Annotated in this window: 60 protein-coding genes, 1 pseudogene and 1 riboswitch (1 of these 62 cut by a window edge); of the genes and pseudogenes, 21 read left to right on the forward strand and 40 right to left on the reverse strand. The window is 73.3% G+C overall.

Annotated elements, in window-relative coordinates; translation table 11 throughout:
- A pseudogene (locus OERS_RS12625) lies at positions 1–641 on the forward strand (monooxygenase); the annotation flags it as partial.
- Positions 642–657: 16 nt separating this feature from the next.
- Here the strand turns inward: OERS_RS12625 and OERS_RS12630 are convergent.
- From OERS_RS12630 to OERS_RS12660, 7 genes are all read right to left on the reverse strand, one after another.
- A complete protein-coding gene (locus OERS_RS12630; protein ID WP_068626030.1) occupies positions 658–975 on the reverse strand; it encodes a cupin domain-containing protein in 318 nt (105 codons plus the stop codon).
- Positions 976–1,120: 145 nt separating this feature from the next.
- A complete protein-coding gene (locus OERS_RS12635; RefSeq protein WP_056654260.1) occupies positions 1,121–1,369 on the reverse strand; it encodes a helix-turn-helix domain-containing protein in 249 nt (82 codons plus the stop codon).
- Positions 1,370–1,539: 170 nt separating this feature from the next.
- Positions 1,540–2,205, reverse strand: a complete 666-nt coding sequence (locus tag OERS_RS12640; RefSeq protein ID WP_068626031.1) for a response regulator — start codon at positions 2,203–2,205, stop codon at positions 1,540–1,542.
- Positions 2,202–3,308 (reverse strand): sensor histidine kinase, encoded by a 1,107-nt coding sequence (locus tag OERS_RS12645; RefSeq protein ID WP_139107822.1) that lies wholly within the window; start codon positions 3,306–3,308, stop codon positions 2,202–2,204. The genes OERS_RS12640 and OERS_RS12645 overlap by 4 nt, the downstream gene beginning before the upstream one ends.
- A 171-nt stretch (positions 3,309–3,479) precedes the next feature.
- Positions 3,480–5,471, reverse strand: a complete 1,992-nt coding sequence (locus tag OERS_RS12650; protein WP_068626033.1) for a hypothetical protein — start codon at positions 5,469–5,471, stop codon at positions 3,480–3,482.
- Between the two features lie 145 nt (positions 5,472–5,616).
- Entirely contained in the window at positions 5,617–6,813 is a 1,197-nt protein-coding gene (locus tag OERS_RS12655) for an MFS transporter (RefSeq protein ID WP_068626034.1), read from the reverse strand.
- Between the two features lie 61 nt (positions 6,814–6,874).
- On the reverse strand, positions 6,875–7,525 hold the full coding sequence (locus tag OERS_RS12660) for a GntR family transcriptional regulator (protein ID WP_068626035.1): 651 nt from the start codon (positions 7,523–7,525) through the stop codon (positions 6,875–6,877).
- 144 nt (positions 7,526–7,669) lie between these two features.
- Here OERS_RS12660 and OERS_RS12665 point away from each other — a divergent pair, with 144 nt between their 5' ends.
- Positions 7,670–8,092: a hypothetical protein gene (locus tag OERS_RS12665; RefSeq protein ID WP_056654250.1), complete on the forward strand. Its 423-nt coding sequence runs from the start codon at positions 7,670–7,672 to the stop codon at positions 8,090–8,092.
- Positions 8,093–8,158: 66 nt separating this feature from the next.
- Here the strand turns inward: OERS_RS12665 and OERS_RS12670 are convergent, their stop codons facing one another.
- Both OERS_RS12670 and OERS_RS12675 read right to left on the reverse strand, forming a co-directional pair.
- Positions 8,159–10,024 carry a cation:proton antiporter gene (locus OERS_RS12670; protein WP_068626036.1) on the reverse strand — a complete coding sequence of 622 codons (1,866 nt, stop codon included), beginning with the start codon at positions 10,022–10,024 and terminating at the stop codon, positions 8,159–8,161.
- Positions 10,025–10,086: 62 nt separating this feature from the next.
- Complete coding sequence (locus OERS_RS12675; protein WP_068626037.1) at positions 10,087–10,704, reverse strand: TetR/AcrR family transcriptional regulator; 618 nt, start codon at positions 10,702–10,704, stop codon at positions 10,087–10,089.
- A gap of 145 nt (positions 10,705–10,849) precedes the next feature.
- Here OERS_RS12675 and OERS_RS12680 point away from each other — a divergent pair, with 145 nt between their 5' ends.
- Both OERS_RS12680 and OERS_RS12685 read left to right on the forward strand, forming a co-directional pair.
- Positions 10,850–11,236, forward strand: a complete 387-nt coding sequence (locus tag OERS_RS12680) for a DUF1304 domain-containing protein (protein ID WP_068626038.1) — start codon at positions 10,850–10,852, stop codon at positions 11,234–11,236.
- 131 nt (positions 11,237–11,367) lie between these two features.
- On the forward strand, positions 11,368–12,372 hold the full coding sequence (locus tag OERS_RS12685) for an NADP-dependent oxidoreductase (RefSeq protein ID WP_068626039.1): 1,005 nt from the start codon (positions 11,368–11,370) through the stop codon (positions 12,370–12,372).
- Positions 12,373–12,415: 43 nt separating this feature from the next.
- On the opposite strand, the gene OERS_RS12690 is transcribed toward OERS_RS12685, so the two are convergent.
- Positions 12,416–13,633, reverse strand: a complete 1,218-nt coding sequence (locus OERS_RS12690) for an LLM class flavin-dependent oxidoreductase (RefSeq protein ID WP_068626040.1) — start codon at positions 13,631–13,633, stop codon at positions 12,416–12,418.
- A 120-nt stretch (positions 13,634–13,753) separates the two neighbouring features.
- Positions 13,754–14,797, reverse strand: coding sequence for a CPBP family intramembrane glutamic endopeptidase (locus tag OERS_RS12695; RefSeq protein WP_139107823.1), 1,044 nt, complete (start codon positions 14,795–14,797; stop codon positions 13,754–13,756).
- 255 nt (positions 14,798–15,052) lie between these two features.
- Here OERS_RS12695 and OERS_RS12700 point away from each other — a divergent pair, with 255 nt between their 5' ends.
- The 4 genes from OERS_RS12700 to OERS_RS12715 all read left to right on the forward strand — a co-directional run bounded on the left by OERS_RS12700 (position 15,053) and on the right by OERS_RS12715 (position 19,819).
- Positions 15,053–16,588, forward strand: coding sequence for a sensor histidine kinase (locus tag OERS_RS12700; RefSeq protein ID WP_068626042.1), 1,536 nt, complete (start codon positions 15,053–15,055; stop codon positions 16,586–16,588).
- Positions 16,585–17,238 (forward strand): response regulator transcription factor, encoded by a 654-nt coding sequence (locus OERS_RS12705; protein WP_056654226.1) that lies wholly within the window; start codon positions 16,585–16,587, stop codon positions 17,236–17,238. Before OERS_RS12700 ends, OERS_RS12705 begins: the two co-directional genes overlap by 4 nt.
- Positions 17,239–17,306: 68 nt before the next feature.
- Entirely contained in the window at positions 17,307–18,113 is an 807-nt protein-coding gene (locus OERS_RS12710) for a M15 family metallopeptidase (RefSeq protein ID WP_248948546.1), read from the forward strand.
- Between the two features lie 98 nt (positions 18,114–18,211).
- Positions 18,212–19,819, forward strand: coding sequence for a PP2C family protein-serine/threonine phosphatase (locus OERS_RS12715; protein ID WP_068626044.1), 1,608 nt, complete (start codon positions 18,212–18,214; stop codon positions 19,817–19,819).
- A gap of 90 nt (positions 19,820–19,909) precedes the next feature.
- On the opposite strand, the gene OERS_RS12720 is transcribed toward OERS_RS12715, so the two are convergent.
- The 3 genes from OERS_RS12720 to OERS_RS12730 form a co-directional block, all read right to left on the reverse strand.
- Positions 19,910–20,593, reverse strand: a complete 684-nt coding sequence (locus tag OERS_RS12720; RefSeq protein WP_248948548.1) for a response regulator — start codon at positions 20,591–20,593, stop codon at positions 19,910–19,912.
- The gene (locus OERS_RS12725) at positions 20,584–21,810 is read right to left on the reverse strand and encodes a sensor histidine kinase (protein ID WP_068626045.1); all 1,227 of its coding nucleotides are present in this window, start codon (positions 21,808–21,810) and stop codon (positions 20,584–20,586) included. Before OERS_RS12725 ends, OERS_RS12720 begins: the two co-directional genes overlap by 10 nt.
- Positions 21,811–22,000: 190 nt before the next feature.
- A complete protein-coding gene (locus OERS_RS12730) occupies positions 22,001–22,942 on the reverse strand; it encodes an Lsr2 family DNA-binding protein (RefSeq protein ID WP_139107824.1) in 942 nt (313 codons plus the stop codon).
- Positions 22,943–23,153: 211 nt separating this feature from the next.
- Here OERS_RS12730 and OERS_RS12735 point away from each other — a divergent pair, with 211 nt between their 5' ends.
- A complete protein-coding gene (locus tag OERS_RS12735; protein WP_068626047.1) occupies positions 23,154–24,044 on the forward strand; it encodes a pentapeptide repeat-containing protein in 891 nt (296 codons plus the stop codon).
- Between the two features lie 120 nt (positions 24,045–24,164).
- On the opposite strand, the gene OERS_RS12740 is transcribed toward OERS_RS12735, so the two are convergent.
- Both OERS_RS12740 and OERS_RS12745 read right to left on the reverse strand, forming a co-directional pair.
- Positions 24,165–25,115, reverse strand: a complete 951-nt coding sequence (locus OERS_RS12740; protein ID WP_068626048.1) for a quinone oxidoreductase family protein — start codon at positions 25,113–25,115, stop codon at positions 24,165–24,167.
- 73 nt (positions 25,116–25,188) lie between these two features.
- A complete protein-coding gene (locus tag OERS_RS12745; RefSeq protein ID WP_169834223.1) occupies positions 25,189–26,010 on the reverse strand; it encodes a mechanosensitive ion channel domain-containing protein in 822 nt (273 codons plus the stop codon).
- A gap of 265 nt (positions 26,011–26,275) precedes the next feature.
- On the opposite strand from OERS_RS12745, the gene OERS_RS12750 reads away from it, so the two are divergent.
- Positions 26,276–27,085 (forward strand): LppX_LprAFG lipoprotein, encoded by an 810-nt coding sequence (locus OERS_RS12750; RefSeq protein WP_068626050.1) that lies wholly within the window; start codon positions 26,276–26,278, stop codon positions 27,083–27,085.
- A gap of 223 nt (positions 27,086–27,308) precedes the next feature.
- On the opposite strand, the gene OERS_RS22405 is transcribed toward OERS_RS12750, so the two are convergent.
- The 5 genes from OERS_RS22405 to OERS_RS12770 form a co-directional block, all read right to left on the reverse strand.
- A complete protein-coding gene (locus OERS_RS22405) occupies positions 27,309–27,530 on the reverse strand; it encodes a helix-turn-helix domain-containing protein (RefSeq protein WP_169834224.1) in 222 nt (73 codons plus the stop codon).
- Between the two features lie 68 nt (positions 27,531–27,598).
- On the reverse strand, positions 27,599–28,204 hold the full coding sequence (locus tag OERS_RS20700) for a type II toxin-antitoxin system HicA family toxin (RefSeq protein WP_082849130.1): 606 nt from the start codon (positions 28,202–28,204) through the stop codon (positions 27,599–27,601).
- Between the two features lie 126 nt (positions 28,205–28,330).
- A complete protein-coding gene (gene arfB / locus OERS_RS12760) occupies positions 28,331–28,768 on the reverse strand; it encodes an alternative ribosome rescue aminoacyl-tRNA hydrolase ArfB (protein WP_056654194.1) in 438 nt (145 codons plus the stop codon).
- Between the two features lie 79 nt (positions 28,769–28,847).
- Positions 28,848–29,486 (reverse strand): SRPBCC family protein, encoded by a 639-nt coding sequence (locus OERS_RS12765; RefSeq protein ID WP_056654192.1) that lies wholly within the window; start codon positions 29,484–29,486, stop codon positions 28,848–28,850.
- 130 nt (positions 29,487–29,616) lie between these two features.
- Positions 29,617–30,369, reverse strand: coding sequence for an SDR family oxidoreductase (locus OERS_RS12770; protein ID WP_068626052.1), 753 nt, complete (start codon positions 30,367–30,369; stop codon positions 29,617–29,619).
- Positions 30,370–30,433: 64 nt separating this feature from the next.
- Between OERS_RS12770 and OERS_RS12775 the strand changes: the two genes are divergently transcribed.
- The gene (locus OERS_RS12775) at positions 30,434–31,033 is read left to right on the forward strand and encodes a TetR/AcrR family transcriptional regulator (RefSeq protein WP_056654187.1); all 600 of its coding nucleotides are present in this window, start codon (positions 30,434–30,436) and stop codon (positions 31,031–31,033) included.
- A 24-nt stretch (positions 31,034–31,057) separates the two neighbouring features.
- Here the strand turns inward: OERS_RS12775 and OERS_RS12780 are convergent, their stop codons facing one another.
- The 5 genes from OERS_RS12780 to OERS_RS12800 all read right to left on the reverse strand — a co-directional run bounded on the left by OERS_RS12780 (position 31,058) and on the right by OERS_RS12800 (position 36,555).
- Complete coding sequence (locus OERS_RS12780) at positions 31,058–31,858, reverse strand: class I SAM-dependent methyltransferase (RefSeq protein ID WP_068626053.1); 801 nt, start codon at positions 31,856–31,858, stop codon at positions 31,058–31,060.
- Positions 31,859–31,934: 76 nt separating this feature from the next.
- Complete coding sequence (locus OERS_RS12785) at positions 31,935–32,750, reverse strand: MBL fold metallo-hydrolase (RefSeq protein WP_068626054.1); 816 nt, start codon at positions 32,748–32,750, stop codon at positions 31,935–31,937.
- Positions 32,751–32,943: 193 nt separating this feature from the next.
- Entirely contained in the window at positions 32,944–34,344 is a 1,401-nt protein-coding gene (locus OERS_RS12790) for an MFS transporter (protein ID WP_068626055.1), read from the reverse strand.
- Positions 34,341–35,333 (reverse strand): polysaccharide deacetylase family protein, encoded by a 993-nt coding sequence (locus tag OERS_RS12795; RefSeq protein ID WP_068626056.1) that lies wholly within the window; start codon positions 35,331–35,333, stop codon positions 34,341–34,343. The genes OERS_RS12790 and OERS_RS12795 overlap by 4 nt, the downstream gene beginning before the upstream one ends.
- A complete protein-coding gene (locus OERS_RS12800; protein ID WP_068626057.1) occupies positions 35,317–36,555 on the reverse strand; it encodes an ROK family transcriptional regulator in 1,239 nt (412 codons plus the stop codon). The genes OERS_RS12795 and OERS_RS12800 overlap by 17 nt, the downstream gene beginning before the upstream one ends.
- Positions 36,556–36,894: 339 nt before the next feature.
- On the opposite strand from OERS_RS12800, the gene OERS_RS12805 reads away from it, so the two are divergent.
- Positions 36,895–37,629: a DUF4097 family beta strand repeat-containing protein gene (locus tag OERS_RS12805; RefSeq protein ID WP_068626058.1), complete on the forward strand. Its 735-nt coding sequence runs from the start codon at positions 36,895–36,897 to the stop codon at positions 37,627–37,629.
- 81 nt (positions 37,630–37,710) lie between these two features.
- Here the strand turns inward: OERS_RS12805 and OERS_RS12810 are convergent, their stop codons facing one another.
- The 3 genes from OERS_RS12810 to OERS_RS12820 form a co-directional block, all read right to left on the reverse strand.
- Positions 37,711–38,232, reverse strand: a complete 522-nt coding sequence (locus tag OERS_RS12810) for a hemerythrin domain-containing protein (protein ID WP_083201429.1) — start codon at positions 38,230–38,232, stop codon at positions 37,711–37,713.
- A 193-nt stretch (positions 38,233–38,425) separates the two neighbouring features.
- Positions 38,426–39,058: a nucleoside/nucleotide kinase family protein gene (locus OERS_RS12815; RefSeq protein WP_068626059.1), complete on the reverse strand. Its 633-nt coding sequence runs from the start codon at positions 39,056–39,058 to the stop codon at positions 38,426–38,428.
- Between the two features lie 4 nt (positions 39,059–39,062).
- The gene (locus OERS_RS12820; protein WP_068626060.1) at positions 39,063–39,863 is read right to left on the reverse strand and encodes an AraC family transcriptional regulator; all 801 of its coding nucleotides are present in this window, start codon (positions 39,861–39,863) and stop codon (positions 39,063–39,065) included.
- Positions 39,864–39,955: 92 nt separating this feature from the next.
- Between OERS_RS12820 and OERS_RS12825 the strand changes: the two genes are divergently transcribed.
- Positions 39,956–40,759, forward strand: coding sequence for a sulfite exporter TauE/SafE family protein (locus OERS_RS12825; RefSeq protein WP_068626061.1), 804 nt, complete (start codon positions 39,956–39,958; stop codon positions 40,757–40,759).
- 323 nt (positions 40,760–41,082) lie between these two features.
- Here the strand turns inward: OERS_RS12825 and OERS_RS12830 are convergent, their stop codons facing one another.
- The 5 genes from OERS_RS12830 to OERS_RS12850 form a co-directional block, all read right to left on the reverse strand.
- On the reverse strand, positions 41,083–41,880 hold the full coding sequence (locus OERS_RS12830) for a C40 family peptidase (protein ID WP_068626062.1): 798 nt from the start codon (positions 41,878–41,880) through the stop codon (positions 41,083–41,085).
- A riboswitch (cyclic di-AMP (ydaO/yuaA leader) is annotated at positions 41,881–42,045 on the reverse strand. It lies immediately after the preceding gene.
- Between the two features lie 202 nt (positions 42,046–42,247).
- Positions 42,248–42,538 (reverse strand): DUF4287 domain-containing protein, encoded by a 291-nt coding sequence (locus OERS_RS12835; protein ID WP_056654164.1) that lies wholly within the window; start codon positions 42,536–42,538, stop codon positions 42,248–42,250.
- Positions 42,539–42,611: 73 nt separating this feature from the next.
- Entirely contained in the window at positions 42,612–42,896 is a 285-nt protein-coding gene (locus OERS_RS12840; RefSeq protein ID WP_056654161.1) for a response regulator transcription factor, read from the reverse strand.
- Positions 42,897–42,988: 92 nt separating this feature from the next.
- Positions 42,989–43,603 carry a DUF305 domain-containing protein gene (locus OERS_RS12845; RefSeq protein WP_068626063.1) on the reverse strand — a complete coding sequence of 205 codons (615 nt, stop codon included), beginning with the start codon at positions 43,601–43,603 and terminating at the stop codon, positions 42,989–42,991.
- Between the two features lie 189 nt (positions 43,604–43,792).
- Positions 43,793–44,323: a DoxX family protein gene (locus OERS_RS12850; RefSeq protein WP_197487095.1), complete on the reverse strand. Its 531-nt coding sequence runs from the start codon at positions 44,321–44,323 to the stop codon at positions 43,793–43,795.
- Positions 44,324–44,535: 212 nt separating this feature from the next.
- Between OERS_RS12850 and OERS_RS12855 the strand changes: the two genes are divergently transcribed.
- From OERS_RS12855 to OERS_RS12865, 3 genes are all read left to right on the forward strand, one after another.
- Positions 44,536–45,135: a hypothetical protein gene (locus tag OERS_RS12855; RefSeq protein ID WP_068626064.1), complete on the forward strand. Its 600-nt coding sequence runs from the start codon at positions 44,536–44,538 to the stop codon at positions 45,133–45,135.
- A gap of 84 nt (positions 45,136–45,219) precedes the next feature.
- Positions 45,220–45,606, forward strand: coding sequence for an ArsR/SmtB family transcription factor (locus OERS_RS12860; protein WP_068626065.1), 387 nt, complete (start codon positions 45,220–45,222; stop codon positions 45,604–45,606).
- Positions 45,603–47,369, forward strand: a complete 1,767-nt coding sequence (locus OERS_RS12865) for a SulP family inorganic anion transporter (protein ID WP_083201430.1) — start codon at positions 45,603–45,605, stop codon at positions 47,367–47,369. Before OERS_RS12860 ends, OERS_RS12865 begins: the two co-directional genes overlap by 4 nt.
- Here OERS_RS12865 and OERS_RS12870 read toward each other — a convergent pair.
- Complete coding sequence (locus OERS_RS12870) at positions 47,359–47,652, reverse strand: DUF1905 domain-containing protein (protein ID WP_056654153.1); 294 nt, start codon at positions 47,650–47,652, stop codon at positions 47,359–47,361. The two genes, OERS_RS12865 and OERS_RS12870, sit on opposite strands and share 11 nt — an antisense overlap.
- A 103-nt stretch (positions 47,653–47,755) precedes the next feature.
- Between OERS_RS12870 and OERS_RS12875 the strand changes: the two genes are divergently transcribed.
- Positions 47,756–48,538 (forward strand): SMI1/KNR4 family protein, encoded by a 783-nt coding sequence (locus OERS_RS12875; protein WP_068626066.1) that lies wholly within the window; start codon positions 47,756–47,758, stop codon positions 48,536–48,538.
- Positions 48,539–48,596: 58 nt separating this feature from the next.
- Here the strand turns inward: OERS_RS12875 and OERS_RS12880 are convergent, their stop codons facing one another.
- Together OERS_RS12880 and OERS_RS12885 are read right to left on the reverse strand one after the other, a co-directional pair.
- Entirely contained in the window at positions 48,597–49,001 is a 405-nt protein-coding gene (locus OERS_RS12880; RefSeq protein WP_068626067.1) for a hypothetical protein, read from the reverse strand.
- Positions 48,998–49,441 carry an SMI1/KNR4 family protein gene (locus OERS_RS12885; RefSeq protein WP_083201431.1) on the reverse strand — a complete coding sequence of 148 codons (444 nt, stop codon included), beginning with the start codon at positions 49,439–49,441 and terminating at the stop codon, positions 48,998–49,000. The genes OERS_RS12880 and OERS_RS12885 overlap by 4 nt, the downstream gene beginning before the upstream one ends.
- Positions 49,442–49,555: 114 nt before the next feature.
- Here OERS_RS12885 and OERS_RS12890 point away from each other — a divergent pair, with 114 nt between their 5' ends.
- Entirely contained in the window at positions 49,556–49,963 is a 408-nt protein-coding gene (locus OERS_RS12890) for a type II toxin-antitoxin system VapC family toxin (protein ID WP_068626068.1), read from the forward strand.
- 28 nt (positions 49,964–49,991) lie between these two features.
- Here OERS_RS12890 and OERS_RS12895 read toward each other — a convergent pair whose 3' ends face one another.
- The gene (locus tag OERS_RS12895) at positions 49,992–51,017 is read right to left on the reverse strand and encodes an alpha/beta hydrolase (protein ID WP_248948550.1); all 1,026 of its coding nucleotides are present in this window, start codon (positions 51,015–51,017) and stop codon (positions 49,992–49,994) included.
- Between the two features lie 232 nt (positions 51,018–51,249).
- Between OERS_RS12895 and OERS_RS12900 the strand changes: the two genes are divergently transcribed.
- The gene (locus tag OERS_RS12900) at positions 51,250–52,137 is read left to right on the forward strand and encodes an alpha/beta fold hydrolase (RefSeq protein WP_056765135.1); all 888 of its coding nucleotides are present in this window, start codon (positions 51,250–51,252) and stop codon (positions 52,135–52,137) included.
- A 118-nt stretch (positions 52,138–52,255) separates the two neighbouring features.
- On the forward strand, positions 52,256–52,693 hold the full coding sequence (locus OERS_RS12905) for a DoxX family protein (protein WP_056765132.1): 438 nt from the start codon (positions 52,256–52,258) through the stop codon (positions 52,691–52,693).
- A gap of 6 nt (positions 52,694–52,699) precedes the next feature.
- Here the strand turns inward: OERS_RS12905 and OERS_RS12910 are convergent, their stop codons facing one another.
- Complete coding sequence (locus tag OERS_RS12910; protein WP_068626074.1) at positions 52,700–53,293, reverse strand: TetR/AcrR family transcriptional regulator; 594 nt, start codon at positions 53,291–53,293, stop codon at positions 52,700–52,702.
- 97 nt (positions 53,294–53,390) lie between these two features.
- On the opposite strand from OERS_RS12910, the gene OERS_RS12915 reads away from it, so the two are divergent.
- The gene (locus tag OERS_RS12915; RefSeq protein ID WP_068626075.1) at positions 53,391–54,233 is read left to right on the forward strand and encodes an alpha/beta fold hydrolase; all 843 of its coding nucleotides are present in this window, start codon (positions 53,391–53,393) and stop codon (positions 54,231–54,233) included.
- Positions 54,234–54,308: 75 nt separating this feature from the next.
- Here the strand turns inward: OERS_RS12915 and OERS_RS12920 are convergent, their stop codons facing one another.
- Positions 54,309–54,970, reverse strand: partial view of an MFS transporter gene (locus OERS_RS12920; RefSeq protein WP_248948552.1) — the 3' portion only. Its footprint extends 538 nt past the window's final position; only the last 662 of its 1,200 coding nucleotides appear in the window; its start codon lies off the right edge, out of view; its stop codon occupies positions 54,309–54,311.

Genomic DNA, 54,970 nt, shown 5'->3' on the forward strand with positions numbered 1-54,970 from the left:
CCACTCCGCGTGCCGCTGCTCTACCCACTCCGCGTGCCGCTGCCATACCCACCGAGCTCGGCGGCACCGCCCCACCCGTCCGCCCCGGTCCCGACCCGCGGCGCCGCTTCGGCCTGCGCCGCCACTTCCGCGTGCCCGCGTGGACGGACCTGGTCGAGGTCCACTGGGGAGACCGCGTCGAGGCGTACGTGACACCCGTGGCGCCGGACGTCGTCGGGATCGCGATGCTCGGCCCCACCGGGACGCACTTCGACGAGGCCTTCACGGGATTCACCGAGCTGAGCGAGCGCCTGCGGGACGCCGAGCCGCTGGGCCCGGTCCGCGGGGCGGGCCCGCTCAGGCAACGGTCCCGACGGCGCAGCACCGGCCGGGTGCGCCTCGTCGGGGACGCCTCGGGGTACGTCGACGCCCTGACGGGCGAAGGACTGCGGGTCGGGCTCGCGCAGGCGAGCGCCGTCGTCGGGCACCTGGACGATCCCGACGCGTACGAACGCGACTGGACCCGCGTGACCCGCGACTACCGCGTACTGACGTCGGGGCTCGTCGCCTGGGCGACCTCGCCCGCGCGGCGTGCGATCGTGCCCCTCGCGGCGCACGCGCCGTGGCTCTACGGGAGGGTCGTGGAACGGTTGGCGCGCTGACCGGGGCGCTCTGGACCTACTCCTTGAGCTCGAAGAAGATCGCGTGGGTCGCCGTCGAGCCGGTGTTCTCACCCACGTGCACCTGGCCCGGCAGCCAGCGCGTCTCGCCCGGTCCGAGTTCGACCTCCATGACCCGGTCCCCCGCCGAGATGCGACGCTCGAACCCGCTCAGCGTGTACATGACGCTGTCGGGGTGATGGTGCGGGTGCGTCCGGGTCCCCGGTTCGTCGCGGTACTCCAGCACCCGGACCCGCTCGTTCTCGAAGATCGTCCGGTAGTGGTCCGGGTCGGTGACGGTCGGGTCGTCCGGTGCAGCGTTCTGGTCCTGTCCCATGCTCGCCTCGGAAGGTCGAGGCCCACCGCCGTCGGCAGGCGTTCCTTCGAGCATCCCACCGCTGACCGGCGTCGTACCCTGACCGGCACGGCGGCACCGTGACGGCGGTCCGTCGTGCCGCGTCCCGCGCAGTACGCGGCAGCCGTCAGCGGTCCGAGACGCCGTTCGCCCGCGCCCACGCGACCGCCTCGGAGCGCGTCGAGACGCCGAGCTTGCGGTAGATGCTGCGCAGCTGTGACTTGACCGTGTTGCGCGTGACGAACAACCGCGCGGCGACCTGTTCGAGGGTCACGTCTTCCGACAGGTTCGCCAGGACGACGAGCTCGCGCCGGGACAGCACGACCTCGTCCTCGACCTGTGGTGGCTCCGGTGCCACTCGTTCGGTGATGGACATGGTTCCTCCGCTCCGCCGGCCGTCCGCGGGTCCACGTCACGGTCGGTCCAGTGCTGTCTCTCTATGGGAAGAGACACCCCGGACCGGGGATCATGACGCGACTTCCCGTCATCTCGTTCGGGGAGCCTCCTCGACCGGGGCGGCCGTCCGGCCCGGAGCCCAGGTGAGGCTCAGGTGGTGGCCGGGTCGTCGGGCAGGCCCGCGTCGTGACCGAGGATCGCCGCCTGCGTCCGGTTCGACACCCCCAGCTTGACCATGGCGTGCGTCAGGTGGGTCTTGACCGTCGGCTCGGCCATGAACAGGGCACGAGCGATCTCCGCGTTGGACAACCCTGTCGCGACCATCCCGACGACGTCCCGCTCCCGTTCGCTCAGCGTGCCCACCTTGGCCCGCGCCGCCGCCTGCCGGGTGCTCATGGCCGGACCGAGCGAGTCCAGGAGGTGCCGCGTCACGGCCGGGGAGAGCATGGCCTCACCGGCCGCGGCCGCACGGATCCCCTGATGGACCTCGCTCACCGTGCTGTCCTTGAGCAGGTAGCCCGCCGCCCCGGCACGCAGCGCCGGGACGACGTACTCGTCGTACTGGAAGTTCGTCAGGATGACGACCTCGACCTCGGGCATCGACCGTCGGATCTCCCTGGTCGCCTCGATGCCGTTCATGACGGGCATCTGCATGTCCATGAGCACGACGTCGGGACGGTGCGCGAGCACGACCTCGACACCCTGGCGACCGTTCTCGGCCGTCCCGACGACGTCGAGGTCGTCGGCCGCGCCGACCAGGCTCACGATGCCCTCGCGGAACAGGCGCTCGTCGTCGACGACCACGACGCGGATCATGAGGCCTCCTGGGGGATCAGTGCTTCGACACGAAACCCGCCGTCGGGGGTCGGACCGATCGTGGAGGTCCCTCCGACGAGGGCGACCCGCTCGCGGATCCCCTGCAGCCCGTGCCCGCCGCTGGGCAGGTCGACCTCGGGGATCGCCGACCTGCCGTTCACGACCGCGACCCGCAGCACGGCCCCCTCCTGGTGGATGCCCACGGTCGTGTCGGCCCCCGGCGCGTGCCTGACGGCGTTGGTCAGGGCCTCGCCCACGATGCGCACGGCTGTCCGCTCCGCCAGGCCCGGGGGCTCTCCGGGCACGACGTCGGCGTCCACCTCGACCGGTTGTCCCACGGCCCGCGCCTCCTCGACCAGGACGGCGACGTCCCGGAACGACGGCTGCTCGATCGCCGCCGGGCCCCCGTCCCGTCCGAGCAGGTGCAGCATGCTCCGCATCTCCTCGAGCGCCTCGCGCGCCGTGTCACGGATCCGGTCCACGTCCTCGCGGACCTGCGGATCGCTGACCCGGGTCTCCAGCAGGTTGCTCTGCAGCACGACGTAGCTGATCCGGTGGGCGACGACGTCGTGCATCTCCCGGGCGAGCCGCTCGCGCTCGGTGGTCCGCACCTGGGCCGCGAGCTGCTCTGCCGCTGCGACGCCGCGGTCCCTGAGCGCGGCCGTCGCGACCCGTTCGGCACGGCGGCTCCGACCGGCCAGCCACGGCCCCACCAGCAGGAGGACGAGGACAGCGGCCACGGCAAGGTCCGACCGGCCGAACGCCAGGGGGGCGGCCGGGAGGACCAGGACCGCCGCCGCGACCACCCAGGCCCTCCCCCGTCGGGGCGTGAGCCGCTCTCCCGCGTCGAAGGCCGCGAGGATCGTGGCGGGGACGGGTGAGACCCACGACAGGAGAGCGGCGCCCACGACTGCGGGTCCCGTGAGCGCGGGCCACAGGAGCAGGGACGCCCCGACGAGCTGGGCGAGGAGCTCGACCCACAGCGGTGCGCCCTGGGCGCCGACGACCGCGCGCGAGACCGCGAGGGAGACCCCCGCGAGCGCGGCGAAGGCGGCGACCGCGGCGTCTCGCCGCGAGATCGACCCGAGGGCGGGCATCCGCATGCTGCCAGGCTAGCCAGGAACACCGTTCGAGGGCGGTCGAATGCGTACCGCCCCTCCGACAGCGTGTCCGTCATCCCGCGCCGGGGGCACGCGCCCGGGAACGACCGCAGGGCGCCCCTCCCGTGTCGGGGGGCGCCCTGCGGTCTCGTCATACCGTCAGGCCGTGAGCGTTCACCGGTCCGTGCTGGTCGCCGTCCGACGACGGCTGGCGAGCACGAGGCCTGTGCCGGTCAGGACGATGAAGGCTCCTGCGGCGGCCAGCATCCCGGCGTCCGCACCGGTCGAGGCGAGGCTCGCGGCGTCGGTCTGCCGGATCGCGGCGGCCACCGGGACGGTGTCCGTCAGGCCCAGGTTCGTCGGGTCGGTCGAGGAGACCGTCACGACCGTGCCGTCCGTGCCGACCGTGATCGGGTCGACGGGGTCCGGGACGGTGGGCGTGCCGGGGTCCGTCGGGTCGGTCGGGTCGACGGGCGCCTCGGGCTCGTCGGCCAGGCTGATGCCGACCCAGTCCCACGCGGTCGAGGGGCGGTCGAGCTCGCCGAGGCCGATCAGCCAGTGCGGGAACGTCGCGGGCATCCACTCGCCGTTCTCGTCGGTGGTCCCGTGGTTGTTGTGGTCGTTGCCCGTGTAGAAGTGCGGGCTGCCCTGCTCGGTGCCCTGCGCCGAGCCCCAGAGCTGGAACTGCGGGAGCGTCGCGACGTCGAGTCCGGCAGGTACGCGGACGAACACGCGCTGCCCCGGCGTCACGGACGAGACCGGGTTGCCGTTGGCGTCGACCAGGGTCACGCCGGCGGGCACTGCCGAGCCGTCGGCGGTGCGCAGCTCGACGTGGACGTCACCCGTCCCACCGACGAGCGAGGCCGTGAAACCGTAGTCGGTCGAGCCGTCGGTGTTCCGGACGTAGCCGTGCGAGACGAACCCCGGCTGCGGCATGACGACGTTCGCGGTGAGCCCCTGCTCGATGAGCCAGGCCGCGGTCTGCAGCGTGGCCATGCGGTCGCTCTGGCTGTTCTGGTCCCAGTTGCGCGTCCAGTCCTGCTGGAAGGTCTCGTCGGCGTCCGCAGGGATCTCCTGAGCGGTGAACTGGTCGAGAGCCTTCTGGCTCAGCGTCACGTGACCGGCGTCGTCGACGTCGAAGAACAGGCCCATGACGTCGTGACCGGTCGAGAAGTACCAGACCGCGAACTGGGTCGCCTCGTACGCGGTGTAGTCGGCACGGCGCGCGTTCTCGGACGCGACGTACTCCTCGGCCTGGGCCTGCGTCCACCACCCGTTGTCGATGTACGACTGGTACTGCTCGATCGTGACGCCGTCCTGCACGACACCGGCCCGGTCGAAGAGCGCCTGCGCGTCGATCCCGCGGGCCGTCTCGTCGGCCCCGCCCTTGTACCCGTTGACGAGCACGGTCTGCTGAGCCGACGTGTTCTCCCAGTGGATCCCCTCGGCGTCCGGCGTGACCGTCTCGTCGCCCGACCACACGTGGTACCAGTAGTTGGCGATGTCGCGGTCGTAGACCATGTGGACCGTGCCGTCGTCGTCCTTGAGCGTGTGGTGCAGGATGTGCAGCTGCGGGGTGCCGCTCCAGCCCTGCCAGTCACGTCCCGAGGTCTTGTCCCCGAGCTCCATGAAGTACCAGTAGTCGCACCCGAACCCGTCCTCGCCGCCGTCCTCCCAGTGCGGGTGGTAGTCGGCGTCGGGGTAGACCGGCGTCGACTGCAGCGCGCCGAAGGCGGACGCCACGGCCAGAGGGGTGCCGACAGCCGTCTCCGTCGTCTCGTCCGTCGCCTGCTCGACGACGTCGGCCTCGGTCACGGTCTCGTCCCCGGGGTCTGCGGCAGGCGTCTCGGCGACGGGCTCGTCCTCCTCGACAGGGTCCTCGGGAGCGAGGTCCTCGGCGGCCGGGGCCGCGGAGACCGTGGGGGCCTCGGGAGCCGGGGCGATCACCGGGTCGACCGGCGTCGTGCTCTGCGTGACGGGAACCGCGTCTCCCGCACCAGGCGCTGCCTGCTCGACGGCCGCCTCCGTCGAGGCCCCGGGGTCGGTCGTGGTGGGGGCGCCGGCCTCCGGGGCGTCGGTCCCCTCCGCGGCGAACGCCGCAGCTCCACCACCCAGCACGAGTGCGGCGGAGACAGCAGTGGTGGTGACGGTGCGAAGAACCTTCATGATCGTCGAGCTCCTACGTGGTGGGTGTGTGCGCTTGCTGCGCCCTGACCCCTCTACGTTCTCGCCCGACAGGGGATCGTCGACTCACCCCTTCGGATCGACCGTCCTCGTCCGAACGTCTCGACCTCGACCCCGGCACGACGCCTCAGGCCGTGCGGCGCAGCCCCCGCGCGACCGCCACCAGACAGCCCGCGCACAGCACCGCGACCACGGCGAGGAGCACGGTGTACCCCGCGAGCGCCGTCGCGCCGGCCAGGACCACGGGGAGCAGGAAGCCCACGTAGGACAGGCTGTAGTAGACGCCCGTGAGCCCCGCGAGGTCCGTCGGGGTCGCGATGGCCTGGACCTCGATCAGCCCTGCGACCACGCAGATCCCGTACGCGGCACCCAGCGTCACCGCGGCGACCCCGCCGAGCACGGGTGACAGGACAGCACCGTTGGCCGCGGCGAGGACCATGCCGACCAGCATCAGGACCATGCCCACGACGATCGCGCGCCCGCCCGTGCGGACGTTGATCCCCTTGACGAACGGCTGGACGGCGGCGCCAGTGCCCAGCGTCAGGACGGTCAGGAGCGTCGCGTACGCGAGCGACAGGTCGCCCGTCTGCTCGGTCACGAGCTGCGGCATGACCGCGTAGGCGATCCCTGCCGCCCCGAAGATCCACGGCGCGGCGGGCACGACGACCCGCACGAACCGGCGGTGGTGCGCGACGGGGACCCGCAGGTCGGCGAGGAGCGACGTCGTCGACCGATGGCCCCCGATGGTCTCGGTCGCGGTCGCGAGCAGAGCGAGCGCGAGCAGGCTCAGGCCCACGTGAGCGACGTAGGGCGTGATCGTGGGCCACGGCCCCCACTGGGCCAGCGCCCCCGAGACACCGGCGCCGACCCCGAACCCCAGGGTGAGCGAGAGCGACGGACGTCGCGCCCCCGCAGTCGTGTCGGCGACCAGGTCGAACGGCGCGCTCGACAGCTCCTTGACCCAGCTCGTCCCGACCGACATCGCGACCCCCACGCTCAGGCCCGCGAGGAGGCGTCCCAGGCAGATGACGAGCTCGCTGCCGAAGCCCAGCGCCAGCAGGACGCTGGCGCCGATCCCGCCCAGGACCCCGACGACGGCGAGCGGCTTGCGACCGTACCTGTCGGACAGCGGCCCGGCCACGAGGAGGCCGGGCACGAGCCCCACGACGTACATGCCGAGGAACAGGTCGACCGTGACCACGGAGTAGTTCCCGAGGTCCTGGTACATGTGCAGGAGGGGCGTGAAGTGGTTGCCACCCCAGGCCATGACGACGAGGGCCGGTGCGACACGCAGCCAGCCGGGGAGCACGCGAAGGCGGTTCATGATCTTTCTCGGAGGACGACGAAACGGGTGGAGCAGGCGAGGTGGTGGGTCCGGCGGGACGTCAGCCGTAGTTGCCGCGCTGGACGTGCGCGCGCAGCGCGGCCTCGTAGGCGTCCGCGTCCCCGGCGCGGGCGAGCGTCGCGAGCTCGCGGTGGTCGGCCAGGAGGCGCGTGGGCGAGGTCGCGTCGCGACGGACCGCGCGGTGCGTGAGGAGCTCGAGGCGCGGGCCGAGCTGCGTGAAGAGGTCCTCGATCACGTCGTTGTCCCCGGCCCGGATGACCCGGGAGTGGAACGCGAAGTCCGCCTGCGAGAACGCGAGCAGGTCGCCCTCGTGCTCGGCGACCACCTGCTGGGCGACGAGGTCGTCGAGGTCGCGAGCGACGCCGTCGGGCAGCGGCTGCCCACCCAGGGCGCGGATCGCGGACGACTCGAGCATGATCCTGACCGCCAGGAGGTCCGCGACCTCCTTGTCCGGGACCGAGGCGACCACCGCGCCGCGCTTGGGGAACAGCGTCAGCAGGCGGCACGTCTGGAGCTGGAGGAACGCCTCGCGGACCGGGGTGCGGCTGATGCCGAGCTCGTCGGCCACCTCACCCTCGGTGAGGAGCGCCCCGGGCGCGATCTCCCCGGTGATGATCGAGGCGGACACCGCGGCGAACGCACGCTCGACCGCGCTGGGGGCCAGGTCCTCGGGCTTCTTGCGGGGCGACATCGTTCGACGATAACACCTTAGATGCAAGGGGGCATCTAAGGTTCCCGTGCAACGGTGTGGTCACAGGTCCGCGCGCCCCGTCGCCCACCCCTTCCCCGGCGCATAGCCTCGTCCGACCAGCCGACCCGACCGGATGGAGCACCCGTGCAGAAGACCGGCAACGACCCCGACGAGTACCTCGCGACCGTCCCCGAACGATTCCGCGCCGACGCCCTCCGGCTCGACGCCGCGATCTCGGAGGTGATGGCGGGCCGGTCCCGGGTCCTGTGGGAAGGGGTCTTCTGGGGCGGGACCGACCAGAAGATCATCGGGTACGGCGACCTGCTCCAGGCCCGCCCCCGCGGCGGGAGCGTCGAGTGGTTCACGGTCGGCCTCGCCGTCCAGCAGAACTACCTCAGCGTGTACGTCAACGCCACCGAGGACGGGCAGAACGTCGCCCAGAAGTACGCCGACACCCTGGGGCGCGCCAAGATCGGCAGCTCGAGCGTGGGGTTCAAGGCGCTCGCGGACATCGACCTCGAGGCGCTGCTGCACCTCGTGCGGATCGCGCGGGACCAGACGGCGTAGCGCGGAACAGCCGGGCAGCAGCCAGGCACCAGCCGGGCCGAGAAGTGCTTCGCATCCCGCGCAGCGCTACCGCTCCGCGGCCGGTGCGTGCATCTCGACGCTGATCTGGCTCGCGTCGAGCACCTTGAGCGTCTCGTCCATGGCCCCCGAGCTGTAGGTGCCGTGGTCGCGCACGTGCAGCAGCTCCTCACGCTGCGCGGCCAGCACCGCGAGCCGCAGCTCGCGGTACTGCCGGTGCTGCTCGTCGGCCTCGGTGGCCTCACGGTCCACGAGGTCGTCGTGCGCGATCTCCTGGCGCACGCGCTCGATCGTCTCGGGTGCGTAGGGCGTCCCGTCGGGGCGCACGAGGCCGGGGGCGTCGATCACCTCGGAGGCCACGCGCGACAGCTCGCCCAGGAGCGCGAGGCGCTCATCGCTCTCGGTCGAGGTGTCGACCGTCAGGTCGAGCCTGCGCACGACCCACGGGAGCGTGCCGCCCTGGACGAGCAGGGTCCCGGCCGCGACGAAGAACGCGATGAGGATGAGCAGCGCCCGGTGCGGGGTGTCGGCCGGGAGCGACTGCGCCGCGGCCAGCGTGACCACACCGCGCATGCCCGCCCACACGAGCAGCACGCCCTCGCGGCGCCCGAGCGGCTCCTGCGCCAGGTAGTCGATGTCCGCGATGCGCCGCGTGAGGAACGTCTGGACGCGGGCCATGCGGGACTGGAACCGCGGGTCGTCGGCCGCGAACGGCTCGGCCCCCGGGCCGCCACGGGCCCCGGCCAGGCCGCCAGGCCCACCCAGGCCCGGGACTCCCGCGCCGCCCGGCCCACCGGGGCCGCGGCGCGCTCGGCGCTTCCGCCGCCCTGTGCCGTGCTCACGGTCCTCGATCGTCGGCAGCTCTCCGCGCTCGAGCTTCTCGGTGACCGCCGAGAGCTTCTCGCGGACCTCGGGGTTGCGCCGGTTGGAGCGCTTCATGAGCCACAGCAGCACCGCGACGAACACCGAGCGCAACGCGATGACGACGACCGCGGCCATGAGCGCGAGCCCCGCGGCCGTCCACAGGCTGCCGTGCTCCTCGCGGACCTCCTCGACGAGCCCGAACACCTCGAGGCCCATGAGCAGGAAGACCCCGCTCTCGAGCAGGAGCTCGACGGTCCGCCAGTTGGCCTTCTCGGCGATCCGGTCCTGGGGGCTCAGGTGCTTGGGCGCGCCGAGCCCCGTGACGATGCCGGCCGTCACGACCGCGACCAGCCCGGACGCGCCCAGGTGCTCCGAGGGCAGGAACGCGATGAACGGCACGACGAACGAGATGGCCGTGTTGGACGTCGCCTCCCGCACGCGCGAGCGCAGCCACAGGTTGGCCTTGCCGACGACGAACCCGATCGCCACGGCGACCGCGACCGCGTAGACGAAGTCGCCCGCGACCTGCCCGACCGAGACCGTCGCGGCCGTGGCCGCGATGGCCGAGCGCAGCAGCACCAGGGCCGACGCGTCGTTGAGCAGGCTCTCGCCCTCGAGCACCGTCACGACGCGCGGCGAGACCCCGGCCTTCTTGACGATCGAGGTCGCGACCGCGTCGGTGGGGCTGATGATCGCGCCGAGCGCGATGCCCGTCGCGAGCCCGATCCCCGGGATGAGCAGGTGGAAGAGGAAGCCCAGGACCACGGCGCTGATGACCACGAGGACCACGGACAGCCCGCTGATCGCCTTGAGATCTCGTCGGAAGTCCATCGCGGGCATGCTGACCGACGCCGAGTACAGCAGCGGGGGCAGCACGCCGGCCAGGATCCACTCGGGGTCGACCTCGACGGCCGAGACCGCGGGCAGGAACGACACCGCGACGCCCAGCAGCACGAGGATCAGCGGGGCGGCGACCCCCAGGCGCGGCGCGAGGGCGGTCACGCCGACCACCGCCAGGACGCCGGCGATCAGGTAGGGGGCGAACTCCATGGGCATCTCGTCTCGCTCGGGGAACTACTTCCTATCAGACGAAGCATCGGCCGGAGCGGGCGCTACGCGTCGCGCGAGACCCACTCGGCGGCCTGGTCGCGCGCGGTGCGCAGCATCGCGGTCGCCTCGTCCTGGTTGACGCGGGCGAGCGCGAGGGCGCCCAGCAGCAGCGAGAGCAGCATGCGCGTGCGCTGCTCGACGACCGGGTCCGCGAGCGCCGGGGTCGCGGCGCGCAGCGCGCCGGAGAGGGCGTCGCTCAGCTCGGCCCGGTAGGCGTCGACCACGGCGCGCAGCGTCTCGTCGTGCCCGGCGGGGCCGGTCGCGCAGTCGACCAGGAGGCAGCCGCGTCGCGGGGAGTCCGCGGGAAGCTGCCCGACGGCGGAGGCCAGGCCGTCGAAGTACGTCACCACGGCGGCGCCCGCCTCGCGCGGGGTGGTGCTCGTCCGGGCCGCGGCGACGAGGATGCGCAGGCGGGGGCGGATCACGGTGTCGAGGTAGTCCTCGACGGCCGCGTCGAAGAGCCCGCGCTTGGAGCCGAACGCGTGGTAGAGGCTCGACCGGTTCAGCCCGGTGGCGCGCTCGAGGTCGGGGAGAGATGCTCCCTCCAGGCCCTGGTCCCAGAACACGTCCCGGGCCGCCTGGACCACCGTGGTGGTGTCGAACGACTGCGACCTGCCCACGTGAACCACCTCACTTTCCGCGCCTCATATTGCACCGACCGGTACACAACTGTACCGTCGATTAATAGACCGAGCAGTTCACAATACCTTTCCGCCGGCAGCGGCAGGCACGAGAGCCCGCCCCTCACCCCCAAGGACACCTCCCATGACCGCGACCGCACTGGTCTTCGCCGGGCTCGCCGCAGCGATCCACGTCTACATCTTCGTGCTCGAGTCCGTGTCCTGGACGTCCCCCCGGACCCGGGCCACGTTCGGGACCACCGAGCAGGAGGCGCAGGCCACCCGCGAGCTCGCGTTCAACCAGGGCTTCTACAACCTGTTCCTCGCGGTCATCACGGCGATCGGGATCGTCGTGATCACGACCGGGAGCACGGGCGTGGGCGCGGCCCTCGTGCTGAGCGCGACGGGATCGATGGTCCTCGCGGGGCTCGTGCTGATCGTCTCGTCGCCCGCCAAGGCGCGCGCCGCGCTCGTCCAGCTCGTCCCGCCCGCGATCGCGGTCGTGCTCCTCGTGATCGCCCTGGTGTCCTGACCGCGGGCAGTCCCGCACCCACCGACCACCCCACCTGCCCGGACCACCGCACGCCGCACCGGCCCACCCGGCCGGAGCGGCGCCGTCGGGCATGCCGTACAGAACAACGACCGAAGGACCGAGAGACCCTCATGACCTCCTCCACGCAGATCCAGCTCGTCGCCCGCCCCACCGGCTGGCCCACGCACGACGACTTCCGCACCGTCCAGGTCGAGCTCCCCGAGCTCGCCCCCGGCCAGGTACGCGTCCGGAACGAGTTCGTGTCCGTCGACCCGTACATGCGCGGGCGCATGAACGACGTGAAGTCGTACACCCCGCCCTACGCGCTGGGCGAGACCATGACGGGCGGCGCCGTCGGGCGCGTCGAGGCCTCGACGGCCGAGGGCTTCGCGGTCGGCGACGTCGTGCTGCACCAGCTCGGATGGCGCGACGTGTCCCAGGCCGACGCCGCCGCGTTCCGCGTCGTCCCCGAGATCCCGGACGTCCCGCTGTCCGCCTACCTGGGCATCCTCGGCATGACGGGGCTCACGGCCTACGTCGGGCTGCTCGAGATCGCGGGCCTGCGCGAGGGCGACACCGTGTTCGTCTCCGGTGCGGCCGGAGCCGTGGGCACCGCCGCGGGCCAGATCGCGCGCCTCAAGGGCGCGGGGCGCGTCGTCGGATCGGCGGGAACCCCCGAGAAGGTCGCGCTCCTGACCGAGCGCTACGGCTACGACGCGGCGTTCAGCTACAAGGACGGGCCGGTCGCCGACCAGCTCGCCGTGGCCGCGCCCGACGGGATCGACCTGTACTTCGACAACGTCGGCGGCGAGCACCTCGAGGCCGCGCTGGGCGCGTTCAACGACTTCGGCCGCGCGGCCCTGTGCGGCGCGATCTCGCAGTACAACGAGACCGAGCCCGCGGTGGGCCCGCGGAACATGGGCAACATGGTGACGCGCAGCCTCATGCTCAAGGGCTTCACGATCGGCAACCACCTCGAGCACTTCCCCGCGTTCTCGCGCGACATGGGCGCCTGGCTCCAGGCGGGCGAGGTCGTGTTCGACGAGACCGTGGTCGACGGGATCGAGAGCTCGGTCGACGCGTTCCTCGACCTCATGCGCGGCGCGAACACGGGCAAGATGGTCGTGCGCGTCTGAGGTTCTCCGGCCGGCCTCGTGCCGGCCCGGCCCGGGGCCGCGCCTAGAACGCCACCGAGTGCGTCCTGAGCGCGGCCTCGTCGCGTGCGGGCCGGGCACCCGCCGGACCGTCGCTCCCCTGGTCCCCCTGCCCGACGGCGCCACGCGCCCCGACCGGTCGCGTCACCCCGCGCTGGTCGAGGATCGGGCGCACGCCCTCGGCGAACCAGTGCGCCTCCTCGAGGTGCGGGTAGCCCGAGAGCACGAACTCGTCGAAGCCCGCCTCGTGGTACTCCTGCACGAGGTCGGCGACCTCCTCGTGGCTGCCCACGAGCGACGTCCCGGCCCCGCCGCGCACGAGCCCCACCCCGGCCCACAGGCCCGGGTGCACCTCGAGCGACCGTGAGCGGCCGTCGAAGCGGTCGCCGTTGAGCGCGGCCATGCGCTGCTGGCCCGTCGAGGACGACGAGCGGAACTGGGCCTGCGCGGCCGCGACCTGCTCGGGCGACCACGCGTCGAGGAACTTCTCGGTGACTCCCCACGCCTCGGCCGACGAGTCGCGGCTGATGGTGTGCAGCCGGATGCCGAACCGCAGGGTCCGGCCCCGCTCGGCAGCGAGCTCGCGCACCCGGTCGATCTTGGCCTTGGCCTGGGCGGGCGGCTCGCCCCACGTGAGGTAGACGTCGGCGTGCTCGGCCGCGACGGGCAGCGCGGCCTCCGAGGAGCCGCCGAAGTAGATGGGCGGCGCAGGGTCCGGCGGCACCGGGACGCGACCGTCGCGGATCCGGTAGTGCTGCCCGTCGAGGTCGAGCGGCTCGCCCGAGAACAGCCCACGCACGACGGCCAGGAACTCGGCCGTGCGCGCGTAGCGCTCGTCGTGCTCGAGCCAGTCGCCGAACCTGCGCTGCTCGCTCTCGTCCCCGCCCGTCACGACGTTGAGGCGCACGCGCCCGCCCGAGAACCGCTGGAGCGTCGCGGCCATCTGCGCGGCGAGCGTCGGCGACACCAGGCCCGGGCGGAACGCGACGAGGAAGTGCAGCCGCTGCGTCTCGCGCAGCAGCGCCGCGGTCGTCAGCCATGCGTCCTCGCACCACGTCCCGGTCGGGGTCAGGACGGCCTCGTAGCCCAGGCGGTCGGCCGTGCGCGCGACGTCGGTGAGGTAGTCGAGCGTCGGGGCCCGGAAGGCCTGGGCCGTGCCGGGGGTCGTCGCGGCGTGCGAGGACCCGACGACGGTGCGCCCGTCCCCCGACGTCGGCAGGAACCAGTGGATCGCCGCGGTCATGTCTCCTCCGTCCGGCGCGGCCCGTCCGGCAGCCCGTCCTCGCGGGCCCGGCGGGCCGTTCGGTCGAGGAGGTGACGGGTCGCGCGCGTCGGCGGACCGTAGGCCGGGACGAGGGGCCGGTCAAGCCGTTCGCGGAAGCTCTCGCGGGCTGGGACGGGGTGCGCGCTCACCCAGGAACGCGAAGGCCACGATCGCGAGGCCCACGTAGAGCGGCACGAGCAGCAGGACGTCAGGGCTCGCCAGGTCGACCTCGACCCCCGTCCCGCGCGCCGACAGCACGACCCGGTTGACCGTGAGGAAGGCCAGGTGGGCGCCGACGCACGTCCACACGCTCCCGGTCCGGCTCGCGTCGCGCGCGTAGGCGAGCATGAGCCCGAACACCACGAGCAGCAGGGCGTACGAGACCGGGTCCTCCCCCGGAGGGACGACGCCCCACGGGAACGGCTCGACGCCCAGCAGGCGCGTGAGCCCTGCGCCCACGACGACCGACGTCGAGGCTGCCGCCAGGAACAGGGCTGTCGTGACCACGATCGCGACCCAGCGCGCATACCGGGACCGGAGCGTCGTGAGCACGTAGCCACGGAGCGAGATCTCCTCCGGCACGGCCTCGTAGAGCAGCGCGATCAGCGCGTTGGTCACGAGGAACAGCAGCAGGTCTCCGGCCGCGATCGCACGCCAGGTCACCCACCCCGCTGCGGTCGCTCCGCCCAGGACGACCAGGGCCGCAGCCAGGACGACGCCGAACCCCAGCACCGCCGTCCGGACCGCGGTGAGCGGGCCGACCAACCCGATGCCGCGCAGCGGACGGCCGTCGACCCGGCGCCGGAGGAACAGGATCGTCGGGACGACCAGCGACGTCACGAGCAGCGCGGGGACGAGTCGGGCGAGGAACCCGTCGAGTCCCCAGAGCTCTGCCGCCGCGATGCCGAGCGCGACCGAGGCACCGAGCCCGACCCCCATGACGGCGGCGCCGAGCACCGCGCGGGCGAGCGCGTGCGGGAGCGGCGGTTCGGTGGAGACGGGCGAGTCCCGACGGGCGGGCGTGGGCGGTTCTCGTCGGCCCGGCGCAGGAGGCGTGGCGCGTGCGGCTACCGGGGTCGCGGCATCGGCCGGTCGAGGGGTCCTCGTGCTGGGCGTGGTGGGATCCGCGTCGTCGGGGGCCATCGGTCCATCCTGCCGTCGGGCCGGTGCGCCACGCCAGGCCGCCTCAGGGGCGACGCGCGCTCCTCCCCCGCAGGAGGGAGACGTGGTCCGTCGCGGGCCGGTGCCGCGCCCCAGTGCGGACCCGCAAGAATCGTCCGCATGGTCATCGCCGCCCGGGCCCCCGGGTCCACCGCCCCGCCGCCGCCCTCCGGTCCAGACCGCGAACCCGGACGCTTCCGGGGGGCAGGAGCCGCCGGTCCCGCCAGTGCAGGGACCGTGCGCGGGGGCTGGCGCCCCTGGGTCTTCCCCGGCGTGCTCGCGCTGCTCGTGGGGATGCTGACGATCATGACCCCTCTCCAGCTGCCCGCCGACGGAGGGCTCTGGGACATGACGTTCGTCGGCTTCACGCTCGTCGTCCGGGTCGTCGCGATCGGCAACCTCAGCGCCGTGGTCGGGGTACTGGTCGCACGCCGTGCGACCTTGCTGGCCTGCGTGCTCGCGACGTGGCCGTTCCTCGTGACCCCGTTGATCGGAACGTTCGTGTGGGCGTGGTGGCTCGCGCTCCTCGCGATCGCCGTGGCCGTGGCCTATGACGGGTGGCGGCGCGCCGTCATTCCGTTCGCCCTGTCCCTGCTGGTCGCTGGGGTGTACTGCGCGAACGAAGTCGCTGCCCTTCTGCCGATCGGTCCTGTGACCGCCGGAACGGGCGACACCTGGATCGCGTTCATCCTCTACGCCGTGGCGAGCATCGCGGCCGTGTCCATCAGTGCTGCCGTCGGCGCGGGAAACCGCTCCCGACTCCGCGCCACCGCCGCCGACCGCGCGTCCGAGCAGGCGCACGAGGTCGAGACCGTCGCGCTCGAGCGGGCACGGATCGCGCACGACCTGCACGACGTCGTCGCGCACCACATCTCGCTCGTCGCCGTCCGCGCGGAATCGGCACCGTACGTGCACCCCGCGATGGACGCCGAGTCCCGGGTCGTGCTCGCGGAGATCGCCGAAGACGCCCGGCACGCGCTGGGGGAGCTGCGCCAGGTGCTCGCGGTGCTGCAACGCGCCGAGGGTGCCGACCGCGCCCCGCAACCTGGGTCCGGTGACATCGTGGCGCTCGTGGACGCCGCCCGCTCGGCCGGGCAGCAGGTGAAGGTCGTCGGTGACCTGCCGGTGCTGCCGTCGGCGCCGGGCCTCGTGCTCTACCGCGCGGTCCAGGAGTCGCTCACGAACGCGCGTCGCCACGCCCCGGGGCAGCCGGTGACGCTGACGCTGACGCTCGGGACGGGAGCGACGCCGTCGGGCACGGACCAGTTGTCAGAACTGAGCCGGTCGATACCCCGGGCCACTTCTGACAACAAGTCCCCGCTGGTGGGCTCCCACCAACCCACCGGTGCGTCCGACGCCGCAGCCGACACCGCTCCCCCTGAGCCTGCCAGCACACCCGACACCACCGGCACCGCCGCTACCGCCGCGCCCACCAGCACCACCGGCGCCGACAGCACCACCGGCACCCACAGCGCCTCGGCCACGCTGACCGCCCGCATCTCCAACCCCCTGGTCCCCCGCACCTCGCCCGCCGCCCCCGGCCGCGGGCTGCTCGGGATGCGCGAGCGCGTCGAGTCGATCGGTGGCTCGCTCACCGCGGGCGAGGAGGACGGCTCGTTCGTCGTCGAGGTCTCGCTGCCGGTCCACGCACCGGAGCACGTCGGCGCCCCGGAGCTCACAATGACCACGCCTACGACGCTCGCCACGTCGAGCGACGCGCCCGCGCCCTACACCCCCCACGGGACCGGCGCACCCGACGGGACCGGCGCGTGACCCGCGTCGTCGTCGCCGACGACCAGCCCGTGGTCCGCTACGGCTTCGCCGCGATCCTCGACGCGGCGGACGACATCGACGTCGTCGGGTCGGCGGGGAACGGGGCCGAGCTGCTCGACGTCGTCGCCGCCCACCGGCCCGACGTCGCTGTCGTGGACGTGCGCATGCCCGTCATGGACGGGATCGCCGCGACGGCCGAGATCTGCGCACGCCACCCCGGCACGAGCGTCCTCATCCTCACGACGTTCGACCTCGACGAGTACGTGTTCGACGCGCTCCAGGCCGGGGCCTCGGGCTTCCTGCTCAAGGACACCCCGGCACCCCGGCTGGTCGAGGGTGTGCGTCTCGTCGCGGACGGCTCGATGCTCCTGGGCCCGACCATCACGCGCCGCCTGGTCGGCGACTTCGCGCAGCGCACGACCCGGGCCGCCCCCGGGATCGAGAACCTCACGGGCCGCGAGCGCGAGGTGCTGCTCACGGTCGCCCGCGGGCTGTCGAACGCGGAGATCGGTGCCGAGCTGTTCATCACCGAGCAGACCGTGAAGTCGCACGTCTCCGAGGTGCTGCGCAAGCTCGCGTGCCGCGACCGGGTGCAGCTCGTGATCGCGGCGTACGAGTCGGGGCTGGTCGGGCTGTCGGAGCGAGCCTGACCTCGACGCCGCGCCGCGCCGGGTCCCGAGCCCTGGTGCGGGCGGCCGCCCACGTCGATACTGGCCGGGTGCGCCGCACGTCCTCTGGCAGGTCGCGGGTCGCCGTCCTCATGGGCGGCGGGCTGCTCCTGGGCGCGCTGAGCGGGTGCGTCGCGGGAAACCCTCCGCCGCCCACCACCTCGGTCGCGCCGAGCGCGCTCTCGGCGGGCAACACTGCACCGGCACCCACCCCCTCGAAGCGCTCGCCCCCGGCGCCGCGGGCCCTTCCCGAGCCGACCACCGCGTCACCGGAACCCGGCGTGACCGAGTTCAGCGCCGCCGTCGGGCCGGTCACTCCCGAGCTCGCAGAGCGCATGACGCCCACGTCGTGGCGCGAGGGCTGCCCCGTCGCGCTCGCCGACCTGCGCTACCTGACCGTGTCCCACCGGACGTTCGACGGGGGTGTCGCGACGGGCGAGCTCGTCGTGCACGCCGACGTCGCGGACGGTGTCGTCGAGGTGTTCCACGACCTGTTCGACGCGGGCTACCCGATCCGGTCGATGCGGCTCGTCGACGACTTCGGGGGCGACGACGACGCCTCGATGGCCGCCGACAACACCTCGGCGTTCAACTGCCGCCCGGTCGCGGGCACGGACCGGTGGTCCGAGCACGCGTACGGCCGCGCCCTGGACCTCAACCCGGTCGAGAACCCGTGGGTCTCGGGCGACGCGGTCGAGCCGCCCGCCGGAGCCGAGTTCGCGTCGCGCCCTGCGGTCGCAGGCGTGATCGCGCCCGACGACGCCACGGTCCGCGCGTTCCTGGCCGCCGGGTGGCTGTGGGGCGGGTACTGGACGGGGCCGGTCGACCATCAGCACTTCTCGACGACCGGGACATGACGTCCTCACGGGCACTCGATCGTCCCTGCGCCCGGCGGTGCAGACGGCCGACCGACCGACGATGCAAGCACATCGGCAGATGGCTCCTACGATGAGCCGTGAGTTCCGACTGGTTCGACCTGGCCACCCAGGGCACCGAGAGCGGTGAGCTGGCCCGGTCGATCGACTGGTCCGCCACCTCGATCGGCGCGCCCGACACCTGGCCCAAGACCCTGCGCGCCGCCGTGCGGCTGTGCTTCAGCACGCGCTTCCCCATCTTCATCGCCTGGGGCCCCGAGCTCCTGATGATCTACAACGACGGCTACCGTCCCATGCTCGGCGAGGACAAGCACCCGGCAGCGATGGGCGCCCCGGCGAGCGCCGTGTGGGCCGAGATCTGGCCGGAGATCGAGCCGCTGTTCGACTCGGTCCTCGCCACGGGCGTCCCTACGTGGTCCAAGGACCAGCCCCTGATCATGAACCGCTCGGGGTTCGACGAGGAGACGGCCTTCACGTTCTCCTACAGTCCCCTGCGCGACGAGGAGGGCACGATCTGCGGCGTCATGGACGTCGCGACCGAGACCACCGACCACGTGGTCGACGCCCGGCGCCTCCAGACCCTGGGCACCCTGACCGCTGCGCTCCAGCGGCTGCAGGGCGACGTGGACGAGCTCGCGGCCGCGACGGTGGCCGTGCTCGGACGCAGCCAGGACGTGACCCGGGCGGACCTGTACCTCGACACCTCGGCCGGGCTCGTGCCCTTCGCCTCGACGCACGAGCGTCATGACGAGTCGGTCCCACCGCACGTCCTGCGTGAGGTCGCCGACCGGCGCCGCCTGGACCACGTCGGCAACGCGCTCGTCGCACCCCTCGCTGCGACGCGTGACCGCGTCGCCGCGGGCGTGATCGTCCTCGAGGGCAACCCGCACCGGCCCGACGACGACGCCCAGCGCTCGTTCCTCCAGCTCGTGGCGTCCGCGGTGGGCACGGCGCTGAGCAGCACGCTCGCCCAGATCCGCCAGGTCGACGAGCTGCGCACGGTCGCGAACGCGCTCCAGGACGCGATGCTCCCCGACGACCCGACGGCCCCCGGCTGGCACACCCGCTACCGACCGGCCGACGACAGTCTCCTCATCGGTGGCGACTGGTACGACGTCGTCGACCTGTCGGACGGGCGGTTCGGCCTGGTCGTCGGCGACTGCGTGGGCAAGGGCCTGCGTGCCGCCGCCGTCATGGGTCAGCTCCGCAGCGCGAGCCGCGCCCTGCTCCTCGAGAACCTCGGTCCGGCCGCGACGCTCGAGGGCCTGGACCGCTTCGCCCGGACGTTGCCCGGGGCCGAGCTCGCGACCGTCCTGTGCGCGATCGTCGACGAGAACGCCCGGACCATCACCTACTCGGCCGCAGGTCACCTGCCACCGCTCGTCGTCAACAAGGCCGAGACGTGCTGGCTCAACGACGGTCGGGGAACGCCGCTCGCGCTCACCTCGCTCCCTCGCCAGGAGGCCACCGCGGCGCTCGACAGCGGTGACGCCGTGATCCTCTACACCGACGGGCTGGTCGAGCGTCGCGGCGAGCACCTGTCGGAGGGCCTGCGGCGGCTCGCGGACGTCGCGCTCGCGATCCGCGAGGAGCGCCCCGCGGCCGACCTCCCGGACGAGCTGCTCGCCGAGCTCCTCTCCGGCGGGGCGCGCGACGACGTCGCGCTGCTCCTCTACGAGGTCCCCTGAGGCCTCGGAGGCCGTCGCCTGCCAGGGTCCGCGACGCGGCCCGGAGGACGACGGAACCGCGCTAGCCAGGGCACGAGCCGCACGCGCGTCTCAGGCCAGGCCGGCGTCGTGCACGCAGATCGCGACCTGCACGCGGTTCTCGGCCCCGAGCTTGTCGAGCACCCGCCCCACGTGGGTCTTGACGGTCGCGACGCTCAGGAACAGCGCCGCGGCGATGTCCGCGTTGGACAGCCCCGACCCGATCGCGACCGCGACCTCCCGCTCGCGCTCGGTCAGGCGCGACAGACGCTCGCGCGCGGAGGCCGCACGGTCGTCGGCCGGCGCCCGCGCGACCGCGGCGATGAGCTGCTGCGTGACCGACGGCGACAGCATCGAGCGCCCCTCGGCGACGAGGCGGACCGCCGCGACCAGCTCGGCGGGCGGGGTGTCCTTGAGCAGGAACCCGGCCGCGCCCAGCCGGAGCGCGGACAGCACCATGTCGTCGGCATCGAACGTCGTGAGCACGATGACCTTGAGCCCCGGGTCCGCGGCGCGCGCGATCTCCAGGGCCGCGAGGCCGTCGCGGCGCGGCATCCGGATGTCCATGAGGACGACGTCGGGCCGGGCGCGCGCGATCTCCGCGACCGCCGCGACGCCGTCGGCGGCCTCGCCCACGATCTCGATCGACCGGTCGCCGCCCAGGATGAGGCGCAGCCCGGCACGCACCAGGGTCTCGTCGTCGACCAGGACGACCCGCAGGGGTACCGGATCGGGGGTCTCGGGGGTCACGTCCACGGGAGCCACGCTCTCACGACGAAGGACCCGGCCCCGTCGGGCGCGGCACGGAGCTCGCCGCCCGTGAGGCGGGCGCGCTCGGCGAGCCCGGTCAGCCCCAGGCCCGACGGCGGCGCACCCGACGTGCGCGAGGCGGCGCCGTCGTCGGGCACGCGGACAGTGCAGAGAGTGACGAGCGGGTTGGTGACCCGCAGCACGAGCCCCTCCCCCGGCTCCCCCGAGATCTCGACGCGCACGGGCGCTGCGGGAGCGTGCTTGCGCGCGTTCGTGAGCGACTCCTGGAGGATCCGGTACGCGCTCCGGCTCGTCTGCTCCGGCAGGTCCGGGAGCCGCTCGGCCGTCGCGGGGGCGATCTCGCAGCCGACGTCGGCGTCGCCACCACCGAGGCCGCGGACCTCGTCCAGCAGGTCGGGCAGGGCGTCGAGCGTCGGCTGAGGGCGCTCGGGCACGCCCGCCGGGACGTCGGTCTCGCGCAGGACACCCAGGACCTCGCGCAGCTCGGTCATCGCGAGGTGCGCGTTGTCCTGGATCACGGCGGCGGCCGCCGACGTCTCCTCCCGCGTGAGGTCCGTGCGGTACGCGAGCGCCCCGGAGTGCATCGCGACGAGCGAGATGCGGTGCGCCAGGACGTCGTGCATCTCGCGGGCGATGCGCGTGCGCTCGGTCGTCCGCGCCTGGTCGAGCCGCGCGGCCTGCTCGCGCTCGGCCGTCTCGGCACGCTCGCGCAGCGAGACCAGGAGGTCGCGACGGTTGCCGATCGAGACGCCGATCGCCACGAGGAGACCGTAGACGAGCACCGAGAGCACCACGAGGACCGCACCCCACCACGGGAGGTCGAGCGTCGGGTGCAGGGCCTCGAACGCGAGCGTCGACGCCAACCACACGATCCCGACCGCAGCGATCTCCTGCCAGCGGCGGCGCGTCGCGAGCGAGACCAGCACGATGCAGACCGCACCGAGCGCGAAGCCCGAGAACCCCGAGAGTGCCGCGAGGATCAGGGCGATCGTCAGGGGTGCGTGCCGGCTGAACGGCATCAGGACGATCGCGACGACGCCCAGGAAGAGGTCGAGCAGCACGAAGAGCCCCTGGCGGGCGGTCGGCTCGACCGGGATGTCCGAGAGCACGAGCCCGAAGGTCAGGAACCCTGCCCCCAGCGCAACGGCCAGGCGCCAGAGGATGCCCCAGGCGGAGCGGGGGACGTACGTGTCGGTCGGCATGCCGCGAGACTATGCGCGCGGCCCGCCGGGGCACATCGGCAGTCGGGACGACCCTGCGTCAGACCAAAGGATCAGTGCGGAGCCCGCTGGCTCCCCGGGCGGGCGGCTGGCGGCCTGGCCCGTGAGTGCGGAGTTCTTGCGCGACACGCCGGGCGTTTCGCGCAAGAACTCCGCACTCAGCGCGCGATCGTCAGCTCTCGCCGTTCGCCGCACGGTACGCGGTGAGGACCGCCTTGGGCAGGCGGCCCTTGGGGCTCACGGTGTGGCCGTTCGCGAGGGCCCACGCGCGGATCGCTGCGGTCGTCTCGCCGGGCAGCAGGTAGGCGGTGCTCTTGGGTGCCACGGCGGTGGCGGGCTCGACGGCGGCTTCAGCCTCGACGACAGGCGCGGGCTCGACGGCGGCCTCAGCCTCGACGGCGGGCGCGGGCTCGACGGCGGCCTCAGCCTCGGCGACAGGCGCGACGACCTGCTCGGCAGGCTCGACGGCGGGCGCCGTCTCGAGGACGGGCTCTCCTGCCTGCTCGGCCGCTTCCGGGGCGACCGGCTCGGCCAGCTCGGGCGCGGTCTCGGGCTCTGCGGCAGCAACCGTCTCGACCGCGTCGACCTCGATCTCCACGACTGCCGACTCGTCGACCGGCGTCGCCGACGCTGCGTCGACCTCGGTAGCCGCGACGTCCGTGTCGGACTTGGTGACCTCAGTGATCTCGGTGACCTCAGCGGTCTGGGGCTCGACGGGTGCGTCGGCCACGGCGGGCTTCGCCGCGGCGACCGGCACGACGGGCGCGGACTCGAGGACCGGCTCAGCAGGCTCGGACGCAGCTTCCGCGACCTCGGCAGCCGGCTCGACCGGCTTCACCGGCTCGACCTGCTCGACCGTCGCGACCTCGACAGCGACCTCCGACTCCAGCACCTCCTCGCGCTCGAGGACCGCGATGGCGACGGGCGTCGCCGCGGGCTCGACGGCAGCGGCGGGGGCGGGAGCCTGTGCTGCGGCAGGTGTCTCGACGGGCGCCTGCTCGACGGCCGGTGCGACGGGGGTCTTCTGAGCGTCGTCGAACAGCGACGCGACGCTCACCACCGGTGCGTCCTCCGCCTTCTTCCGACGACCCTTGAACCAGCTCAGCAGACCCATGACGACCTCTCCGCGAACGATGCCCACACCGACCGATGTGCGCGCGTCAACTCTTTCACATCTCGGACGAAGGCCCCGCGGGCGCCCATGTCCTCCGGGCCCGGCGTCTCGACAACTCGCTCGACCCGGGCACCCGGGGCGCGATGTACTGGGAACGAGCACGCCTCGCACCGCCGATCGACCACGACCCCCGCAACCCGCCAGGAGCCCCATGCCCCCGACCACCGCGCACCCCGACGCCGACCGCGAGCGCCTCGGCCTGCACGCGGACTGCGAGAGCTGCTTCGGGCTGTGCTGCGTGGCGCTGGCGTTCACGCGCTCGGCCGACTTCCCGATCGACAAGGACGCCGGCGAACCGTGCCGGAACCTGCGTCCCGACCACAGCTGCGGGATCCACCCCGAGCTGCGTGAGCGCGGGTTCGTGGGCTGCACGGTCTACGACTGCTTCGGCGCGGGCCAGAAGATCTCGCGCTCGACCTTCGCGGGCCAGGACTGGCGCGAGCACCCGGAGGTGCGGTCGTCGATGTTCGCGCTGCTGCCCGTGCTGCGCCACGTCCACGAGCTGCTCTGGTACCTCACCGAGGCCCAGGCGCTGACGCTGGGCCACGACGTGTCGCTCGCGGCGGAGCTCACCCAAGCCGTCGAGCGGATCGACCTCCTCTCGACCGGCTCAGCGGACGAGCTGCTCGCCCTGGATCTCGGGGCGCTGCGCGACGGCGTGAACCCCCTCCTGGTGCGCGCGAGCGAGGCGGCCCGTGCCCGCTCGGTGCACCAGCCGCGGGGCAGGCGCGCGGACCGCCGGGGTGCGGACCTGGTCGGGCGGCGGTTGGCGGGCGCGGACCTGCGGGGCGCGAGCCTCCGCGGCGCGCTGCTCGTGGGGGCGGACCTGCGGGGCGCGGACCTGCGCAGCGCCGACCTCGTCGGGGCGGACCTGCGCGGGGCGGACCTCTCGGGCGCCGACCTCACCGACGCGCTCTTCGTCACCCAGGTACAGGTCGACGCCGCGCGGGGCGACGCGACCACGCGGCTCCCCGCGGGCCTGACCCGCCCGGCGCACTGGGGCGCACCGCCCGTGGCGAGGTCGCGCGCCCGGCGCGCGTGACGCCGTCGGGCAGGAGGACAGCCCGGCGGCGCAGCGGCGTCCGCGGCGAGTCCCCCCGGGGCGCCGCTCCCGTCGGACCCGGCGTACGTCGCCGGCTCGTCGAGGGACGAGCGACGGGCGTCACGGGACCAGGACGACCCGCGTGCCCGACGCGGTCCTCGCCTCCCAGGCGGCCGCGACCTCGCGCAGGGGGACTGCGACGACGTCGACCGCGGGCCGCACCTGCGGCAGCAGCGTCGCGAGCTCGGTGATCGCACCGACCATGCCCTCGGGCGACACCGAGCCCTGCCCGCTCCCGCTGACCTGCACGTTGGTCTTGCGCAGGGTCGCCGCCGGCAGCGTGATCGTGGGCCCTGCGGTCGCGCCGACGTGCACCCAGCGCAGGAGGTGGGCGGGATCGCTCCGAGCACCCGTCACGGCCGCGAGCGCCTGCTCGGTCGGGGCTCCCCAGACGTAGTCGACGACCACGTCGACGTCGGCGGCCTCGCGGGCGAGACGTTCGGCGACGTCGTCGGCCGTGAGCGGCACGATCGCGTCGGCCCCCAGGCGATGCACGACCTCGAGCGAGGTCGCGTCACGCCCCGCGCCCACGATGCGCCGGGCCCCCAGGTGCCGTGCGAGCTGCACGGCCAGGCGGCCCGCGTTGCCCGTCGCGCCCAGGACCAGGACGCTCTCGCCCGGCTGCAGGTCCGCGCGGTGCCGCAGCGCGAGCCACGCCGACATCGCAGGGTTCATGGCCGCGGCGATCGTCACGTCGTCGAGCCCGGGGGGCAGCTCGACGAGGCGCCCTGCGGGGACGGCGACGAGCTCGGCCATGCTGCCGCGCGGCGCGTGGAGCCCCGCGAAGAACACCCGACGGCCGTCCTCGGTGCGGCCCACGCCGTCGAACCCGGGGACGAGGGGCAGCGCGCCGTCGCTCGTGTAGTGCGTGCCGGCTGCCCCCGACCGGACGCGGGGGTGCAGCCCGGCGGCCAGGACGTGGACCAGGACCTCGTCCGGTCCGGGCTCGGGGTCCGGCACTTCCGTGTACTGCGGGGGCCGGTCGAACGAGGTGACGAGGGCGGCGTGCACGGTGGGTCCTCTCTCTCGGTTGCTGGACGGGTCCGATGCTCGCCCGGTCGGCGGGGTGCGAGCACGACGCCCGTCAGACGGGCGCGGGCGGGACGAGCGGCGGTGCGGGCACCTGACCCGTGACGGCCCACTCGCCGGGGCGATCGCGCAGCGCCTCGCCGATGGCCGCGACGACCGCCGACGTCACGTGCGGCTCGGTCGTGGGCGCGTGCCAGTAGCGGACGTGGACGGTCGTCCGGGCGGGCTCGACCGAGACCGTCAGGAACTCCGGGGCCGGCCGCTTGTGGACGCCGTGCGCCCCACCGACCGCGTGCAGGACGCTGGTCGCGACCTCGTCGGGCAGCGCGTCGCCGAGCCGCACCTCGACCGTGGCGCGGCGTGCGCCGAGCACCGAGTGGTTGACGAGCGGGGCCGCGAGCACCGCGGCGTTGGGCAGGTGGACCTCGCGCCCGTCGACCGTGCGGATGACGACCGACCGGCCGTTGAGCTCCTTGACGACGCCCGTCCAGTCCATCGACTCGATCTCGTCGCCCAGGCGCACGGGCATGCGGGTCTGGAGGATGATCGCGGCGCCGAAGTTGTCCGCGATCCCCCGCAGCGCGAGGACGGCGACGATCACGACGACGATCACCGCGCCGAGGATCGGCTCGGTGCGGAAGCCCAGGAACGCCAGCGCCAGCCCGATCCCCACGAGGAGCAGGAAGTAGTGCACCACGCGGGTCGCGACCGCGAGGAGCTGCGGCGACAGCCCCTTGGTGCGGGCACCGATCGCGACGATCGCCTTGCGGGACAGGCGCGACAGGATCCAGGCGCCGAGCACCGCGAGCACCGCGAACAGGACGTCCCACCCGGTGATGTCGCTGCCGGAGAACCAGCTCGTCACGGTGTCGATCACGCGGCTCCTCCCGGGCGTCGGGGCGCGGTGCCCGCCCTGCCCCACGGGCCCGACGGCGGCACGCGCCACGTCGATGCTCGCACCCGGGGAGGGGGTCGGCATCCGGGCCGGGACCCGGGGTCCCGCTCCGCGGGGCGGACGGAGCCGGGGGCAAAGATCATCCCTCCGGGGGACAACTCCCCATTGCGCAACGTCCGCCCACCACGGAGAGTGGAGACGTGGCCCCACGCCACACCACCCCACCACCCTTGAGGGAGCCTTCTTCGTGCGTCTCGTCCGCGGTATCGCCGTCCTGTCCGTCGCCTCCGTCGGGGTCCTCGGCCTCGCCGCCTGCTCGTCCGGCACGGACGCGCCCGCCTCGTCGTCCTCCGCCTCCGCCTCGTCCGAGTCGGACAAGGCTCCCGCCAAGGAGGCCTCGTCGGACCTCACGGCCGAGAACTTCGTCCAGCGCATCACCGACGCGCAGATCGCCGCGGGCAGCGTCTCGATGGCGACCACGACCGAGGTCCAGGGCACGAGCATGGACATGGCGGGTGACATCGTCTTCAAGGACGGGTCGCAGAACCTCGCCATGACCATGACGGTCCCGGGCTCGGGCGAGATGCAGGTCCGGTTCGTCGACGGCATCTTCTACATGAACATGGGCGAGCTCAGCCAGAACAAGTTCGTCGCGATCGACCCCGCGGACGAGTCCAACCCCATGGCGTCGTCGTTCGAGGGCCTGACCGAGCAGATGGACCCCGCCGCGAGCGTCGAGGCGCTTGAGGGCGCGATCACGAGCGTCGAGAAGGAGGGCGAGCCGGTCGACCTCGACGGCGTCAAGGCCCAGCAGTACACGGTCGTGGTCGACACGACCAAGCTCACGGGTTCGATCAAGGAGCAGGCCGACGCCGCGGGCACGGCCCTCCCCGAGACCCTGACCTACCAGTACTGGGTCGACGCGGACGACCTCATGCGCAAGGTCGTCATGGACGTCATGGGCACGTCCATGGAGATGACGTTCTCCAACTGGGGCGAGGACCTCCAGGTCGTCGCCCCGTCGGCCGACGAGATCTCGACCGAGCCGCTCTTCTGATCCGAGCGACCTCCTGAGGCCCTGGGCCTCGGCTGTTGCGCGCACCCGATCGCGCTCGTCTCCGTTGTGCGCACGTAGCGTGGATGTGGCCGCTGTAGTCGCTTGTGCAAGCCCGTGGGGCTCCGGTCTATGACCGCCAGAGCCCCACGGCCGCTACTTGTCAGGAGTCAACGAACCCTGGGCAGCCCAGCAACCCTGGTCACGTGGGGGCCGGATGAAGCCCTCATGGTCCCGGCGTGCCGGACCGTTTCCAGGTTCGGGGCCGTTCCTCGCGTTGGCGGCTGGACCGGCGACCACGCCCCACTGCGACAAGAGCACGCTGGATGGTGGCGCGTGAGACGCCGAAGCGCTCAGCGAGGTCGCCGCTGGTGTGTTCGCCGGCGGTGTGGAGGGCCGGGACGTGGCGTTGTTGGGCGGAGGTGAGTTTCGACGTCCTCCCGCGCATGCGGCAGTGGCTTCGAAGACTCGGTAGTCCATGACCACCGGGCACGTGGTCGCGGTCGGTGGGCCTGTCTAGCTGTGAATGAGTTGGCTGACGCGCTGTTGGCTGATGCCGAGGGCGCGGGCGCAGTCGGCCTGGCTGATGCCGTCGTGGGTCATCTTTCGGATGGCTTCGCGGCGCATGGCTGCGGCGGCGGCGACGGCTGCGCGGGCTTCGGCTTCGCGTTCGGCGGCGACGGTCCATAGCTCACGTGCCGCTTCGGGGAGTTCGATCTCCAGTTCCACGGACACGGTCTCAGGCTCGATATCGAGGTAGAGGCCAATCACCTCTTGGGCAACGTCGCGGGCTTCTGACAGGGTGCGTGCCTGACCGGCAGTGTCGAGTTCGGGAACGTAGACGAACCACCACCGGCCGTCTCGGCGCACCTGCGCTTGATAGGTCGTGCTGCTCATGATGCTTGCTCCTTTCATCGCCAGTTCTGCGGGGCCTGGTCGAGCTTCTTGATCAGTTTGTCCAACGATCCCGGCCGAGACCTCGCCGTGGCGAGGGATCGACGCCTTCTGGCTCTCGTCCGGCAGCCCCCACAACTCGTGGCTCCCCTTGCCGTCGCGCAGAAGCACCCAGCCGTTGGCCTTGAGGGCCTTGATCACGTCACGGTACTTCTGTGGCTTCGGCACGATTCTACTCTACCCCCCTCTTGTTCTTCACGTGAAGGGGGGACTAGTAACTGCCGTACGTGTCTGGGGCAGGGGCCAATCGGGACCCGACGGCGGTGCGCCGGCGCGTGGCGCCGTCGGGCCGGGTCAGTCCATGGGGCGGCGGCGCATCTGCTTGGTCGTGGTGCGCTGCTTCTTCGCCGCGAGGCGGCGCTCCTGCGAGCCGCGCGTAGGGCGCGTCGCTCGCCGCTGGCGCGCGGGCGGGGCGAGGCCCTCGGCGACGAGCGCCGCGAGCCGGGTGCGGGCGGCCGCTCGGTTGCGGAGCTGTTCGCGGTGCTCGGAGGCCACGACCGTGAGCACGTCGCCGACGAGCCGCTTGTCGAGGCGCTCGCGCAGGCGGGTCCGCTGAGAGTCGCTCAGGACGACCGACGCGGCGACGTCCCACGAGAGCTCGACGCGCGAGTCCGTGGTGTTGACGCCCTGGCCACCCGGGCCCGAGGCGCGCGAGAAGCGCCACGCGAGCTCACCCTCGGGGATCGTCAGGGCAGGGCTCACCGCGAGACCTCGGTGCGGGGCGACGGACACGAGACCATCATCCCGGTTCGGGCGGGGCTCGGCGTCCTCGTCACCAGGACGCGCGTCCTGCCCGACGGCGGCGCTCGCCTCAGGCGCTCGCCGCGCCCACGCGTCCCTCGGCGCGGTCGCGGATCCCGCGCAGCATGCCGGCGCTCATGACGAAGCTCACGGGCTGGACCGGCTCGACGACCGCCCCCGCCCACCAGCGCGTGTACCCGTAGCGCTCGCGCACGATCAGGCGCGTGCCCCCGTCGGGGGCGGGACGCAGCACGAACGACCAGCTGAAGTCGTAGGGAGGCGCGGACGCCTCGACCGGGCCCGCGCCTCGCAGCACCAGGTGACGCTCGGGGACCATGGCGGCGACGCGCAGCGCGAGGTCGGGATGGAGCCGGACGTCGTCGCCCACCGCGAGGCGCTGCCACTGCGGGTCGATCCGGTCGGCGTTCTGGATGTCGCAGCCGACGAGGTTCTCGAGCCACTCGTAGCTGTAGAAGCCGCCCCTGCCCTGGCCGAGCTGGACGAGCCAGCGCCACACCTCGTGCGGCGGGGCGTCGATGCTGACCGCCCGGGTCGCGACGGCCTCGGCCTGCGGGACGATCTCGTCGCCCGGGAGCACGTCGGACGGCTCGCCGTCCCTGGTCCCCCAGGTCATGGTCAGACGCCGGGTCAGGAGAAGGGCGCCGATCACGGTCGCTGCAGCGACCGTCCTTCTGACGAGCGGACGCATGGCACTCTCCTTCGGCGGGGGACCTCGGACCGTCTCGATCGTCCCATCTCACCGGACCCCTGGACCGCGCTTGTGACGGATTGCACAAGCGACCCGGGCCTCTCGGAGACCGGCACCGTGGAAGCCGCCGTCAGGCGATCCCGCCGTTGGCGTACAGGACCTGACCGTTGACCCAACGGGCGGGGCCGGCGAGGAACGAGACGACCTCGGCGATGTCGTCGGGGACCCCCAGACGTTCGAGGGGCGCGGCCTGCGCCAGGCCCGCGACCTGCTCGTCCGACTTCCCGTCGAGGAACAACGGGGTCGCCGTGGGGCCGGGCGCCACCGCGTTGACCGTCACGTCGCGTCCGCGCATCTCCTTGGCCACGACGAGCGTGGCCGCGTCGACGGCCCCCTTGGTCGCGGTGTAGGCGCTGTAGGTCGGGAACGCGAGGCGGGTGACCGACGACGAGAAGCTGACGATCGCCCCACCCTCCCGAACTCGGCGCGCGGCCTCGCGCAGGACGACGAACGTCCCGCGCACGTTGGTCCGCACCATGCGGTCGAAGTCGTCGAGGTCGAGCTCGACGAGGGGCGCGAGGAGCATGACGCCGGCCGTGTGCACCACGACGTCGGCTCCCCCGTGCTCGGACTCGGCGTGCGCGAAGAGCGCGGCGACCTGCTGCTCGTCGGCCACGTCGGCCTGGAAGGCCGTCGCGGTGCCGCCCGCGGAGCGGATCGTCGTGACGACCTCGTCCGCCCGGGCCTTGTTGCCCGCATAGGCGACGACGACCGTCTGGCCGTCCTGGGCCAGGCGCTCGGCGACCGCTCGGCCGATCCCGCCCGAGGCTCCGGTGACGATCGCTACGCGGTTCGTCGGGTGGACTTCCTGATTAATGGACATGCGATCCATATAACGCTGGATATGGACAGTGTGTCAATATGTAGGTCGACGGAAGGTGGACACAGTGGCCAACGAGGAACCCGCCAAGCGGCGAGGGCGCGGGCGACGCCCCAGCGACGAGGTCCGTCAGGAGATCCTCGCGGCGGCCGGCGACCTGCTGCTGCGCGAGGGCATGGCGGCCTTCACGATCGAGAAGGTCGCGACGCTCGCGGGGGCGAGCCGCATGACGATCTACAAGTGGTGGCCCTCCAAGGGAGCGCTCGCGTTCGACGGGTACCGCGCGACCGTCGAGCCCACGCTCGCCTTCCCCGACACGGGCGACCTCACGGCCGACCTGCGCACGCAGCTCCACGCGTTCGTCCGCCTGCTCACCGAGACCCCCGCAGGCAGGGTCATGGCCGAGCTGATCGGGCAGGCGCAGACGGACCCCGAGCTGCGTGCCTCGCTGCTCGAGCACTACACCGTGCCGCGGCGGGAACGTGCTGCCGAGGTCATGCGGCGCGCGCAGGAGCGTGGCCAGATGCGCGCGGACGCCGACCCGCAGGTCGTCGTCGACCAGCTCTGGGGCGCCTGCTACCACCGGCTGCTCACGCCCGACCACCCGCTCACGGTCGAGTTCGCGGACGCGCTCGTCGACAACGTGCTGCGGGGCGTCGCGGCGTAGGACGGGCTCGCCGGGCGGGGCGCGTCAGAGCACCCGGCCGACCGCGAGGAAGTGCGGGCTCGCGCAGATCATGGCCGGGTCGGTCTCGAGCAGGCGGGCCGCACGGATCGCGGACCCGAGCATGGGCTCGGCCTGGTCGAGCGGCAGGTTGTCGAGCGCAGGAGCGCTGGGCCCCTCGACCCCGTAGACCGTGACCGCGTCGAGGCCGACCTCGGCGAGCTCGCCCGAGAGCTCCTCGGGGAGGTGGAAGTACGCGGTCGTGAAGCCCGAGCGCGGGTCGTGCAGGCCGGTCTCGAGGGCCTTGCGCAGCGCGGGCTCGTTCTCGGCGGAGACCTCCCCGAGGGCCGCGAGCTCGAGCAGGCCCGCGTAGCGGCTGATGGCCGCCGCGACCACGAGGCCCCCGGGACGCGCGACGCGAGCGGCCTCGCGCAGCGCGAGCACCCGGTCGCGTCGCTCCGTGAGGTGGTAGAGCGGTCCGAGGAGGAGCACGACGTCGGCCGACGCGTCGTCGAAGGGCAGCGCCCGCGCGTCGCCGGTCTGCGCCCGGACACCGGGGATCTCGCCCGCCCGGGCGACGTGCGAGGGCACGGGGTCGATCAGGTCGACCGTGTGGCCGGCCTCGGCGAGCCAGCGCGCGTGCACGCCCGTGGCACCGCCGACGTCGACGACGTGCGCCGGGGCAGCCGGGAGGAACCGGCCGAGGAGCTCGCGCGTGCGCAGCATCTCGAGGCGGCCGTGGGCGGTGCGCCGGAGCCGCGTGTCCTCCTCGTAGCGGTCGGAGTAGAACGCGAGGATCTCGGGGTCCAGTGCGGGGCGGGTGTTCACGCGGTCATCCTGCCGGGGCCGCGCGACGCTGTCCACGGTCTCCGGTCCTCGATCCCGTCGGCACGCACCGGCCCCGTCACGTGAGGTGGTCGAAGTCCCCGCGCACCCAGGCCGCGTGCCGGTCGGCCGAGCGCCGCACGACGGCCTGCGCGTCCACCGGGATCACGCCCTCGAAGTTGTTGTAGAGCCGGTCGAACGCGAAGCGCTCGACGTGCGTCGCGACCCGGTCCACGACGGACCCCGACAACGGGATCCGGTTGGGGTAGCTGCGCATGAAGCTCACCGAGGTGCGGTCCGGGTTGGCGAAGATCGTGTCCCCGCTGAGCAGGACCCCGCGCCCCTCGGCTCCCGCGGCCCAGTGGACCACCGCGCTGCCGGGGAAGTGCCCGCCGGGCTGGCTCAGGGTCACGCCCGGCAGGACCTCGCGGTCCCCCGACCAGGTCTCGATCACCGGGTCGGGGCGGGCGACCCATCCCGCGTCGGCCTCGGCCACGAGGACCGGCACGCCGCCGAGCGCCCGGCTCCACTCGACCTGGACGCCGAACATGTGCGGGTGGCTCGCGACGACCGCGACGACCTCGCCCAGCGCGCGCACCTGCCGCACGGCCTCGTCGTCGAGGTACCCGACCGGGTCCCACAGCAGCATCCCGGCCGGGGTCCGCACGATCTTGGACTCCTGCCCGATCCCCACGCCCGGGTGCCCGTCGAGCGCGAACAGGTCGGGCTCGAGCTCGGTCACCGAGACCTCGTGCCCCTCGGCCGCGAGCTCGTCGAGCGTCGTCCACGCCTGGCCGTCCGCGGGCACCCACTGGCGCTCGTCGGCGCAGATCGCGCACACCTCGGGCCGTTCGGCGTGCTCCACGGCGCACGTCCGGCAGATCCACCACGTCATCGGGGTCGTCCTCTCCGTCGTCGGTCCGGCAGGCAGCCGGAGCGAGCACGACCCATGCAACACCCACCCACCGACACCCGCGAGCTGCGTCGTCAGAGCCGGCCCGGGCTATGGCCCGGGCCGGCTCTGACAACTCGTCGGGGGCGCGAGGTGCGGGTGACCGGCTCAGCACGCCGCCCTGGCACCGCGAGGGTCAGCGGCTCAGCACCTCGGCATCGCGAGGCTCGTCGCCGTCCGCCACCGCGTCACCGGCCGGCGGCACGTCCTGCCCGCGCAGCGGGTACGCCCAGAAGCAGAGCCACGCGAGCCCCGCCACGACGAACGGCACGCCGCCCATGAGCACACGGATGCCCGTCGACACGGTCTCGGGCTGGTCGGCCACAGAGAGCCCCGCGTCGTAGCCCGACGTCGTGAGCACCACCGCGATCACCACGGCCTGCACGATGACCGAGCCGCGCACCACGAACCCGTTGACCCCGAAGTACATGCCCTCGCGTCGCAGCCCGGTGCGGCGCTCGTCGTCGTCGATGACCTGTCCGAGCGCGACCTCGAGGAGCTGCATCATGCCCGCGACGCCGATGCCCACGAGACCCGCGACGGCCATCGCGCCCGGCATCGAGCCCGGGACCATGAACAGCCCCACGGCCACGCCGTACGCCGCGACCGACCACAGCAGCGCGTTGCGCGGACCGACCTTGCGCACGACCCACGACCACCCGACGATCGCCGGGATCGCGACCACGAAGATCGGCGCGAGCACGAGCGTCGCGTCGGCCTCGGCCCCGCCGAGCACGTAGCGCACGTAGAACGGCACCGAGGCCAGCAGGATCGCGGTCGTCGACTGCAGCAGCAGCGACCCCAGGACGTAGGTCACGAACGCCTTGTTCGCGAACGTGTACCGCAGCTGGTCCTTGAGGGGCAGCGCGGCCTCGCGGGCCTTGACCGCGACCTCGTCGACGGGCCGCTCGATCATGCCCAGGAGCGACCACAGGTAGAACCCGAGGCACAGCGCCCCGAGCACGACCGCCATGCCGACCCAGCCGAGCGGCGACCCGTAGAGCAGCGGCGCCGCCGCGGTCCCCAGGATCATCCCGACCAGGCCGAAGATCTGGCGGGGCGTGTTGCCCCGGGCGCGCTCCGCCGTCGTGCGGAAGATCTCCGGGAAGAGCGCCGAGGTGTTGAGGACGACCACGACGTACGCGACGTCGTAGACCGCGACCACGACGAGGAACCAGACCAGCAGGCCCTGCGCGCTCAGGTCCGGCGGCATCCACACGAGCGAGAACGCCGCGACGAGCGGGATGATCCCCAGGCCGATCCACGGGACGCGGCGCCCCCAGCGCGTGCGGTGGCGGTCGGAGGCCGCGCCGACGAGCGGGTTGAGGACCGCGTTGAGTATGCCGTGGGCGATCATCGCGCCCGCGACCCAGCCCGCGGGGAGCTTGAGGTGGTCGACGTAGAAGAACACGACGAACGCCGAGAACGTCTGCGCCATGAGGTTCGCGGGGAACGCCGAGGCGCCGTAGGCGAGCGTCTGGCCGCGCGTGGGCAGCCCGGTCAGGCGGCGGTCGCGCAGCGTGGTCAGGGCGCTCATCGCGCACCCCCGACGGCGTCGCCCACCCGTGCGGCCGGGGCGCCCGAGGCGTCGCGCACCCGGGGCGGCAGGCCCCGTTGCACGTCGCGCAGGTCGCGCCAGCCCACGCGCACGATCCCTTCCTCGGCGAGCGTCGCCGCGACGTCGGGGTCGGCCAGGAGCCGGCGCTCGAACCCGCGCTTGGCGACCGCGAAGTCCGCGACGTCGCCGAGCTCGTCGTCGTCGAGCATGGGGTGCAGGAAGAACTCGGTGACCCCGGGCTCGGTCCCGCGCACCAGGTCGAGGAAGGTGGCCTTCATCGAGGCGTAGTCCTCCTCCTCCGCGGTGCCCTCGCCCAGCAGCTCGAACGGGTGGGTCAGCAGGTGGTCGAGGATCACCACCCCCGCGGCGTCGGCCGCGGCCGTGGCCTGGTCGAGCACCCCCTGGTAGGCGTCGGGCAGGCCCATGCCGCCGATCGTGCGCGGGAGGCGGAAGGGCAGGCCGTGGCGCGCCGCGAGCTCGAAGACCTGCGGCAGGAACGTGCGCCCCGTCTCGACGCCGTAGACCGAGCCCATGTGGTTGTCGAGGTGCGTGACGTCCATGCCCGCGGCGAGCGCGGCATCGAGCTGCGCGGCGAGCTCGGCCGCGACGTCCGCGTCGCTCGCCTGCTCCTCGACCGTCCGGCAGTCGGCCGGGAAGTACCCGGCCGCGTCGACGAGCGTGGTCCCGACGCCCGTGAGGGGACGCCAGCGGTAGCTCGTCCACTCGCTCGTGAGCACCAGGTGGACGCCGAGGTCCAGGTCGGTGCGGCTCGCGGCGAACGCGAGCGCCTCGGGAGCCCAGGGGCACGGCACCATGAGGGTCGTCGAGTCCAGGTGGCCGTCGACGAGCAGCTCGGTGATCGCGCGGTTCGCGGCCCGGCACATCCCGAGGTCGTCGGCGTTGAGGATGAGCGCCCGCGCGCCCGGCGGGAGGCCGAGCCGGGCGACGAGGTCAGAAGGTGCGGGCATCGTCGGGTTCCTGGGAGGTGAGGTCGGAGTCGGGGTGCGCGGCGTCGTCGGGCACGTCGCCCGACTCGGCCGCCCGGCGGACCGCGGCCGAGAAGGCCTGGTCGCGGAGGGTGTCCCGCGCGAGGGCTGCCGCGCCGAGCAGGACCGCGTCGGCGGCGACCCTGCTGGGCTCGACCACGATCGGCAGGATGCCGACCCTGTCGGCGAGGTACGCCTGGACGCGGCGCAGGACCGCGTCCTCGGAGGCCACGCCCGCGAGGAAGATCTTCTGCGGCTCGAGCAGGAGCGAGATCGAGGCGATCAGCACGGCGAGGCGCCCCGAGAGCTCGTCGACGACCGCGACCGCGCGCTCGTCGCCGCCCGCCGCGAGGTCGAGCACCTCGTGCGGCGCCAGGTCGGCGGGCAGGCCCGCGTCGCGCGCGGCCGTCGCGAGCGACGCGGCGCCGATGCTCTCCGCGCCGAGCGCGCGGCCGGGCTGCGGCAGGAACGCGACCTCGCCGGCGCCGCCGGACGCGCCGCGGTAGAGCTTGCCGTCGATGACGATCCCGGCCCCCACCCCGATCCCGAGGCGCAGCAGGACGAACGAGCTCAGGTCCTTGCCCGCGCCCGAGCGCTGCTCGGCGATCGCGGCGAGGTTGACGTCGTTCTCGAGCAGGACGGGGCAGCCGAGGCCTTCCTCGAGGGCGGCGTGCAGCGTGGGCCCGCCCTTCTCGAGGCCGGGGACGCGGCGCACCATGGCGTGGTCGAGGTCCACGATCGCGGGGAGCCCGACGACGGCGCACCGGATCGCGACGGACGCGGTCCCCACGTCGTGGCCCACCGCGGCGACGCAGTGGGCGGCGAGGTTCTCGACGACGCTCGCGCGGGCCGCGGGGTCCTTGGCCGACAGGGGTTGCTCGGCGCGGGCGCGGATGCGGCCGACGAGGTCGATCAGCGCGACCCGGACGCGCACGTGGCCGATGTCGACCGCGAGCGCGTAGCCGTGCTCCGGGTCGACCCGGTAGAGCGTGGCCGCGGGGCCGCGGCGCTCGTGGTCGAGCCCGGCCTCCTCGACGACTCCCTGCTCGACGAAGGTGCGCAGCGTGTGGGCCACGGTGGTCTTGGACAGGCCCGTGGCCGCGACGATCTCGGGTCTGCCGAGGGTGTCGTGGGCGTCGAGCACATCGAGGACGGCCCGGGCGTTGATCTCCCGGAGCAGTCGCTGGTCTCCTGCAAGAAGCATGTCTACCGCTCTCCGTTGACGGTCGTTCCCCTGGGACATGAGTAGGTCGGAAGGTTACCTACCGAGCGAGAGTACATCGGGGGTGTTTCGGGCGCGCGTCGAGCCGGGACTGGCGTCCCAGTCCGGCTCCCTGCCCGGATCTTCCGACCCTCACGCGCGGATCTCTGCGGCTCTCGGGGTGAACCCCGAGCCGGAGATGGGGGGAATGCCCGATGTTCGCGGAACCCTCGGGCGGCCTAGCCTCGATCGTGGTGGGCCCCGCTGGGGGGTGGGGCCCACCGAGCAGACCTCGCCGGCATGCGCCCGGCCACCGACCGATCTCGACGACAGGGGCACGACATGCAGGCCACACACCGACGGCTGGCCACGGCGGGACTCGTCGCCGTCGCGGCGCTCGCCCTCGGGGCGTGCGGGTTCGGACCCCGCACGACGGCCACCGACACCTACACCGAGGACGCCGGGATCACCTCGGTCCGGCTCGACCTCGAGGCCGGGTCCGTCACGCTCCGCGGGTCCGACGACGCGACCGGGCTGTCGATCGAGCGGACCGTCGACTACGTGGGCGAGCACCCCGCGAGCGAGACGCACCGCATCGAGGACGGCGTCCTGGTGCTCTCGGGCTGCGGTCGCCACTGCTCCGCGAGCTACACCGTGGACCTGCCCGCGGGGCTGCCCGTCACGGGCGAGACGTCGCACGGGAGCATCGACCTGGACCGGACCGGCGCGGTCGACGTCCGGACGAGCAACGGGTCCGTCACGCTCACCGGCGTCGACGCCAGGGTCCTCGCGCGGACCTCGAACGGGAAGATCACCGGGACCGGGCTGGGCGGCACCGAGGGCGTCGACGTCGAGACCTCCAACGGCTCGATCGAGCTCACGCTCGCGACCCCGCAGGACGTCCGCGCGACGACCGACAACGGCACGGTGCAGCTCACGGTCCCCGAGGGCAGCTACCGCGTGAGCGCGTCCACCGACCTCGGCGGCACCGACGTCTCCGTGCCGGACGACCCCGACGGCGAGTTCCACCTCGACGCGCAGTCGTCGAACGGGCGGGTCACGGTCGCCCAGGGCTGAGGTGCTGGGCGGGCGGGGCCGACCGGTTCGGCCGGGTCGGCCGGGCCGAGGCCACGCCGACCTCGATCGCCCCGCCGCCGCTCAGAGCGGCCCGAGCACCTCGCGCACGTCCGCGTCGAGCGCCAGGGTGTCGAGCACCGTGAGGAGCATGCGTTCCTCGTACCGGAAGTGGGACTCCATGATCGCGGCGACCCCCTCGAGGTGACGCTCGAGCTCGTCCGGGGGCGCCGCCCGGTCCACCGCGGCCGTCAGGCCGCCCAGCAGGTGCTCGATCATCGAGTGGTCCTGCCTCAGGTTCCGCAACGTCCCGACCAGCTCGGGGTGCGTGGCCGCGATCGCGGGGAACAGCTCGCGGTCCTCGCCCTCGTGGTGCCCCGTGAGCGCGGTGCAGAATCCGTGGCAGAACAGCAGCAGGTCGCGGGTCGCGGGTTCGGCGGGCACTCCGTCGTCGAGCGCGGCACGGGTCACGCGCAGCGCCTCGCGCAGCCGGTCGTGCACGGCCCGCAGCTCGCGGCTCCAGGCGACGAGCCGGGGTGTCTCGGGGAGACCGGTCTCGACGAGCTCCGGCGTCTCGGCGAGGTGGTTCTTCTCGCCCTCAGTCACGTGAGGGCGAAGGGGGCGACGCGGTCATCGTCGGGCTCCTTCGTGTCCGGCGCCTCCATGCCTGACACGGTCTGCCACCGGCACGCGACGCTGCGCAGACCCTACCGGACGCTCGCGTGCGGGGCGCGCGCCGTCGTCGGGCCGCGGGAGGTCCCTGCCGCCCGACGACGTCGCTCCCCCTCCGCGCGACGCCTCACCCCTGCGTGACCCATGCCGGGCGGCGCGCGTCGTCGACGCGCACGACCACGTCGGCCGTCCGCTCGGGCGCGACCTCGCCCTGGTACCGCGCGTACGCGGGCAGGGTCCAGGCGTCGGCGGGCGGCGTGCGTCGCGCGACCGTCGCGCCCTGGAGCGCGAGGTGGACGGTCAGGTCGACGTCGAGCCCGCGGCCGAGCGACAGCGACCCGTCGAGCAGCACGACCAGCCCCGGGAGCGCCTCGACGTAGCCCGCCCGCGTCGAGCGCGAGGTCACGGGGTCGCGCAGGCTCGGGAGGTAGCGCCCCTCCCCCGCAGGCCCGACGGCGGACAGCACCTCCCGGTTCAGCGCACCGACGTCGATCCACTCGTCGAGCAGGGCGTCCGGGTCCTCGTGGCCGTGCTCGAGCCGCACCGACGCGGGCCGCAGGAAGTCGCGCACGCTGACGCGCGCCGTCGGGCGGCCCGCGACGCGCAGGGGCTCGACGAGCAGGTCGGCGAGCGTCTCCGGGTGCGTCGAGGGGTGGCCGTCGACGAGCACGCGCAACGCCCCGTCCGTGCGGGGCCGCTCAACGACGAGCGCGGCGACCCGCGCGACCAGGACCTCGGGGCTGACCGGCTCGACGCGCATCGCGTCAGGATGTCACGGCGCCGAGACGGCTCGGTCGCGCTCCCGTGCCGAGGTACTCCTGCGGGCTCGCGTCGAGGACCCGGCGGAACATGGTCGAGAAGGCGGCCGGGCTCTCGTACCCCAGCGCGCCGGCGACGCGCGTCACGGACTCTCCCGCAGAGAGCCGGGGCAGGGCGGCCAGCACGCACGCGCGCTGTCGCCACCGGTCGAAGGTCAGCCCGGTCTGCGCCCCGAAGCGGCGGTTGAACGTCCTCAGGCTCACGTGCAGCGCGGCCGCCCAGACGACGGGCGAGGCGTGCGCGTCCGGGGCGTCGAGGAACGTGCGGCACATCGCCAGCAGCGCGCGGTCGCTCGGCAGCGGGACGTGCAACGGCAGGGGCGTCATGCGCGACACCTCGAACAGGAGCAGCCGGACCAGCGCGCCGTCCCGGCCGTGCTCGTCGTACTCCACGGGGAGGTCGGCCGCCTCGAGGAGGAGCTGCCGGGCGAGGGGCGAGACCGTGACGACCTCGCACGTGGCCGGTCCCCACGGCGCGGCGACGGGCTCGATGTAGAGGCTGCACGTGCTGACGCCGTACATCGTGACCTGGTGGACGGTCTCCGGGGGGATCCACACGGCGCGGTGCGTCGGGACGACCCAGCTGCCGTCGTCCGTCTCGACGTGCATGACCCCGGTCGCTCCGTACAGCAGCTGAGCCCGGCGGTGACGGTGCGGGACGAGCACCTCGCCCATCGCATAGTCGGTGCCGATCGGGAGAACGTCGCGCGGGGCGTCGTCGACCAGGTCGATCGGGGTGTTGCGCACACCGCGACCCTACCCAGCGCTGGCGTGATCGCGAAAGAACCTGGCACATCCGCGGATGCACGCCACGGGCTCGCTTCTTAGCGTGGACCCTGATGTTTCTCGTCCTGCTCCTGTCCGGATGCCTCACCGGCGTCACCACCGTCCTCTTCGGCTTCGGCGGCGGCTTCATGATCGTCCCGTTGCTGCTCTGGCTCCTCTCGGGGCCCGGATCCGCGCCGCTCGCCGAGGACATGGGGATGCACGTCGCGGTCGCCACCTCGTCCGCGGTCATGGTCGTCAACGCGGGTGTCGCGACGTTCGCCCAGCACCGTGCAGGGACCTTGAGGACCGACGCGCTCTGGCCCCTCATGGCGTTCATCGCCATCGGCGCTGCGCTCGGCGCCTCGGTCGCCGGCCTGGTGCCCGGCGAGGCGCTGCGATGGGCGTTCGTCGTCTACCTCGCCGTCACGCTCCTCAACGCGGTGCTGCGCCCGGGGTTCCTCGCCACGGCACGCCCCGCGCGTCCGCTGGGCCGAGCGACGACCATCGTCGTCGGGCCCGCGGTGGGCGCGGTCGCGGCGCTGCTGGGCGTGGGCGGCAGCGTCATGACGGTCCCGCTCTTCCGTCGCCACGGCTGGTCCATGACGGACTCGGCCGGTCTCGCCAACCCGCTCGGCCTGCCCGTCGCCGTCGCGGCGTCGATCACCTACGTGGTGGCCGGCGGCGCCTCGGCTTCGGTCCTCGGGGCCGGTCACCTCGGCTACGTCGACCTCTCGGCCTTCGTCGGCCTGGCGATCGGATCCGTCCTGGGGATCGTGCTCACGCGCCGGTTCGTCGGGCGGATGCCGGACCGCGTCCACGCCCGGGCCTACCTCGCGCTGCTCGCGGTGGTCCTCGTGGCGACCGTCGTCGTCTGACGGGCTCGGCCTCCGATCAGTTGTCAGAACGTGGCCGGTGGTGAGCCCGCGCCACTTCTGACAGCTCGGCGGCAGCGGCGCGGCCGGCCGACTGGCTGCGGAGCCCCCGGATGAGTTGTCAGAACGTGGCCGGGGTATGGCCCGGCCACGTTCTGACAGCTCGTCCGCGGTGGTGGTCGTGGAGCGCAATTCCGGGAGCGCATCTCGTGGAGCGCACCTCGGGGAGCGACGTCCCGGGGTCCCGCCCCGCTCGCACGCTCGTGCCCGGGAACGCACGAGGCCCCGTCCACAGTGCTGTGGACGGGGCCTCGTGGGCGGGAAGATCAGCCGACGCGGACGAACGTCGGGTTGTTCTGCCAGATCTTGCTGTACTTGACGGTGCTGCCCGGGGTCGTGGCCTCGATCTGCATGCCGTTGCCGGCGTAGATCGCGACGTGACCGGGGGTCCAGATGATGTCGCCGGGGCGAGCCTCCGAGGCCGAGACGGCCGTGCCCGCGTTGCGCTGCGCACCGGACTGGTGCGGGAGCGAGACGCCGAGCTGTCCGTACACGTACTGGACCAGGCCCGAGCAGTCGAACCCGCTGGGCGAGGAGCCGCCGTACACGTAGGGCACGCCCACGTACTTCATGGCGATGTCGACGACCGACGAGCCCGAGGCCGCGGGCGCCGGGGCGGCGGCCTGGACGGTCGTGGTCGCGGCGGGCGCGGCACGCTCGACCGAGCGCGACGGCGCGGCGGCACGCTGCGGTGCAGGCGCGGGAGCCGGCACGGGCTCGGGCTCGGGCTCCGGTGCGGGGGTCACGGCGACCGGGGCCTGCTCGATCGCGAGCGCCGCGTCGGCGGCGACCGTGACCACGGGGCTGGTCTGCAGGGCCTCGCGGGCCTGTGCGGTGACGGCGGCGAGGTCGACCGTACCGACCGACGTCTTCGCCTGGTCGGTCGAGGGGGCCGCGTTCGCCGGAGCCGTGAAGACCGAGATCAGCAGGCCGGACGAGGCCGCGACGACGGCGCTGCGGCGGGCGACCGAGCTGACGCTCGACGCGGCGGATCGTCCGAGGAAGGTCAAGGGGGTGATGGGACGGTGCGCAGCACGATGGCGCGCGGACGTGCGTGAGGTCACGAGTGTTCTCCTGGACGCCTGAGAGGTCAGCTGTCGGGTTCGGGTCGGAGAAGCTCACCCGGCCGTGCGGACCGAGGTCCGTGCGGCTTCACCCCAAGGACACCGTCTCCGGTGCCCACAAGAATGGGTCCCCCACCCCTGTCATGGGTGTAGTTCGTGGCCTCGGGAGGTGACAGGGTTCGGCGTCCACCCGAGGGCTCCGGCGAGAGGGTTCTCTGCGAAGCAGAATCGACGGTACATGGCAAGAGAGCGATTGTCACAGTGAGGTAACGAACGCCGCGAGTCGGACATCGATCCCTTTCGACGACGAACCACACCTTCTGCGAGAGGGCGCGCGCCGCCGTCGGGCACGGCGGGACGCCCCGCCTCAGGCGGGCTTGGTCGCCTTGCCGTCCAACCACAGGGTGTCCGACTCGTCGCGGTGCGTACCGGTCGACCCGACGTGCTTGCTGTCGATCGTGGGCCCCTTCTTGATGACGTGGACCAGCGCCATCGCGTGGCCACGACCCAGGTCGTAGTCCTCCTTGAGCCACTCCACGATCACGCCGGCCTTGACCGACGGGTCGTCGTAGCCCTTCTGCTGCGCGATCGTCAGGAGCTCGCGCGGGGTGAGCCCCGTCTTGTCCTCGATGGTGTCCAGGTACGCCTGAAAAGACATGGGGTCCTCGGTTCTCTCGGTCCAGCAGGTGCGGTCGAGGGGTCAGACCGCGCCGACCAGCAGAACTCATCGGTCAGGACGGCGCACCTTCTGGTCGGTGCCGCACGCGCCGCGCGACCCAGCCGCGCTGCGCGGCCAGGACCCCCGCCTGGAAACGGCTCGTCGCACCGAGCACCTGGAAGAGCGTCGCCACGTGCCGACGGCACGTGCGGACGCTGATGCCGAGGCGACCGGCGATGGCCTCGTCCGTGAGCCCCGCGCTCAGCCCCGACAGGATCGAGACCTGCACCGTCGTCAGTACCGACCGGCCCCCGTCCTGGGGCGTCCCGACGATCTCCGACAGCTCCCTGTCGACCATGCTGCCCCCCTTCTCCCGACGTCCGGGAGTGTAGCCACGGCGGGCCGCTACCGGCCGGTAGCGTTCGCGCGGGGCGGGGCAGGCGCGCGGTGCTACCGCCCGAGCAGCCCGTCGATCTCGGCCATCTCGGCCGTCTGCACGTCGACCATCTGCTGCGCGAGGTCCTGCAGGTCGGTGTACCCACCGTCCGCGATCTCGCCCTGCGTCATCGCGATCGCGCCCTCGTGGTGCGAGTGCATGAGCTCGAGGAACGTCTTCTCGGCCTCTGCCACCGCTGTCGCGTCCCCCGCGCTCGCGTCCGCGAGACGTTCGAGCGACCCCATCTGGTCGCCCGTCAGCATGCCGTTCGCGACGTGCACCGAGTGCATCTGCATGAGGTCGTCCTGCCCCCACGCGTCGGCCCAGCCGCGCATGATCCCGATCTCCTCGGCCTGCCCGTCGAGGATCCGCTGCGCGAGGTCGCGCGTCGCGTCGCTCACGCCGTCGACGGCCAGGATGATCTCGCTCATCTCGACGGCCTGCTCGTGGTGCGGGGTCATCATCGCGAGGAAGTGCAGGTCCGTGTCGTTCGCCTCGGCCGGCGCCGCCCCCTCCGAGGCGGCCGACGAGGCCGGCGCCTCCGCCTGGGGTGCTTCCCCTCCGGTCGAGCACCCCGCGAGGGCTGCTGTCACGACGAGCGCGGTGAGGACGGCGGGCAGCTTCTTCATGAGGACTCCGGTGTGTCTCGGGATCGCCGGGGCACGCGGGCGCCGGTGCGGCGAGCGTCCGAGCAGCGTAGGTGCCGAGTCTGGGAGTCGGCTGTGCCTCGCGAGGCGAGCCCCGCGGGACCGCGGCCCGACGGCGGCACGCGCGTGGCGCCGTCGGGCTGCGGTTGCGGACGTGGTGGGCCTAGGCCCTCAGCGGGCGTCGCACGTCAGACGGGCCCCGAGCGTGGCCGCAGCGATCACGCCGGCCGCCGCGACGAAGACGATGTCCTTGAGCACGTACTGCCCCATGAGCGTCATGCCGTCACCGAACAGCTCGCCGGCGAACAGCACCACGGGCGACATCATGCCGACCAGCGCGACCGCGAGCACGACGAGACCTGCCTGCAGCCACCGCCCCGTCAGGAGCGTCAACCCGATGAACGTCTCGACGACCGCCGTCAGGGCCAGGGCCGCCGCGCCCTCGACGGCGCCGAACGTCAGCGCGCCGACCGTCTGCGTCACGATCTCCTCCGCGGGGCTCGCCCCGGGGAAGAGCTTGAGCACCCCGAAGCCGAGGAACACCAGGCCCAGCGTGATCCGGAGCGCCGGGATCGACCACCGGGCGAGGTGGACCGCCAGGGCGGTGATCGCGGACTCGGAGCGGCGCGCGAACCCCTGCCGCGCGGGTGCGTCACTGGGGAGTGTCTGCGGGGTCGACACGTCGGTCTCCGTGCTGGGCATCTGTTCTCCTCGTCGAGAGCGCGCAGTCGACGAGGCGCTCTGCGGAGAAAGCCCCCTGACGTCCGCATGGGTGGTGAGCCGCCGAGCGTAGCCACCGCGGATGAGGGCCAGATGAGGCCGGTCGAGAGCTCGGCCCGCGACGGGGTTGCGAAGCGGTCACGGTTCCGAGGGTGTCCTCGCCGTGCGCGGGACGGCGCTGCCAGGATCGCTCCATGTCGTCGAACCCGGGGCCGATGCCGCCGCTGTCACCCGCCGAGCTCGCGCCCCGGCGCCGCGGGTGGGGACCCTTCCTGGCGTGGCTGTTCGGCGCCGTGGGCCTCGGTCTGGCTGCGGCGTGCGTCTGGGGAGCGGTCACGGTCCTGGGGCCGTACCTGTCGCACGACCCGCCCGAGCTCATTGACAACCCCCCGATGATCGCAGCGCTGGCCGAGCCCTGTGCGGCCGTCCAGGCTGCTGCCGCAGAGGTCGACGTGTCGGCGCCGGGGACTGAGCAGGCGACGCGGCTCGCCGACGTGGTCGTCGCGATCGACGGCCTCGCCGCCTCGGTCGGGGCGCTGCCTGCCGACCTGGTCGACGGCGACCTCCCGACCCGGTACTGGGTGATCGACTGGGAGACCCTCGGGGCGCGCATCACGGACTATTCGGTGGCGCTCACGAACGGGGCACAGGTCGAGCTCGACACCCCGGTCACGGCGGACGGTTTCACCATTGTGACGCGCATGGACGTCGCCGCTCCGCTCGGGTGCAGGGTCCCCGCCGTCCTCGTGACCCTGGACCCGACACCGCCCCCGGCGCCGTCGATCGAGGGCTGAGGCCGATGCCCGGCGCTCGCACCTGAACCGAGGCACTCCCTGACTTGAGGAGTTGCTAAACTCACCAAGTCCCCAGGAGGTCCTGTGCCCACCACCGCCACCACGGCGCCGCTCTACGCGATCAAGGCCGAGCTCTTCCGCTCGCTCGCGCACCCCACCCGCATCCAGGCCCTCGAGGTGCTCAGCGCCGCGCCCGACCACGAGGCCCCCGTGGCCGACCTGCTCGCCGCGACCGGCGTCGAGGCCTCGGTCCTGTCCCAGCACCTGGCGGTCCTCAAGCGCGCCGGCGTCGTGACGTCCTCGCGCACGGGCAACACCGTCGTCTACCGGCTGAGCCGCCCGCTCGTCGCCGAGCTGCTCGTCGTGGCGCGCGCCTTCCTGCGCGAGACCCTCGACGCGTCCGGCCGACAGCTCGCCGCCGCGGACGAGCTGCCTCCGCTCCAGGGGGAGAGCGAACGGACCGGGCAGTGAGCCGGGCGGGCCGCTCGGTGCGCGACCTGCTGCCGTCCCGCGCCGACGTCGACCTCCGACCGCGGACGCTGCGCGCCGACCTGCTGGCGGGCATCACGGTCGGCGTGGTGGCCCTGCCGCTCGCCCTCGCGTTCGGCGTGAGCGCGGGGGTAGGGCCCGGCCCGGGCCTCGTGACGGCCGTGGTCGCGGGCATCGTGGCCGCGGTGCTCGGCGGCTCGCGCGTCCAGGTCAGCGGGCCGACGGGCGCGATGGCCGTGGTCCTGGCCCCGATCGTCGCCCAGCACGGCCCCGCGGCGGTACCGCTCGTCGCGATCCTCGCGGGCGTCGTCGTGCTCCTGGCCGGGGTGACGCGGCTCGGCCGCGTCGTGACCTTCATCCCGTGGCCCGTGGTCGAGGGGTTCACGGCCGGGATCGCCGCGATCATCTTCCTCCAGCAGGTGCCCGCAGCCCTGGGTGTCACGGGCGCGGTGGGCGGCAACCCGCTGCGCGTGGCCATCGACTCCGCCGTGGCCGCGTCCGGGGACGGCCCGACCGTCCTGTGGACCCTCGGCACCGTCGCCCTCGTGGCCGTCGTGATGCTGGTCCTGTCCCGCGTCGCGCCGGCACTGCCCGCCTCGCTCGTCGCGGTCGTGCTCGCCACCGTGGTCGCCCAGCTCGTCGGCGCCCCCGTCGCGCGCATCGGAGCGCTGCCCGACTCCCTGCCCCTGCCGTCCGTGCCGCACCTCGACGCCGGGATGCTGCGGTCGCTGATCGGCCCCGCGGTCGCGGTCGCGGCGCTCGCCGCGATCGAGTCCCTCCTCTCGGCCCGCGTCGCCGCGGCCATGCCGTCCCCCGAGCGGAGCGGGCGTGGCACGTCCGGGAGCGCAGCCGTGCCCGACGACGCGACCCACCGCTACGACCCCGACCGGGAGCTCGTGGGCCAGGGGCTCGCGTCGATCGCGAGCGGCGCGTTCGGCGGCATGCCCGCGACCGGTGCCATCGCCCGCACCGCGGTCAACGTGCGCGCCGGTGCGCGCACGCGGCTCGCGGCCGTCGTGCACTCGGTCGTGATCCTGGGCGTCATCTACCTCGCGACCGGTCCCGTCTCCGCCATCCCGCTCGCCGCACTGTCCGGGGTCCTCATGGTCACCGCGGTGCGCATGGTCTCGGTCTCGACCCTCCGGGCCGTGCTGACCTCGACGCGCGCGGACGCCGTGGTGCTCGTCGTGACCGCGGTCGTGACCGTCGCGGTCGACCTCATCGAGGCCGTGCAGATCGGGCTGCTCGTCGCGGCGTTCTTCGCGCTGCGCTCGGTCGCGCAGGCTGCCGCGGTCCATCGCGAGCCCCTCCCGGGGTCCGCGCAGCCTGGCGACGAGCACATCGCGCTCTACCGGCTCGACGGCGCCATGTTCTTCGGCGCCGCAGACCGCATCCACGCGCAGATCCGTGACGACCAGGACGCCCTGGTCGTCGTCCTGCGGCTCTCGCACCTGCGCCTGGTCGACGCGACGGGTGCCCACGCGCTCGGTGAGCTCGTCGCGGACCTCGAACGCTCGGGCGTCACGGTCCTGGTCAAGGGCATCCAGCCCGCCCACCTGCCCGTGCTCACGCGCGTCGGCGTCCTCGACGAGCTGCGCCACGAGAAGCACCTGTTCGCCGACCTCCCACCCGCGATCGAGCACGCGCGCTCGCACGTCGCGCGGGCACAGGCGGGGGTCGGGGCCGTGACCCGGCCCCCGGACCCTGCCGCGGTCGCGGCGCCCGGGGACGCCCTCAGCGGTTGACGTCGAGCGTCAGCACGACCGTGACGGTGTCGCCCAGCTCGACGTCCTCGGCCGCGCGGATCCGGTCCTTGAGCGGGACGACGTAGAGCCCGTCCTTGGCGAACAGCGACGTGGTCCACGTCGTCGCCCCGATCCGGGCCGAGACGGGGATCATGCCCCAGCCGTAGGTCACGAGCGACGCGACCTCGCGGATACGGGCGCTCTCCGCGTCGGGCACGGACACGAAGTGGAAGGGCGCGGGTCCACGCCAGTGCCACACCTCGCCGACGGCCTCGATCTCCATCTGCCCAGCATCACCCCTGCGCGTGGAGCCCGCCGCACCGACGCCCGGGCAGGCACGTGTCGACGCGCGCCCGCAGGCACGAAGGCTGGCAGACTCTGCCTCCATGACGCCCGACCTCGCCATGCTGCGCGACCTCGTCGAGTCGACACCGGAGATCCGGCGGTGGCCGGGGGACGGGGCCTTCGAGAGCTGGGTCCGGGCGGCCGAGGCCCGGGTCGGACGGCTCCCGGCGTCGTACCGCTGGTGGCTCACGGAGGCCCGCACGAGTCGCGTCGGTCACGTGGAGGTCGCGTCGCTCGCGGACCCGGAGCACGTCACGGAGGCGGACGACGCCCTCACGGCCGGGTGGCGTCTCGCAGCGGACAGGTTGTGCTTCGCGAGCGAGCCCGACGGCGCGGAGACCTTCTCCTTCGCGCTCGACCGGACCAGCGCCAGCGGTGAGCACCCGGTCGTGCGCGTCGACGGCATCGACGGGTCCGAGGAGGTCGTCGCCGAGACGTTCGCGGGGTTCGTGTCGGTGCAGGTCGCACTCCTGCGCGGCCTGGGTGACGGACCGAACCCCGTGATCGCCGAGCTCTGGCGCTCGACGCCGGGCGTGCTGCGCCCCGACGGGATCACGGTCCACGGCCCGCACCGCTTCGCCGAGGTCGACGAGGCCCACGACGTCGCCGACCTCGCCCCGCACTGGGTCCTGGTCGGTGAGGACGGTGAGGGGGCGGGTCTGTTCATGCGGCGTCACGGCCGCGACCGCACGAGCGTCCACCGCCTCGACCTCGCGGCGTTCGCGGGCTCACGCCCCGGCGAGGGCGGGTCGCGCATCGAGGCCGAGGGCGAGCTCGTCACGACCGACCTACTCGGCCTCCTCGGGGGCGACCCCGCCGCCTGAAGGCGCCGCGCGGGACAGGTCGGTCGCCGTCGGGCCTGAGAGACGACCGGTCGCTGCCCTAGCGACTCGTCGCGGCCCCCACCGCTCGCTCGAACGCGCCCGCGAGCGCCGCGCGCACCGCGTCCGGCTCGGCGGGCACGCACCGTGAGGCCACGGTCGCGGCCAGCTCGGCGAGGTAGGGCAGCAGCGCGTCGATCTCCGGGCTGGCCGCGTCGAGCTCGGCCGCAGGGACGGTGACGGTCGCCGTGATCCGTCGCTGGGACCGCGAGAAACGCACGTTGCGCACCCCCGCCTGGCCTGCCGAGGGGGTGATCGAGCCGCCGAGCGCGAGCATCACGTCGAGCTCGTCGAGCCCGGGGACCTCGACCGCAGCACACTCCGCCTGGAGCGCCCGGCGCAGGACGATCGCCGCGGCGAGGTCTCGCTCGGGGCCGCCCAGCACGTTGCGCTGCGTGAGGATCATCTCTCGCCCTCCGGCGGTGCGAGGTCGGGAACGTTCTGGTCGAGCAGGTCCGCGAAGGTCTCCGCGAGGACGTACCGCTCCCCCGTGTCGTGGTCGGACGTCACGACCGGTCCGTCGTTCGTGACGACGAGCGGGTTTCCCGACCCGTCGAACCCGATCACGAGGCCCTCCTCCGCGACGTCCCAGCCGTCCGTGCGGAAGGTGCGCGTCAGGGTCGCGACGTCGGTGTCCTCGAGCAGTGGAGCGTTGCGCAGCCCGTGGACGGGGACACCCACGAAGCAGCCGCCGTGCCGCTCGACGAGCTCGACGTAGCCCGGGTCGAGAGCTACCCCGAGGCCGCGCACGGCCTCCTCGAGCTGGCCGCGCGTCGCCGGCTCGCCCGCACCGTAGAGGGCGACGGCCGCGTCGAGCCGGGCCAGGAGGTCGGGTGGGAGTGCCATGCCGGCCACCGTAGCCGCGGGGTGGGACACGCGGCCACGCACGCGGGTGCGTGCGTCACCGGTGAGCGTGACGATGGGTGCGACACGTCCCGCCCCTGACCCGCGAGGTGCACCATGACCAGGTTCGTCGTCGACGCCGGCACCGCCCTGCGACTCGTCGCGGAGGACGCTCAGGTCCCGGAGGCTCACGAACTGCTCGCCCCGACCCTCCTGCGGTCGCAGACCCTGTCAGCGCTGCACGAGGCCGTGCACCGCGGCGACCTCCCGGCCGAGGTCGGGCGCGAGCACCTGGCGCGCGTCGGCCGCCTCCCGGTCAGGTTGTTCGGGGACGCCGTGCTGCGCCGCACGTCGTGGAAGGTCGCCGACGAGCTGGGCCTGGCCTCGACGTACGACGCCGAGTACGTGGCCCTCGCCCGGCTCCGCGGCATCGCGCTCGTGACCACGGATGCCGACCTGGTTCGTGCCGTCGTGGGCGTGGTCGAGACGGCGCCGTACGAGGCGCTGCTCGACGTGGGGGCGTGAGCGGCGGCCGTCGGTCGGTGGACGAGCCTCAGGGGCTCGGTACCCCCAGGCGGTCGAGCGCGCCGATGCTCGCCTCGACGATCTGCGCCTGCGCGTCGGCGCGGCTCGTGGCCGGCTGACCGTCTCCCGGTTGCTCGCCGTAGTCGGCGAAGAAGGCGTGGACGCCCCCTGGGACCTCGACGAACTCGGTGGTGGCGGGCAGGTCGGCGCGGGACGCCTCGATCTTGTCGGGCGTCGTCAGGCCGTCGCGCGATCCCCACACCGAGGTCACCTCGACGTCGGCCGTGCTCATGTCGCCCGACGGGTACGAGGCGTGCAGGAGCAGGCCGGTGACCTCGTCGTCGTGCGCGGCGGCGAACGACGACGCGACGACGCCGCCCAGCGAGTGACCACCCACCGCCCAGGTGTCGACCTCGTCGAACGCAGCCATCGCCGATGCCGACTGGTTCGGTGACGTGAAGGCGATGCCCAGCGGTTCCTTGAGCGCCACGACCAGGTACCCGGCCTCGGCGAGCGGGCGCAGCACGGCGGCGGTCGCACGCACGTCCACCCGGGCGCCGGGCGAGTAGACCAGGCCGGTCGTCGCCGCACCGTCCCGCGGGACGAACGCGATCCAGCCCGCCTCGTCGCGGACCTCGACCGAGCCGTCGCTCTCGAGAGCTGCGAGCGCGGGCGCCGTCGCGGGGAAGGGCCGGAGCCACACGACGGCCGCCGCCAGGACGACCAGGAGGGCGATCCCGATACCCACGGCGACCCCACGCAGGACACCGCGAGCCCGCGGTCGCCGTGGCGAAGGACCACGATCACGTCGGCGGGCACCCAGGAGGGCCACCGCGAGGACGAGCAGGCCCGCGACCACGCTCGCTCCGAGGACCGCAGCGAGCGCCCAGTGCTGGTGGCGCACGGTGTCGCCGGTCGTCGCGACGACCCAGACGGGCGCTGCGACCAGCGCGACCCCCAGGACGACGAGCAGCAACCGCCCAAGGGTCGCGGCAGGAGATTCCCTGGGCGGGACGGGCAGATCTGCCTCGGTACCCGATGCCGACGTGTTCACCGGTGCTCCGTACTTCTCGACGACGCCACAGGGGCTGGGCGTCCGTCACGCTAGCAGGAGGCTCGGCGACGAGGTCGGCAGCGTACGGTGCGCGCGCGGGACGGCGCCTCCTCTGGACACACTGGTCCGGGCGCGCGCGATGAGTTTCGGGGACGCCCAGGGTCTACCCCGACGACACCACGAGACGGGCCGCGAGCAGACCGGGCCGCTCGACCGACCGAGAGGCTCCGCCATGACCGACATCGAGACCCGCACGCTCGAGGCACCGGGTGCGACCGTGACCTACGACGTCCGCGGCGACCTGAGCGCCGCCACCCCCGAGGTGCCCGCGCTGCTGCTCATCGGCTCGCCCATGGGCGCCGACGGGTTCGGCACTCTCGCCTCGCACTTCACCGACCGACCGGTCGTCACCTACGACCCTCGCGGGGTCTCGCGCAGCGTCCGGCCCGACCCCGGGTCGCCCGTCCGCCCCGAGGACCACGCCGACGACCTCCACCGCGTGATCGACGCCCTGGGCGTCGGGCCCGTCGACATCATGGCGAGCAGCGGCGGTGCCATCAACGCGCTCGCCCTCGTGGCCGAGCACCCCGAGCAGGTGCGGACCCTCGTGGCCCACGAGCCGCCGTCGGGCCCCGCGCTGCCCGACCGCGACGCCGCGCTCGCGGCGGTCCAGGCCGTCTCGGAGACCTACCGGACCAAGGGGTTCGGGGCCGGCATGGCGCGGTTCATCACCCTGACGAGCTGGGAGGGGCCGTTCCCCGACGACGTCGCCGAGCTCCCCGCGCCGGACCCGGCCGCGTTCGGCTTCCCCGCCGGGGACGACGGGTCGCGCGACGACCCGCTGCTGGGTCAGAACCTCATCTCCTGCACCCACTACGAGCCCGCCTACGACGCGCTCACCTCGGCCTCGACCCGCGTGGTCCTCGCGGCGGGCGACGAGTCCGGCCAGCAGATGGCTGCGCGCGCGGCGCGGGCCATCGCCAAGAGCCTCGGCTCCGAGGCGGTCGCGTTCCCGAGCGGGCACGGCGGCTTCCTGGGTGACGAGTACGGGATGCCGGGCGACCCCGCGGGCTTCGCCGCGGCGCTGCGGACCGTGCTCGACGGCGACGGGCCGCGCTGAGCACCTCGCGGAGGGCAGCGGGCTCCCGCGAGGTGAGCCGGCCGCCCGGGTGCGTGCCGTCGTCGGGCACTCTGCGTCCCCGGATGCCAGCAGCGGCGACCACGAGGACCATGGCCGCATGACGAACCTGCTGACCGCCGACCCGCCGCCCGACACCCTGGCTCGACGCATCGGGCGCATCGCGCTCGGGCTGAGCCTGGTCTTCGCCGGGATCGGGCACCTGACGTTCTCGCGCGAGGAGTTCCAGGCCCAGGTCCCCGACTGGTTCCCCGTGAACGAGGACGTGACGGTCCTCGCGTCGGGGGCCGTCGAGATCGCGCTCGGGTCGTCGCTCGTCGTGCTCTCGCGCCGACGGGTCGCGGTGGGGCTCGTCGCGGCGGCGTTCTTCGTCGTGATCTTCCCCGGGAACATCGGGCAGTGGCTCGAGCACAAGGACGGGTTCGGGCTCGACACCGACGCCAAGCGGTTCGGCCGCCTGTTCTTCCAGCCCGTGCTCGTCGCGTGGGCGCTCTGGTCGACGGGCGCGTTCAAGGCTCTGCGCACGTCGCGGGACTGAGGAGACCTACCGGTGCGACGCAGCGTCCCCCGACACCGCGGGCATGCCCAGCGCGGCGTCGACGAGCGTCTCCGCCGCGGCGCGGGCGCGCGCCGCCACGGCAGGGTCCCCCGAGATCGCGGCGGTCGTCTGCGCCCCCTCGGCCAGGATGACGAGCTGACCTGCGAGCGCCGGAGAGGCACCGGCGTCGTCGACCAGTCGTGCGACGAACCCCTCGAACGAGGCCTTGTGCGTCCGGACCGCATCGGCGACCGCGGGGTGAGTGGTCCCGAGCTCGCCGAACGCGTTGATGAAGGCACAGCCGCGGAAGTCGTCGGCGCAGAACCAGTCGGCCAGGTAGTAGTAGATCGCGAGGAGCCGGGCGCGCGGGTCCGGCTCGCCCTCGACGCGCTCGGTGATCCCCCGCTCCCACTGCTCGTGCTTGCGTGCGAGCACGGCCAGGACGATGTCGTCCTTCGAGGGGAACGTGGCGTACAGGCGCCGCAGGGACACGCCCGACTCGCGGCGCAGCTCGTCCATGCCGACGGCCGCGTAGCCCTTGGCGTAGTAGAGGCGGTCGGCTGCGTCGACGATCTTCTCCCGTGCTTCCTCTGCAGTCATGTCCATCATCCTACTTGCACCGAGAACGATCGTTCTCTAGAGTCAGGACCAGCGGCGAGAACGATCGTTCTCACGCTCCATCGTGAAGGGACGCATCATGGGCACGATCACCTCCGGCACCGAGAACAGCACACCCGTCGAGCTCTACTACGAGGACCACGGGGCGGGGCAGGCCGTCGTCCTCGTCCACGGCTACCCGCTCGACGGGAACAGCTGGGAGCGTCAGTCCCGCGTCCTGCTCGACGCCGGGTACCGCGTCGTCACCTATGACCGCCGCGGGTTCGGCCGGTCCAGCAAGGTCGGGACCGGGTACGACTACGACACGTTCGCGGCCGATCTCGACGCCGTCCTCGAGACCCTCGACCTGCGCGACGTGATCCTCGTCGGTTTCTCCATGGGCACGGGCGAGCTCGCCCGCTACGTCACGAACCACGGCCACGACCGCGTCGCCAAGCTCGCGTTCCTCGCCTCGCTCGAGCCCTTCCTCGTCCAGCGCGACGACAACCCCACGGGCGTCCCGCAGGAGGTGTTCGACGGGATCGCCGAGACGGCCCGCGCCGACCGCTTCGCCTGGTTCACGCAGTTCTACAACGACTTCTACAACCTCGACGAGAACCTCGGCGAGCGCATCTCCCAGGAGGTCGTCACGGCGAGCTGGAACACCGCGACCGGCTCGGCCCCCGTCGCCGCCTACGCCGTCGTGCCCACCTGGATCGAGGACTTCCGCGCCGACGTCGCGGCCGTCCGGGCGAGCGGCAAGCCCGCGCTCATCCTGCACGGCACGGCCGACCGCATCCTGCCGATCGACTCGACGGGCCGTCCGTTCCACGCGGCCTTCCCCGAGGCCGACTACGTCGAGGTCGACGGTGCACCGCACGGGCTCCTGTGGACCCACGCCGAGGACGTCAACCGGGCACTGCTCGCGTTCGTCCAGAAGTAGCGCACGCCCCGCGCGGCGCACCGGGCCCCGTGGTCCGGTGCGCCGCGTCGGCGTGCGGGGTGGGCGACCGCGGGGCTACACGGTCGAAGGGAACGCCTTGCGCGCTACCACCACGACGACGAGCCCCACGAGCACCAGGGCCGCCCCCACGAAGGGCAGCCAGCCGACCCCGTACCCCGCGAGCACGGCACCGCCCAGGGCCGCTCCCCCGCCGATCCCGATGTTCGCGGTCGAGTTCACGAGCGCCCCCACGACGTCGGGCGACGCCCCGCGCGTACGGATCGAAGCCGTCTGGAAGATCGACGCCACGCCGCCGAACCCCGCGCCCCACACGGCCGCGGCCACGAGCACGGGGGCGAGGGCGGGGAACGCCAGGCCCAGCGCGCACAGGCCCAGCGTCAGCGTCACCAGGACCACGAGGACCGTCCGGCGCGGCCGGCGGTCGAGCGAGACCCCCGCGTACCAGGTCCCGACCAGGCCCAGCGCCCCGAGCCCGAGCAGCACCGGTCCCACACCCGCGACCGAGAGCCCGGCAGCCAGGAGCAGGACCGACACGTAGGTGTACACCGAGAACTGGCCCAGGTAGACGAGCGCGTTCGCGGTCGAGACCACGGCCAGGCGCGAACGTCGGGCAGCCTGCCCGTGATCGTCTCGCCGCGCGCCCCCTCCGCCCGCGACGGCCGGCAGGAGCAGCGCGACCAGCACCGTGGTGAGCGCGCAGACCCCGGCGAGCACCG

This window comes from Oerskovia enterophila, assembly GCF_001692445.1.
Classification (GTDB): Bacteria; Actinomycetota; Actinomycetes; order Actinomycetales; family Cellulomonadaceae; genus Oerskovia; species Oerskovia enterophila.

Bases quoted from the DNA above. Each gene is read 5' to 3' on its own strand.
- OERS_RS12630 (WP_068626030.1), bottom strand. From the start codon at position 975: ATGGGACAGGACCAGAACGCTGCACCGGACGACCCGACCGTCACCGAC.
- OERS_RS12695 (WP_139107823.1), bottom strand. From the start codon at position 14,797: ATGGCCCCCGACGACGCGGATCCCACCACGCCCAGCACGAGGACCCCT.
- OERS_RS12725 (WP_068626045.1), bottom strand. From the start codon at position 21,810: ATGCCGACCGACACGTACGTCCCCCGCTCCGCCTGGGGCATCCTCTGG.
- OERS_RS12845 (WP_068626063.1), bottom strand. From the start codon at position 43,603: ATGAAGAAGCTGCCCGCCGTCCTCACCGCGCTCGTCGTGACAGCAGCC.
- OERS_RS12910 (WP_068626074.1), bottom strand. From the start codon at position 53,293: ATGACTGCAGAGGAAGCACGGGAGAAGATCGTCGACGCAGCCGACCGC.
- OERS_RS12885 (WP_083201431.1), bottom strand. From the start codon at position 49,441: ATGGCACTCCCACCCGACCTCCTGGCCCGGCTCGACGCGGCCGTCGCC.
- OERS_RS12735 (WP_068626047.1), top strand. From the start codon at position 23,154: ATGCCCCCGACCACCGCGCACCCCGACGCCGACCGCGAGCGCCTCGGC.
- OERS_RS12640 (WP_068626031.1), bottom strand. From the start codon at position 2,205: ATGATCCGCGTCGTGGTCGTCGACGACGAGCGCCTGTTCCGCGAGGGC.
- OERS_RS12670 (WP_068626036.1), bottom strand. From the start codon at position 10,024: ATGGAGTTCGCCCCCTACCTGATCGCCGGCGTCCTGGCGGTGGTCGGC.
- OERS_RS12875 (WP_068626066.1), top strand. From the start codon at position 47,756: ATGACGCCCGACCTCGCCATGCTGCGCGACCTCGTCGAGTCGACACCG.
- OERS_RS12915 (WP_068626075.1), top strand. From the start codon at position 53,391: ATGGGCACGATCACCTCCGGCACCGAGAACAGCACACCCGTCGAGCTC.
- OERS_RS12835 (WP_056654164.1), bottom strand. From the start codon at position 42,538: ATGTCTTTTCAGGCGTACCTGGACACCATCGAGGACAAGACGGGGCTC.
- OERS_RS22405 (WP_169834224.1), bottom strand. From the start codon at position 27,530: ATGCGCGGGAGGACGTCGAAACTCACCTCCGCCCAACAACGCCACGTC.
- OERS_RS12900 (WP_056765135.1), top strand. From the start codon at position 51,250: ATGACCGACATCGAGACCCGCACGCTCGAGGCACCGGGTGCGACCGTG.
- OERS_RS12685 (WP_068626039.1), top strand. From the start codon at position 11,368: ATGACCTCCTCCACGCAGATCCAGCTCGTCGCCCGCCCCACCGGCTGG.
- OERS_RS12800 (WP_068626057.1), bottom strand. From the start codon at position 36,555: ATGCTTCTTGCAGGAGACCAGCGACTGCTCCGGGAGATCAACGCCCGG.
- OERS_RS12655 (WP_068626034.1), bottom strand. From the start codon at position 6,813: ATGAACCGCCTTCGCGTGCTCCCCGGCTGGCTGCGTGTCGCACCGGCC.
- OERS_RS12770 (WP_068626052.1), bottom strand. From the start codon at position 30,369: ATGTCCATTAATCAGGAAGTCCACCCGACGAACCGCGTAGCGATCGTC.
- OERS_RS12840 (WP_056654161.1), bottom strand. From the start codon at position 42,896: ATGGTCGACAGGGAGCTGTCGGAGATCGTCGGGACGCCCCAGGACGGG.
- OERS_RS12650 (WP_068626033.1), bottom strand. From the start codon at position 5,471: ATGAAGGTTCTTCGCACCGTCACCACCACTGCTGTCTCCGCCGCACTC.
- OERS_RS12635 (WP_056654260.1), bottom strand. From the start codon at position 1,369: ATGTCCATCACCGAACGAGTGGCACCGGAGCCACCACAGGTCGAGGAC.
- OERS_RS12790 (WP_068626055.1), bottom strand. From the start codon at position 34,344: ATGAGCGCCCTGACCACGCTGCGCGACCGCCGCCTGACCGGGCTGCCC.
- OERS_RS12855 (WP_068626064.1), top strand. From the start codon at position 44,536: ATGTCGTCGAACCCGGGGCCGATGCCGCCGCTGTCACCCGCCGAGCTC.
- OERS_RS12870 (WP_056654153.1), bottom strand. From the start codon at position 47,652: ATGGAGATCGAGGCCGTCGGCGAGGTGTGGCACTGGCGTGGACCCGCG.
- OERS_RS12680 (WP_068626038.1), top strand. From the start codon at position 10,850: ATGACCGCGACCGCACTGGTCTTCGCCGGGCTCGCCGCAGCGATCCAC.
- OERS_RS12765 (WP_056654192.1), bottom strand. From the start codon at position 29,486: ATGCGTCCGCTCGTCAGAAGGACGGTCGCTGCAGCGACCGTGATCGGC.
- OERS_RS12850 (WP_197487095.1), bottom strand. From the start codon at position 44,323: ATGCCCAGCACGGAGACCGACGTGTCGACCCCGCAGACACTCCCCAGT.
- OERS_RS12815 (WP_068626059.1), bottom strand. From the start codon at position 39,058: ATGCGCGTCGAGCCGGTCAGCCCCGAGGTCCTGGTCGCGCGGGTCGCC.
- OERS_RS12825 (WP_068626061.1), top strand. From the start codon at position 39,956: ATGTTTCTCGTCCTGCTCCTGTCCGGATGCCTCACCGGCGTCACCACC.
- OERS_RS12805 (WP_068626058.1), top strand. From the start codon at position 36,895: ATGCAGGCCACACACCGACGGCTGGCCACGGCGGGACTCGTCGCCGTC.
- OERS_RS12880 (WP_068626067.1), bottom strand. From the start codon at position 49,001: ATGATCCTCACGCAGCGCAACGTGCTGGGCGGCCCCGAGCGAGACCTC.
- OERS_RS12785 (WP_068626054.1), bottom strand. From the start codon at position 32,750: ATGACGTGGTGGATCTGCCGGACGTGCGCCGTGGAGCACGCCGAACGG.
- OERS_RS12690 (WP_068626040.1), bottom strand. From the start codon at position 13,633: ATGACCGCGGCGATCCACTGGTTCCTGCCGACGTCGGGGGACGGGCGC.
- OERS_RS12795 (WP_068626056.1), bottom strand. From the start codon at position 35,333: ATGCCCGCACCTTCTGACCTCGTCGCCCGGCTCGGCCTCCCGCCGGGC.
- OERS_RS12890 (WP_068626068.1), top strand. From the start codon at position 49,556: ATGACCAGGTTCGTCGTCGACGCCGGCACCGCCCTGCGACTCGTCGCG.
- OERS_RS12645 (WP_139107822.1), bottom strand. From the start codon at position 3,308: ATGCGGATGCCCGCCCTCGGGTCGATCTCGCGGCGAGACGCCGCGGTC.
- OERS_RS12660 (WP_068626035.1), bottom strand. From the start codon at position 7,525: ATGTCGCCCCGCAAGAAGCCCGAGGACCTGGCCCCCAGCGCGGTCGAG.
- OERS_RS12905 (WP_056765132.1), top strand. From the start codon at position 52,256: ATGACGAACCTGCTGACCGCCGACCCGCCGCCCGACACCCTGGCTCGA.
- OERS_RS12730 (WP_139107824.1), bottom strand. From the start codon at position 22,942: ATGGGTCTGCTGAGCTGGTTCAAGGGTCGTCGGAAGAAGGCGGAGGAC.